Origin of the sequence: Comamonas denitrificans (assembly GCF_042654745.1) — a bacterium.
In the GTDB taxonomy this organism is placed as follows: domain Bacteria; phylum Pseudomonadota; class Gammaproteobacteria; order Burkholderiales; family Burkholderiaceae_C; genus Comamonas; species Comamonas denitrificans.
Genome location: NZ_JBHSEY010000026.1, coordinates 1 through 55,743, shown reverse-complemented (window position 1 = coordinate 55,743; position 55,743 = coordinate 1). Strand labels below are relative to the sequence as shown.

At 62.7% G+C, this 55,743-nt stretch carries 52 protein-coding genes (1 of these 52 only partly in view); 32 read left to right on the top strand and 20 right to left on the bottom strand.

Translation table 11 applies throughout. The features are described 5' to 3' along the window. Nucleotides 1-1,038: the 3' portion of a mechanosensitive ion channel family protein gene (locus ACFO24_RS06500; RefSeq protein ID WP_377737664.1), read on the top strand. 156 nt of this gene lie to the left of the window's left edge; the window shows 1,038 of its 1,194 coding nt (coding positions 157-1,194); its start codon lies off the left edge, out of view; its stop codon occupies nt 1,036-1,038. Between the two features lie 43 nt (nt 1,039-1,081). Here the strand turns inward: ACFO24_RS06500 and ACFO24_RS06495 are convergent, their stop codons facing one another. Further along, entirely contained in the window at nt 1,082-2,281 is a 1,200-nt protein-coding gene (locus ACFO24_RS06495; RefSeq protein ID WP_377737583.1) for a threonine ammonia-lyase, read from the bottom strand. Between the two features lie 244 nt (nt 2,282-2,525). Between ACFO24_RS06495 and ACFO24_RS06490 the strand changes: the two genes are divergently transcribed. The 4 genes from ACFO24_RS06490 (at nt 2,526) to gph (ending at nt 6,804) form a co-directional block, all read left to right on the top strand. Continuing rightward, complete coding sequence (locus tag ACFO24_RS06490; RefSeq protein WP_377737582.1) at nt 2,526-3,605, top strand: NAD(P)H-dependent flavin oxidoreductase; 1,080 nt, start codon at nt 2,526-2,528, stop codon at nt 3,603-3,605. 217 nt (nt 3,606-3,822) lie between these two features. Then, on the top strand, nt 3,823-4,596 hold the full coding sequence (locus ACFO24_RS06485; protein ID WP_377737580.1) for a ferredoxin--NADP reductase: 774 nt from the start codon (nt 3,823-3,825) through the stop codon (nt 4,594-4,596). Between the two features lie 77 nt (nt 4,597-4,673). Next, nucleotides 4,674-5,984 carry an AmpG family muropeptide MFS transporter gene (locus tag ACFO24_RS06480; RefSeq protein WP_377737579.1) on the top strand — a complete coding sequence of 437 codons (1,311 nt, stop codon included), beginning with the start codon at nt 4,674-4,676 and terminating at the stop codon, nt 5,982-5,984. A 118-nt stretch (nt 5,985-6,102) separates the two neighbouring features. Next, nucleotides 6,103-6,804, top strand: a complete 702-nt coding sequence (gene gph / locus ACFO24_RS06475) for a phosphoglycolate phosphatase (RefSeq protein WP_377737577.1) — start codon at nt 6,103-6,105, stop codon at nt 6,802-6,804. A 182-nt stretch (nt 6,805-6,986) separates the two neighbouring features. On the opposite strand, the gene ACFO24_RS06470 is transcribed toward gph, so the two are convergent. After that, the gene (locus tag ACFO24_RS06470; protein WP_377737576.1) at nt 6,987-8,798 is read right to left on the bottom strand and encodes a methyl-accepting chemotaxis protein; all 1,812 of its coding nucleotides are present in this window, start codon (nt 8,796-8,798) and stop codon (nt 6,987-6,989) included. Nucleotides 8,799-9,052: 254 nt separating this feature from the next. Here ACFO24_RS06470 and speE point away from each other — a divergent pair, with 254 nt between their 5' ends. Then, nucleotides 9,053-10,291 carry a polyamine aminopropyltransferase gene (gene speE / locus ACFO24_RS06465; protein WP_377737575.1) on the top strand — a complete coding sequence of 413 codons (1,239 nt, stop codon included), beginning with the start codon at nt 9,053-9,055 and terminating at the stop codon, nt 10,289-10,291. 81 nt (nt 10,292-10,372) lie between these two features. Here speE and ACFO24_RS06460 read toward each other — a convergent pair whose 3' ends face one another. Beyond that, the gene (locus tag ACFO24_RS06460; RefSeq protein ID WP_377737574.1) at nt 10,373-10,987 is read right to left on the bottom strand and encodes a chalcone isomerase family protein; all 615 of its coding nucleotides are present in this window, start codon (nt 10,985-10,987) and stop codon (nt 10,373-10,375) included. Nucleotides 10,988-11,362: 375 nt separating this feature from the next. Here ACFO24_RS06460 and trpE point away from each other — a divergent pair, with 375 nt between their 5' ends. The 7 genes from trpE (at nt 11,363) to ACFO24_RS06425 (ending at nt 19,661) form a co-directional block, all read left to right on the top strand. After that, nucleotides 11,363-12,862, top strand: a complete 1,500-nt coding sequence (gene trpE / locus ACFO24_RS06455; protein ID WP_377737573.1) for an anthranilate synthase component I — start codon at nt 11,363-11,365, stop codon at nt 12,860-12,862. Further along, nucleotides 12,859-13,203: a chorismate mutase gene (locus ACFO24_RS06450; protein WP_377737572.1), complete on the top strand. Its 345-nt coding sequence runs from the start codon at nt 12,859-12,861 to the stop codon at nt 13,201-13,203. The genes trpE and ACFO24_RS06450 overlap by 4 nt, the downstream gene beginning before the upstream one ends. Further along, nucleotides 13,200-13,781 (top strand): anthranilate synthase component II, encoded by a 582-nt coding sequence (locus ACFO24_RS06445; RefSeq protein ID WP_377737571.1) that lies wholly within the window; start codon nt 13,200-13,202, stop codon nt 13,779-13,781. Before ACFO24_RS06450 ends, ACFO24_RS06445 begins: the two co-directional genes overlap by 4 nt. A 142-nt stretch (nt 13,782-13,923) precedes the next feature. Continuing rightward, on the top strand, nt 13,924-14,976 hold the full coding sequence (trpD, locus tag ACFO24_RS06440; protein WP_377737570.1) for an anthranilate phosphoribosyltransferase: 1,053 nt from the start codon (nt 13,924-13,926) through the stop codon (nt 14,974-14,976). Nucleotides 14,977-15,245: 269 nt separating this feature from the next. After that, the gene (gene trpC, locus ACFO24_RS06435) at nt 15,246-16,049 is read left to right on the top strand and encodes an indole-3-glycerol phosphate synthase TrpC (RefSeq protein ID WP_377737569.1); all 804 of its coding nucleotides are present in this window, start codon (nt 15,246-15,248) and stop codon (nt 16,047-16,049) included. A gap of 131 nt (nt 16,050-16,180) precedes the next feature. Further along, nucleotides 16,181-18,847: a diguanylate cyclase domain-containing protein gene (locus ACFO24_RS06430; RefSeq protein WP_377737568.1), complete on the top strand. Its 2,667-nt coding sequence runs from the start codon at nt 16,181-16,183 to the stop codon at nt 18,845-18,847. 88 nt (nt 18,848-18,935) lie between these two features. Next, on the top strand, nt 18,936-19,661 hold the full coding sequence (locus tag ACFO24_RS06425; RefSeq protein WP_377737567.1) for a uracil-DNA glycosylase: 726 nt from the start codon (nt 18,936-18,938) through the stop codon (nt 19,659-19,661). Between the two features lie 32 nt (nt 19,662-19,693). Here ACFO24_RS06425 and queA read toward each other — a convergent pair whose 3' ends face one another. Further along, the gene (gene queA / locus ACFO24_RS06420) at nt 19,694-20,776 is read right to left on the bottom strand and encodes a tRNA preQ1(34) S-adenosylmethionine ribosyltransferase-isomerase QueA (protein ID WP_377737566.1); all 1,083 of its coding nucleotides are present in this window, start codon (nt 20,774-20,776) and stop codon (nt 19,694-19,696) included. Nucleotides 20,777-20,997: 221 nt separating this feature from the next. On the opposite strand from queA, the gene ACFO24_RS06415 reads away from it, so the two are divergent. Next, nucleotides 20,998-22,128, top strand: coding sequence for a bacteriohemerythrin (locus tag ACFO24_RS06415; protein ID WP_377737565.1), 1,131 nt, complete (start codon nt 20,998-21,000; stop codon nt 22,126-22,128). Nucleotides 22,129-22,195: 67 nt separating this feature from the next. Here ACFO24_RS06415 and ACFO24_RS06410 read toward each other — a convergent pair whose 3' ends face one another. After that, entirely contained in the window at nt 22,196-23,440 is a 1,245-nt protein-coding gene (locus ACFO24_RS06410; RefSeq protein WP_377737564.1) for an HD-GYP domain-containing protein, read from the bottom strand. Between the two features lie 86 nt (nt 23,441-23,526). Here ACFO24_RS06410 and recG point away from each other — a divergent pair, with 86 nt between their 5' ends. Continuing rightward, a complete protein-coding gene (gene recG / locus ACFO24_RS06405; RefSeq protein WP_377737563.1) occupies nt 23,527-25,659 on the top strand; it encodes an ATP-dependent DNA helicase RecG in 2,133 nt (710 codons plus the stop codon). A 91-nt stretch (nt 25,660-25,750) separates the two neighbouring features. Further along, nucleotides 25,751-26,713, top strand: coding sequence for a LysR substrate-binding domain-containing protein (locus ACFO24_RS06400; protein WP_377737562.1), 963 nt, complete (start codon nt 25,751-25,753; stop codon nt 26,711-26,713). Between the two features lie 9 nt (nt 26,714-26,722). Here the strand turns inward: ACFO24_RS06400 and ACFO24_RS06395 are convergent, their stop codons facing one another. Then, nucleotides 26,723-27,388, bottom strand: coding sequence for a YiaD family glycine zipper/OmpA-like lipoprotein (locus tag ACFO24_RS06395; RefSeq protein ID WP_377737561.1), 666 nt, complete (start codon nt 27,386-27,388; stop codon nt 26,723-26,725). A 98-nt stretch (nt 27,389-27,486) separates the two neighbouring features. Here ACFO24_RS06395 and mltA point away from each other — a divergent pair, with 98 nt between their 5' ends. Continuing rightward, the gene (mltA, locus tag ACFO24_RS06390) at nt 27,487-28,656 is read left to right on the top strand and encodes a murein transglycosylase A (RefSeq protein ID WP_207574303.1); all 1,170 of its coding nucleotides are present in this window, start codon (nt 27,487-27,489) and stop codon (nt 28,654-28,656) included. Nucleotides 28,657-28,665: 9 nt separating this feature from the next. Here mltA and ACFO24_RS06385 read toward each other — a convergent pair whose 3' ends face one another. Further along, on the bottom strand, nt 28,666-29,226 hold the full coding sequence (locus ACFO24_RS06385; protein ID WP_377737560.1) for a regulatory protein RecX: 561 nt from the start codon (nt 29,224-29,226) through the stop codon (nt 28,666-28,668). Further along, on the bottom strand, nt 29,226-30,353 hold the full coding sequence (recA, locus tag ACFO24_RS06380) for a recombinase RecA (RefSeq protein ID WP_207574305.1): 1,128 nt from the start codon (nt 30,351-30,353) through the stop codon (nt 29,226-29,228). The genes ACFO24_RS06385 and recA overlap by 1 nt, the downstream gene beginning before the upstream one ends. A 107-nt stretch (nt 30,354-30,460) precedes the next feature. Between recA and ACFO24_RS06375 the strand changes: the two genes are divergently transcribed. After that, nucleotides 30,461-30,955: a MarR family winged helix-turn-helix transcriptional regulator gene (locus ACFO24_RS06375; RefSeq protein ID WP_377737559.1), complete on the top strand. Its 495-nt coding sequence runs from the start codon at nt 30,461-30,463 to the stop codon at nt 30,953-30,955. Nucleotides 30,956-31,080: 125 nt separating this feature from the next. Here ACFO24_RS06375 and metW read toward each other — a convergent pair whose 3' ends face one another. The 3 genes from metW to ACFO24_RS06360 form a co-directional block, all read right to left on the bottom strand. After that, a complete protein-coding gene (metW, locus tag ACFO24_RS06370) occupies nt 31,081-31,665 on the bottom strand; it encodes a methionine biosynthesis protein MetW (protein ID WP_377737558.1) in 585 nt (194 codons plus the stop codon). Beyond that, nucleotides 31,662-32,801: a homoserine O-succinyltransferase MetX gene (gene metX / locus ACFO24_RS06365; RefSeq protein ID WP_377737557.1), complete on the bottom strand. Its 1,140-nt coding sequence runs from the start codon at nt 32,799-32,801 to the stop codon at nt 31,662-31,664. Before metX ends, metW begins: the two co-directional genes overlap by 4 nt. A 142-nt stretch (nt 32,802-32,943) precedes the next feature. After that, nucleotides 32,944-33,516: a TMEM165/GDT1 family protein gene (locus ACFO24_RS06360; RefSeq protein ID WP_377737556.1), complete on the bottom strand. Its 573-nt coding sequence runs from the start codon at nt 33,514-33,516 to the stop codon at nt 32,944-32,946. Between the two features lie 298 nt (nt 33,517-33,814). On the opposite strand from ACFO24_RS06360, the gene ACFO24_RS06355 reads away from it, so the two are divergent. Then, nucleotides 33,815-34,138, top strand: coding sequence for an RNA recognition motif domain-containing protein (locus ACFO24_RS06355; protein WP_207574310.1), 324 nt, complete (start codon nt 33,815-33,817; stop codon nt 34,136-34,138). 120 nt (nt 34,139-34,258) lie between these two features. Here ACFO24_RS06355 and lptC read toward each other — a convergent pair whose 3' ends face one another. From lptC to ACFO24_RS06340, 3 genes are read right to left on the bottom strand one after another with little or no spacing between them, the layout of a single operon-like run. Next, complete coding sequence (lptC, locus tag ACFO24_RS06350; RefSeq protein WP_377737555.1) at nt 34,259-34,855, bottom strand: LPS export ABC transporter periplasmic protein LptC; 597 nt, start codon at nt 34,853-34,855, stop codon at nt 34,259-34,261. After that, nucleotides 34,852-35,412 carry a KdsC family phosphatase gene (locus ACFO24_RS06345; RefSeq protein ID WP_377737554.1) on the bottom strand — a complete coding sequence of 187 codons (561 nt, stop codon included), beginning with the start codon at nt 35,410-35,412 and terminating at the stop codon, nt 34,852-34,854. Before ACFO24_RS06345 ends, lptC begins: the two co-directional genes overlap by 4 nt. A gap of 11 nt (nt 35,413-35,423) precedes the next feature. Beyond that, a complete protein-coding gene (locus tag ACFO24_RS06340) occupies nt 35,424-36,425 on the bottom strand; it encodes a KpsF/GutQ family sugar-phosphate isomerase (protein WP_377737553.1) in 1,002 nt (333 codons plus the stop codon). 86 nt (nt 36,426-36,511) lie between these two features. Between ACFO24_RS06340 and ACFO24_RS06335 the strand changes: the two genes are divergently transcribed. After that, nucleotides 36,512-37,069: an adenine phosphoribosyltransferase gene (locus ACFO24_RS06335; RefSeq protein WP_207574314.1), complete on the top strand. Its 558-nt coding sequence runs from the start codon at nt 36,512-36,514 to the stop codon at nt 37,067-37,069. 32 nt (nt 37,070-37,101) lie between these two features. On the opposite strand, the gene glcF is transcribed toward ACFO24_RS06335, so the two are convergent. Both glcF and glcE read right to left on the bottom strand, forming a co-directional pair. Next, nucleotides 37,102-38,355 (bottom strand): glycolate oxidase subunit GlcF, encoded by a 1,254-nt coding sequence (glcF, locus tag ACFO24_RS06330; RefSeq protein ID WP_377737552.1) that lies wholly within the window; start codon nt 38,353-38,355, stop codon nt 37,102-37,104. Nucleotides 38,356-38,365: 10 nt separating this feature from the next. Continuing rightward, entirely contained in the window at nt 38,366-39,466 is a 1,101-nt protein-coding gene (glcE, locus tag ACFO24_RS06325; protein ID WP_377737551.1) for a glycolate oxidase subunit GlcE, read from the bottom strand. A 150-nt stretch (nt 39,467-39,616) separates the two neighbouring features. Between glcE and ACFO24_RS06320 the strand changes: the two genes are divergently transcribed. Next, nucleotides 39,617-41,119 (top strand): YifB family Mg chelatase-like AAA ATPase, encoded by a 1,503-nt coding sequence (locus tag ACFO24_RS06320; RefSeq protein ID WP_207574317.1) that lies wholly within the window; start codon nt 39,617-39,619, stop codon nt 41,117-41,119. Between the two features lie 262 nt (nt 41,120-41,381). Here the strand turns inward: ACFO24_RS06320 and ACFO24_RS06315 are convergent, their stop codons facing one another. Continuing rightward, the gene (locus ACFO24_RS06315) at nt 41,382-42,227 is read right to left on the bottom strand and encodes a M48 family metallopeptidase (protein WP_377737550.1); all 846 of its coding nucleotides are present in this window, start codon (nt 42,225-42,227) and stop codon (nt 41,382-41,384) included. A 66-nt stretch (nt 42,228-42,293) separates the two neighbouring features. Between ACFO24_RS06315 and ACFO24_RS06310 the strand changes: the two genes are divergently transcribed. After that, nucleotides 42,294-42,659 carry a YqcC family protein gene (locus tag ACFO24_RS06310; RefSeq protein WP_377737549.1) on the top strand — a complete coding sequence of 122 codons (366 nt, stop codon included), beginning with the start codon at nt 42,294-42,296 and terminating at the stop codon, nt 42,657-42,659. A 74-nt stretch (nt 42,660-42,733) separates the two neighbouring features. Here ACFO24_RS06310 and ccoG read toward each other — a convergent pair whose 3' ends face one another. Next, on the bottom strand, nt 42,734-44,128 hold the full coding sequence (gene ccoG, locus ACFO24_RS06305) for a cytochrome c oxidase accessory protein CcoG (protein WP_377737548.1): 1,395 nt from the start codon (nt 44,126-44,128) through the stop codon (nt 42,734-42,736). Between the two features lie 208 nt (nt 44,129-44,336). Between ccoG and ACFO24_RS06300 the strand changes: the two genes are divergently transcribed. Next, nucleotides 44,337-45,674 (top strand): sigma 54-interacting transcriptional regulator, encoded by a 1,338-nt coding sequence (locus ACFO24_RS06300; RefSeq protein WP_377737547.1) that lies wholly within the window; start codon nt 44,337-44,339, stop codon nt 45,672-45,674. Between the two features lie 18 nt (nt 45,675-45,692). On the opposite strand, the gene ACFO24_RS06295 is transcribed toward ACFO24_RS06300, so the two are convergent. Further along, entirely contained in the window at nt 45,693-46,808 is a 1,116-nt protein-coding gene (locus ACFO24_RS06295; RefSeq protein WP_377737546.1) for an alkene reductase, read from the bottom strand. Between the two features lie 152 nt (nt 46,809-46,960). Then, nucleotides 46,961-47,971 carry a porphobilinogen synthase gene (gene hemB, locus ACFO24_RS06290; protein ID WP_207574323.1) on the bottom strand — a complete coding sequence of 337 codons (1,011 nt, stop codon included), beginning with the start codon at nt 47,969-47,971 and terminating at the stop codon, nt 46,961-46,963. Between the two features lie 280 nt (nt 47,972-48,251). Between hemB and ACFO24_RS06285 the strand changes: the two genes are divergently transcribed. The 9 genes from ACFO24_RS06285 to ACFO24_RS06245 all read left to right on the top strand — a co-directional run. Further along, entirely contained in the window at nt 48,252-48,671 is a 420-nt protein-coding gene (locus ACFO24_RS06285; protein WP_207574324.1) for a CopD family protein, read from the top strand. A gap of 21 nt (nt 48,672-48,692) precedes the next feature. Continuing rightward, nucleotides 48,693-49,790, top strand: a complete 1,098-nt coding sequence (locus tag ACFO24_RS06280) for a VanZ family protein (protein WP_377737663.1) — start codon at nt 48,693-48,695, stop codon at nt 49,788-49,790. 10 nt (nt 49,791-49,800) lie between these two features. Then, nucleotides 49,801-50,163: a (2Fe-2S) ferredoxin domain-containing protein gene (locus ACFO24_RS06275; protein WP_207574325.1), complete on the top strand. Its 363-nt coding sequence runs from the start codon at nt 49,801-49,803 to the stop codon at nt 50,161-50,163. A gap of 9 nt (nt 50,164-50,172) precedes the next feature. Continuing rightward, entirely contained in the window at nt 50,173-50,805 is a 633-nt protein-coding gene (locus tag ACFO24_RS06270; protein WP_207574326.1) for an alpha/beta hydrolase, read from the top strand. 52 nt (nt 50,806-50,857) lie between these two features. Further along, nucleotides 50,858-52,027, top strand: coding sequence for a D-alanyl-D-alanine carboxypeptidase family protein (locus tag ACFO24_RS06265; protein WP_377737545.1), 1,170 nt, complete (start codon nt 50,858-50,860; stop codon nt 52,025-52,027). Nucleotides 52,028-52,168: 141 nt separating this feature from the next. Next, complete coding sequence (gene rpsL, locus ACFO24_RS06260; RefSeq protein WP_012202325.1) at nt 52,169-52,546, top strand: 30S ribosomal protein S12; 378 nt, start codon at nt 52,169-52,171, stop codon at nt 52,544-52,546. A gap of 186 nt (nt 52,547-52,732) precedes the next feature. After that, nucleotides 52,733-53,206, top strand: a complete 474-nt coding sequence (rpsG, locus tag ACFO24_RS06255) for a 30S ribosomal protein S7 (RefSeq protein ID WP_207574328.1) — start codon at nt 52,733-52,735, stop codon at nt 53,204-53,206. Nucleotides 53,207-53,355: 149 nt separating this feature from the next. After that, on the top strand, nt 53,356-55,464 hold the full coding sequence (gene fusA / locus ACFO24_RS06250) for an elongation factor G (RefSeq protein WP_377737544.1): 2,109 nt from the start codon (nt 53,356-53,358) through the stop codon (nt 55,462-55,464). Between the two features lie 171 nt (nt 55,465-55,635). Beyond that, nucleotides 55,636-55,743, top strand: a 108-nt coding sequence (locus ACFO24_RS06245; protein WP_377736915.1) for a GTP-binding protein, incomplete at its 3' end; no start/stop codon positions are given.

Genomic DNA, 55,743 nt, shown 5'->3' with positions numbered 1-55,743 from the left:
TGGCACATTGCGCTGCACGATACGGTGCTGCGCCGTGTGGCCAAGGTGGTGCCTTCCATCGTCATGCAGCAAGCGGTGTATGGCGTGCCGCACTTGCAAGCCCCGTTGGCCAACCTGTTGCACAACTTGGCCGCAGCCTTTACCACCTACCACCTGGCGCGGGCGGTGATGGCGCTGCTCGATGCCCTGAACCACGCGCACGACAACTACGACGGCCCGCGTGCCTCGCAAACGCGCACCATCAAAAGCTATGTGCAGCTGGGCAAGCTGGCCGTGGGCATTGTGGCCCTGCTGCTGATCGTGGCCACGGTGCTGGACCGCTCGCCCTTGCTGCTGCTCTCGGGCCTGGGAGCCATGTCGGCGGTGCTGATGCTGGTGTTCAAAGACACGATTTTGTCGTTTGTGGCGGGCGTGCAATTGGCCAGCAACGACATGCTGCGCGTGGACGACTGGATTGAGATGCCCAGTGAGAACGCCGATGGGGCGGTGATTGAAATCAATCTGCACACCGTCAAAGTGCAAAACTGGGACAAAACCGTCACCAGCATCCCCACCTGGAAGCTGATGAGTGCCAGTTTCAAAAACTGGCGCAGCATGTTTGCCGGGGGCGGGCGGCGCATCATGCGGGCGCTGCCCATTGATGCGGCCACCGTCGGCCCGCTGACCCCCGCCCAGCACGCGCACTGGGCGAAATCGCCGCTGATGGAAAGTTTTTTTCAGACAGCGCCGCCGGTCTATACCAATTTGGCCGCTTTTCGCGCCTATGCCCTGGCGTATTTGCAGGCCCACCCCGGCATTCATCAGCCGCCCGCCATGATCTTGATGGTGCGGGTGCAGGAGCCGACGGCCTTTGGCATCCCGCTGCAGGTGTACGCGTTCACCGTGGCCACCGCCTGGGTGGATTACGAGGCCACGCAAGGCGAAATCATCGACCACTTAATCGCCATGCTGCCGCAGTTTGGCCTGGCGCTGTACCAGCGCTCGTCCGATTACAGCAGCCGCCAAAAAGACGCTGCGCCCAGCCCAGCGCCAGTGTGAGGGGGCCCTGCCGGGGGGGAAGCCGCCCCCTCTGCGGCGGTCGCTACATCCGCGCGGCCTCCATGCCCTGGGCTTGCAGGGCCTGGAGCACTTGCTCCACATGCGCCTGGTTGCGTGTTTGCAGGACAAATTCAATCTCCACGTTTTGCGCGGCCAGCAAGGTAAACGCGCGTTGGTGGTGTACCTCTTCGATGTTGGCCCCGGCCTCGGCCACGGTGGCGGTGATTTTGGCCAGCACGCCCGGAACATCGCGGGCGCTGACCTTGATGCGTGCCAGACGACCGGAGCGGGCCATGCCGCGCTCGATGATCGAGGCCAGCAGCAGCGGGTCGATATTGCCGCCCGACAAAATCAGCCCCACTTTTTGCCCCTTGAACTGCTCGCCGTGGCGCACCAGGGCGGCCAGACCGGCTGCACCGGCCCCTTCAACCAAGGTTTTTTCAATCTCTAACAGCATCAGCACCGCTTGCTCGACATCGCCCTCATCGACCAGCAGCAGCGTATCGACATAGTTGCGCACCACCTGGCGGGTGAAGGCCCCGGCCGTGGCCACGGCAATGCCCTCGGCAATGGTCGATTGGCCAATCGGCAAATCCAGCCCCTGCACGGCATTGAGCATGGAAGGAAAACGCCGTGTTTGCACGCCCACCACGCGGATGCTGGGCTTTAAGGTTTTGGCAGCGGTGGCCACCCCGGCAATCAGCCCGCCGCCACCAACCGAGACGATCAGCGTGTCCAGATCGGGCTGTTCGGCCAGCATCTCCAGCGCCAGCGTGCCTTGGCCTGCGGCCACGGCGGGATCGTCAAAGGGGTGAATGAAAGTGAGCTGCTCCTGCTCGGCCAGGGCGTAGGCGTGCAGGCGCGCAGCTTCCAGGGTGTCGCCATGCAGCACCACTTCAGCGCCAAAGCTGCGCGTGCGCTCAACCTTTACGCCCGGGGTAAAGCGCGGCATCACGATCACGGCACGCAGCCCCATGCGTTGCGCGTGGTAGGCCACTCCCTGGGCGTGGTTGCCCGCGCTCATGGCCACCACGCCCCGGGTTTTTTCTTCGGCGGTGAGCAGCTGCAGGCGGTTGCACGCGCCGCGCTCTTTGAACGAGGCGGTAAATTGCAGGTTTTCAAACTTTAAAAACACCTGGGCACCCGTGATTTCCGAAAGGGTCTGGGAGGCCACGCACGGGGTTTGCAGAATGTTATCGCCCAGGCGATCGGCGGCGGCGCGGATATCGGGGTAGGTCAGCATAGGAAAAAGGGAGAAAAGGGCAGAAGGGGAGTTCAGAAATTAGGAGCTGTGCACACTTGTCAGCTAAGCGATTGCGGCGGATTTGGTTTATATCTGATAAATAAAACTTGTATTTTTCGGGTGTACACCGCGGCGGCACAATCCCTGGCCTGAGAACGTGAGCACGTTCTGAGCCTGTGCCCGGATGCCTTGCTGCGCAGCGTGTGGGCCTGCCTGTTAATTTTTCTCTGCAAAAGGACTTGCCATGACCCACACCACTTTGGCCCCATGGATGCAGCGCCTGGGCCTGCGCCACCCCATTATTCAAGCGCCCATGACGGGCACCGCCACCCCGCAATTGGCCGCTGCTGTGAGCAATGCGGGCGCGTTGGGTTCGATTGGCCTGGGTGCGTACAGCCTGGAAAAGTCGAAAACCGACATCGAGCACACCCAGAGCCTGACCAGCGGGCCTTTCAACGTCAATCTGTTCTACCACCAGCACCCGCAGGCCGATGCCCAGCGTGAACAGGCCTGGCTGGAGTACCTGGCCCCGGAATTTGCCCGTTTTGGTGCCACCGCGCCCGCCCGCTTGCAGGCGGTGTACCCCTCGGCCCTGGGCAATACGGCGCTGCAGCAGCTGATTTTGGCGCAGCGCCCGGCGGTGGTGAGTTTTCATTTCGGCCTGCCCGAGCCAGATTTTTTGGCGGCGCTCAAAGCCTATGGCTGCATCACCCTGGCCTGCGCCACCGATTTGGACGAGGCCCTGGCCATTGAGCAGGCGGGCATCGACGTGGTGATTGCCCAGGGCGTGGAGGCGGGCGGCCACCGGGGCGTGTTCGACCCCGCCCGCGACCAGATGCTGGGCACCTTGGCCCTGGTGCAGCTCTTGGTGCAGCGCACCCGCCTGCCTGTGGTGGCCGCCGGCGGCATCATGGATGGGGCCGGGATTGCGGCCGTGCTACAACTTGGCGCATGCGCTGCGCAGATGGGGACTGCATTTGTGCCTTGTCCTGAGTCCAATGCCAATGCTGCTTACCGTCAAGCGCTTTTAAATAAAGAGCACGCCCGCACGGCCGTGACCAGCGCCATCTCGGGCCGACCGGCGCGCGGCCTGGTCAATCGCCTGCACGCCCTGGGCGCGGCCTACCCCGGTAGCTTGCCCGCTTACCCCCAGGTGTACGACGCGGGCAAGGCCTTGCACCAAGCAGCCAGTGCCCAGGGCTGCACGGACTTTGCCCCGTTTTGGGCCGGCCAAGGCGTGGCACTGGCGCGGGCCTTGCCAGCGGCGCAGCTGGTGCAGGTGTTGGCCGCTGAGCTGGCCCAGGCACAGCTCAGCGGGGGCTGAAATAGCGGAGTAAATGGGGGTAAATTGGGGGGCAAATGGCGGTGCCGCGTCATTTGCCATATCACTAATCTATATCAAGAGATAAGCAGACAATCCCCCATTTTGGGCGAAATTCACGCACAATCGCAGCCCTGTGGCCCGGGGCGGCGGCTTGTTCATCCTCACTTGGCCGGGCCCCACCGAGTGGGTTTGTTATTGATTTTTTGCTGCATTGTTTATGAGTGCTTTTCACGAAGAACGTGTTTTGTCGGTGCACCACTGGACCGATCGGTTGTTCTCTTTCACCACCACCCGCGATCCTGGGCTGCGCTTTTCCAATGGCCACTTCACCATGATTGGCCTCAAAGTCGATAACAAGCCCCTGCTGCGGGCCTATTCCATCGTCAGCCCCAACTGGGAAGAGCATCTGGAGTTTTTCTCGATCAAAGTGCCCAACGGCCCACTGACTTCGCGCCTGCAAAACATCCAGGTGGGCGACACCATCATTGTGGGCAAAAAGCCCACCGGCACCTTGGTCACCGATTACCTGCTGCCAGGCAAAAACCTGTACTTGATTGGCACAGGCACGGGCCTTGCGCCGTGGTTGTCCATCATCCGCGACCCGGATACCTATGAGCGCTACGAAAAAGTCATCGTCGTGCACGGCGTGCGCCATGTGGCCGACCTGGCCTACCAAGAGATGCTGGAAAAAGACCTGTTCGAGCACGAAATCCTGGGCGACATCATCAAAGACAAGCTCATCTACTACCCCACCGTAACGCGCGAACCCTTTCGCAACCAGGGGCGCATTTCGGACCAAATCGAAAACGGCACGTTCCCGCAAAACATCGGTCTGCCCCCGCTCAACCGCGAAACCGACCGGGTCATGCTGTGCGGCAGCCCCGAGATGCTGGACACCCTCAAGCACATGTTTGAGGCGCGCGGCTTCAACGAAGGCAACACCACCACCCCGGGCGATTTCGTCATCGAACGCGCCTTTGTTGAGAAATAAACACCGCCCCAGGCATTAAGCTAGCCAGCCCGCAGCACCTTGGTCGCTGTGGGCTTTTTTATGGCATCGATGGCTTTATGACTTCCTTTCGCGCTTGGCTTTGCACTTTGAAGGTTTACACGCAACCGGCCAGTTTGCGCATGTTGGCCTTGGGCTTTTCCGCCGGTTTGCCTTTGCTACTGGTGCTGGGAACGCTCTCATTTTGGTTGCGTGAGGCGGGCATTGACCGCACCACCATTGGTTATTTATCGTGGGTTGGGCTGGCCTATGCGTTCAAGTGGGTCTGGGCCCCGCTGGTCGATCGCTTGCCGCTGCCTGGGCTCACGCGCCGCCTGGGGCGGCGGCGCAGTTGGTTGCTGCTGTCGCAGCTGTTGATTGCCGCCGGCTTGCTGGGCATGGCCAGCCAAAACCCGCAGCTGGCCTTGACCCCCATGGTGTGGAGCGCCCTGGTGGTGGCCTTTGGCTCGGCCACGCAAGACATTGCCCTGGATGCCTACCGCATTGAATCGGCCAGCATGCAAGAACAAGCCGCTTTGGCCGCCACCTACCAAACAGGCTACCGCCTGGCCATGATCTGGGCCGGTGCCGGGGTGCTGTGGGTGGCCACCTTGGCCCAAGGGGCGCAATTGGGCTATGCCGTGCGGGCTTGGCAGGTGGCCTACAGCGTAATGGCCGCCTGCATGGTGGTGGGCATCGTCACCGTTTTGCTCTCGCCGGAGCCCCAGCCGCGCCCCCTGCCGCCCAGCCGCTCGGTGCAGGAGTGGCTGCACAGCGCTTTGGTAGCACCGTTTGCCGACTTTATCGCGCGTTACCGCTGGCAAGCGGCCCTGGTGCTGGGCCTGATTGCGGTGTACCGCATCAGCGATGTGGTGATGGGCATCATGGCCAACCCGTTTTATGTGGACATGGGCTACACCAAGGCCCAGGTGGCCGCAGTCACCAAAATTTACGGTGTGCTCATGACCCTGCTGGGGGCCTTTGTGGGCGGGGCCATGGCCATGCGCTGGGGCGTGATGCGGGTGCTGATGCTAGGGGCGCTGCTCTCGGCCAGCAGCAATTTGCTGTTTGCTTGGCTGACCGGACAAGCACCGACCACGGTGGGTTTGACCCTGGTGGTCAGCGCCGACAACTTGGCTGGAGGCATTGCCTCGGCAGCGTTTATTGCCTACTTGTCCAGCCTGACCAATGTGCAGTACTCGGCCACGCAGTACGCGCTGTTCAGTTCCATGATGCTGCTGGCCCCGAAGTGGCTGGCCGGGTTTTCGGGGCAGTTTGTGGATGCCTATGGCTATAGCCCATTTTTTATCAGCACGGCGGCCCTGGGACTGCCGGTGCTGGTGCTGGTCGCCTTGGCTGCACGGGTGCCAACCGTGCCGGTAGCCCGGTAGCCCGCAAGCCTTGCGCCAGCGCACATCCGTCTCTGTCCCTGGGTACCATGGCCCCTTTTTCGGCCACCCCTTTGCGCCTTTGGCCGAAGGGCTTTTAGAACGATGAAGTTAAACAGTTATGCAATTGCACTTGGAAGGCAGCAGCATCGCCCTGGATGCGGTGATGCTGGATTTGGACGGCACCTTGGTGAACACCTTGGGCGATTTTTCAGCGGCGCTCAACGGCATGTTGGCCGATTTGCGGTTGCCCGCGATAGCCCCCGAAGTGATTGAGCACTTGGTGGGCAAGGGCACCGAGCATTTGTTGCGCTCTGTCTTGGCCCATGGGGGGCTGGATGCCGCCCAGGTGCAGGCCCAGTATGCGCAGGCGTGGCAGCGCTATGAGCACCATTATTTGCGCATCAATGGCCAGTTTGCCCAGGTGTATCCGGGGGTGGAGGAGGGCTTGCACACCTTGGCCGCGGCGGGCTTGCCGCTGGCGTGTTTGACCAACAAGCCGCTGGCGTTTGCCCAGCCGTTATTGCGTGCCAAAGGCTTGGAAAAATATTTTCAGTGCGTGTTTGGCGGTGATTCGTTTGCCCGCAAAAAGCCCGATCCGCTGCCGCTGCTGGAAACCTGCAAGGCCTTGGGCACCCAGCCAGGGCGCACCTTGATGGTGGGCGATTCGAGCAACGATGCGCAAGCGGCGCGGGCGGCCGGTTGCCCGGTGGTGCTGATGACCTATGGCTTTAACCACGGCGAGCCGATTGCTGCGGTGCCCGCGCTGGCGCATTGGGATGCGCTGGCGCAGGTGCAGGGGCGGTTGAGTCCGCAGCGCTAAGAACGTGTTCACGATCTCCTCATGGGTGTGCGGGCGCGGCCTCGGGCGGTCTGCGTCGTTGCAAATCCTCGCAATAGCCAAGCTATTACTGTGGTTTGCCCCTCGCAACCCATCCCGAACCGCATCCCCCACACCTTCATTCGAGATCATGAACACGTTCTAAGGTGTTTGGGGGGGAGGCTTTAGAAAGTCTCCCAATCGTCCTCGTTGCTGGTTGCTGGCTTGGAGGGCGCTTTGGCGGCCGGCTTGGGCTTGGGCGCGGTCAAGGCGGTGGCTGGGGCAGGCGTGGGCGCAGTAGGCGCTGCTTTTTTAGGTGCTGTTGGCGCAGTAGTTTTAGGGCTATTTGCAAGCTTTTTCTCTACTTTGCCGCTGTTGATTGCGGGGGCTGCTATAGGTTTTGCAGATGGCCTGGGCGCAGCTTGGGCAGCGGCAGGGCCGGGGCGTGCGGTGCCGCCCTCGTTCACTTGGAAAAAGGCCATGGCCTGCACCAGCTGCACGGCTTGGCTGCGCAGGTTGTCGGCAGCGGCGGCGCTTTCTTCGACCAAGGCGGCGTTTTGCTGGGTGGTGCGGTCCATTTGCGTGATGGCCTCGCCCACCTGGCTTACGCCCGAGCTTTGCTCGCGGCTGGCGGCGCTGATCTCGGCCATGATGTCGGTGACGCGGCCAATGGCGTTGATCATTTCCTGCATCGAGTGGCCCGCTTGGTCGGCCAGCTGGGTGCCGTGGCCCACGCGCTGCACGCTGGTGTCGATCAGGGTCTTGATTTCTTTGGCGGCCTCGGCGCTGCGTCCGGCCAGGGCGCGCACCTCGCTGGCCACCACAGCAAAACCGCGGCCTTGCTCACCGGCGCGGGCTGCTTCGACAGCGGCGTTCAGCGCCAGGATGTTGGTTTGAAAAGCGATGCTGTCGATCACGCCGATGATCGCCGCGATGCGCTGGCCGCTGTCCTCAATCTCGCGCATGGTGCTGACCATTTGCTCGACCACGCCGCCGCTTTGGTTGGCCACCTCGTTGGCATTCATGGCCAGTTGGTTGGCCTGGGCCGCGTTGTCGGCGTTTTGGCGCACGGTCGAGCCCAGCTGCTCCATCGAGGCGGCAGTTTGCTCCAAAGCGCTGGCTTGTTGTTCGGTGCGGGCCGACAGGTCGTTGTTGCCCTGGGCAATTTCGGCGCTGGCATTGGCCACGCTGTCGGCGTTTTGGCGCACGCCGGCGACGATGCTGGCCAGTTTGGCCTGCATTTCGTGCAGGCTGGTGAGCAAGGTGGCGGTTTCATCGCGGCCGCTGATGGTGAAGCTTTGCGTCAGGTTGCCGTGGGCAATTTCGTCGGCAATGCCCACGGCCTGGTGCAGGGGCCGGGTGATGGAGCGCCCCAGTGCCCAGGCTCCCCAGATGCCCAGCAGCAAGGTGATGCCGGCGACGCTGGCCAGCATGATTTGGCTTTGGTGCACTTGGGCCAAGGCGGTTTCGCGCGTTTCGGTATAGACCTTGAGCTGGTAGTCGGCAAACTGCCCCAGGGCTTGGTCGTAGGCATCGGCCAGGGGGTTGAGCTCGGATTCGATCCGGTCTGCCACGTGGTCGCCGTTGGCGCTTTGCTGCATCAGCGCCGTGCGCAGGTTGCGGTAGGCGGCGCGGTGGCTGTCTAGGCCTTTGAACAGCCGGATGCCCTCTTCGAAGCGCAGCAGGCTTTCGATTTTTTTCTGGCTCTCGCTGATCGCGGCCGAGGTGGCGGCAATTTCTGGCTCCCAAATCGCGTTGAATTGCGGACTGGCGTTGAGTAGCATGGCGCGGGTGCGAATCCAGTTTTTCTGCGTGTTTTCGCGCCAGCGCATGGTCTCTTGCAGGCGCACGTTGTCTTGCTGGGTCATGGTCACCATGACATCGCTGATGACCTGCATGCGCCAAATGCCGATGGCCGTGAGCGCGAGCATGATGAGCAAAATGGCACCGAACCCCAGACTCAAGCGGGTGCTGACTTTGACGTTACTCATTGACATGGGAAACCTTTACAGAAAGATGAAACTGATTGTAGAGCGCAGATCGCAAGCGTTCGTTGTTGTGGCGTCATAGCATCAAATGGTGGTCGGCGAGTTGTAGCGTGTTGTAAAGCAGGGTGTATGGACTTGCCATGTGGGCAGGGGTGTTTTGCGTAAAACTTACCTAAAATGCTGGGTTTCCCGAAAAATGCCCGCTTTTTTGTTCCGGTAAGACGCGTTTTACCCCGGATGGAACCCCAGGAGGACTCCCCACCATGCAAGGTTTGCACCTGACTGCCGATTTGTACCAATGTTCTTGCGATAGCGCACTCATGATTTGTGCCGACACCATTGCGCAGTTGTGCCGAAGTCAGACCGATGCCTCCGGGCTGACCCTGGTGGAGGACAAATGGGTCAAATTCCCCGAATGGCAGGGCCAGCCTGGCGGGGTCACCGGGGCGGTGCTGCTGGCCGAATCGCATTTGGCCATCCACACCTGGCCCGAGACGGGCAACGTCACCATCGACGTGTATGTGTGCAATTTTTCGGGCGACAACTCGGCCAAGGCCCAGGCGCTGATGGATGGCGTGGTGGCCGCTTACGCCCCGCAGGAGGCCGTGCGCCAGCAGCTGTGGCGCGGCGACATTGCCACCAATGGCGTGGGCCAGTACCCCTGGGTGATGGAGCAGCTCACGGAAAACGCGGCCTTTGGGTTTCGGGCGCACAACGTGCAGCGCCAGCACACTCCGTTCCAGACGCTGGAGATGCTGGACACCCCCAGCTTTGGCCGCGTGATGCGCCTGGACGATCACTTCATGACCAGCGAGGGGGAAGAATTTTTCTACCACGAGTGCATGGCCCACCCGGCGGCCATGGCCCACCCCGATCCGCAGCAGGTGCTGGTGATTGGCGGCGGCGATGGCGGCTTGGCCGAAGAGCTGCTCAAACACAACACCGTGCAGCGCCTGGTGCTGGCCGAGCTGGATGAGGCCGTCATCGAGGCGAGCAAGGCCCAGCTGCAGCGCGTACACAACGGGGTGTGGGACGACCCGCGCCTGCAGCTGCAAATTGGCGATGGCATGGCCTATGTGGACAGCACCACCGACCGCTTTGATTTGATCTTGCTCGATTTGACCGATCCGCACACCCCCGCCGGCTCGCTCTACAGCCCTGAGGCCTTGCAGCGCATGCGCCGGGTGCTCAACCCCGGTGGGGCGCTGGTGCTGCACCTGGGCAGCCCGGTGTTTCACGCCGAGCAGGTGCGCGCGCTCAGCCAAACGCTCAAGGCCACCTTTGCCCAGGTGGCTTGCTACGGCACCTATGTGCCGCTGTATGGCGCGTACTGGGGCATGGCGGTGTGCTCGGACAGTTTGCAGCCCACCGCCGTGAGCGCCGCGCAGATCGATGAGCGCCTGGCCGCCCGGGGCGTGACCGACTTGCAGTACTACAACGCCGACATCCACGGTGCTTTGTTTGCCCTGCCCAACTACTACCGCAAGCTGGTGCTTGCATAAGCAGAGCGGCTGCCGCTGATAAACAATCATTTTCAGAGTTAAAACACTGAAATTTGTTTATCTATCAGCGCAAAATGCTATTCAATTTGCATCCAGGGGCGGCGTTTGCAGCCCCAGCAGCGCCTGCTTGAGGTGGCTGTCGGCCGGCTGGTCGCCCAGCCAAATGCTGAGCAAGGCATTGAAAAATAGCGGGTTGGCAAACTGCGGCTGGCGCGCTTGGCCGTTGATCGAGATGGTCAGCCCGGCCTCGGGCACCCAATCCAAGCTAAAGCTATCGCCCTTGCGCAGGCGCTTTTCGTGGGCAAACAGCGCCCCCATTTGCACCACGCTGGGCAGCACCTGGCCCAGGTGCTGGCGTGGGGTGTTGTGCTCGATGCCCTTGGTAAACAGCTTGCCCAGCTCGTTGGCATCAATATCGCGCAGCATGTGGATTTCCAGGCGCTTGGCACCGGGCATCTGGGCAATTTGCGCGTAGCTTTGCGCCTTGTGCGGCAGGTACAAATGGGCGTTATAGACCTTGAACACCGCTTTGTGGCGCGTGCCGCTGCCGTTCAAAACCAGCGTCTGGCCCGCCAGGGTGAACGATTCGGCCGGCTCTGGCGGCGGCGCGGCGTGCGCACGCACGGCGCTGGTCAGCAAGGCCACCAGGGCCAAGGCGGGCAGGAAAACGCGGAAACAGTGCACGGCATGCAGCATACAAATCCCTTGAAAACAAATAAGAACGCTCGTTCTTTTGAAGGGCTGATTCTGAAAGCCTTACTTTTTCCTGACAAGCGCTAAAGCGCGAATCCGGCACGAATCCAGGGTAAACGCTGAGTGGGCGGCCCGCTGGCCTGGCCCCCGCGTTTCTGCGGCCCGCCTGCCATCGGCTACACTTGCCGCCCATGTTCATTCACTACGCGTTGATTGCAGGTTGTGCCGACCGGGGAGCCTGGCCCTGGCGTAAGCCTGCTGCTGTAACCGCTTAAAGCGCCCCGGCGCACTGGGGTGGTGGCTGCCTGGGCCACCGCCGTTGAATGAACCGCAGCACCGCAACGCCTGCTGCCCCTTGTTGCAAGGAAACCTCCCACCGTGATTACCGAGCTGGAATTTCAAAGCCTGGCGCGTGCCGGCTACCACCGCATCCCCCTGGTGACCGAAGCGTTTGCCGATCTGGAAACCCCCCTGTCGCTGTACCTCAAACTGGCCCACGCCCACGGCGACGGCACGAACAGCTTTTTGCTGGAATCGGTCGAAGGCGGCGAGCGCTTTGGCCGCTACAGCTTTATTGGCCTGCCCGCGCGCACCCTGCTGCGGGCCAGCGGCTTTGGGGCCGAGGCGACAACCGAAGTCGTCACCGACGGCCAAGTGGTGGAGACGCACCACGGCAACCCGCTGGACTTTATCGCCGCCTACCAGCAGCGCCTGAAGGTGGCGCTGGTGCCCGGTCTGCCGCGCTTTTGCGGCGGGCTGGCGGGCTACTTTGGCTACGACGCAGTGCGCTACATCGAGCCCAAGCTGGAAAAAACCTGCCCGCCTGATGGCCTGGATTGCCCGGATATTTTGCTGCTGCAGTGCGAAGAGCTGGCGGTGATCGACAACCTCTCGGGCAAGCTGTACTTCATCGTGTATGCCGACCCCAGCCGGGCCGAAAGCTACAGCCGCGCCAAAAAGCGCATGCGCGAGTTGAAAGAGCTGCTGCGCTACTCGGTTAGCGTGCCGCAGATCAAGGGCGGCGACAGCCACCCGGCGCAGCGCAACTTTGCCAAGCCGGACTATCTGGCCGCCGTGCAAAAAGCCAAGGATTTGATTGCGGCGGGCGACTTTATGCAGGTGCAGGTCGGCCAGCGCATTCACAAGCGCTACACCGAATCGCCCCTGTCGCTGTACCGGGCGCTGCGCTCGCTCAACCCCTCGCCGTACATGTATTTCTACAACTTCGGCAGCTTTCAGGTGGTGGGCTCCAGCCCCGAGATTTTGGTGCGCCAGGACAAGGTGGCGGACGGCGAGAAAATCACCATCCGCCCGCTGGCCGGCACCCGCCCGCGCGGTGCCACGCCCGAGGCCGATCTGGCCACCGAGCACGAACTGCTGGCCGACCCCAAGGAACGCGCCGAGCATGTGATGCTGATTGACCTGGCGCGCAACGACATTGGCCGCATCGCGCAGACCGGCAGCGTCAAAGTCACCGAAGCCTTTGTCGTGGAGCGCTACAGCCACGTGATGCACATCGTCAGCAACGTGGAGGGGCTGCTGAAACCCGGCCTGTCCAGCATGGACGTGCTCAAGGCCAGCTTTCCGGCGGGCACGCTCTCGGGCGCACCCAAGGTGCACGCCATGGAGCTGATCGACCAGCTGGAGCCGACCAAGCGCGGCATCTACGGCGGCGCGGTGGGCTATTTGAGCTTTGCCGGGCACATGGACATGGCGATTGCCATCCGCACCGGCGTCATCCAGAACGGCACGCTGTACGTGCAGGCCGCCGCCGGGGTGGTGGCCGACTCCGTGCCCGAGCTGGAATGGCAAGAGACCGAACACAAAGCCCGTGCCCTGCTGCGCGCGGCGGAATTGGTGGAAGAAGGATTGGAATGACGTTGGCCATCGACAAAGTGCCGCACTGCACCAGCATGACCGAGGTGCGGGCAGGCGTGAATGCCCTGGACGATGTGCTGGTGCCCCTGCTGGTGCAGCGCAGCGGCTACATGACCCAGGCCGCGCGGGTGAAAAACGACGATGCTCTGGTGCGCGACGAGGAGCGCATTGAAACCATCGTGCAGCGCGTGCGCACCCTGGCGCAGGCGCAGGGCGGCAACCCCGACCTGATCGAGCGCATCTACCGCGCGATGATGGAGTGCTACATCGCCTACGAACACGATGAGCTGGCCCGGCTGCGCGCCGCCGGCCTGCCGCCGAAGAAAGAGGAATCGGTATGAAAGTTCTGATGCTGGACAACTACGACAGCTTTACCTACAACATCGTGCAGTACCTGGGCGAGCTGGGTGCCGACGTGACCGTGGTGCGCAACGACGAAATGCCGCTGGCCGATCTGGTGGCCCTGGTGGCCGCGCAGGGCATCGAGCGCATCGTCATCTCGCCCGGCCCGTGCTCTCCGGCCGAGGCCGGCATTGCCGTGGCAACGATTCAGCACTTTGCCGGCCAGCTGCCGGTGCTGGGCGTGTGCCTGGGCCACCAAGCGATTGGCGCGGCCTTTGGCGGGGACATCGTCCGCGCCGGGCAGCAGATGCACGGCAAGACCAGCGTGATTACCACCGACCAAAAAGGCGTGTTTGCCGGGCTGCCCCAACAGTTCACGGTGAACCGCTACCACTCGTTGGTGATTGACAAGGCCACGCTGCCCGCGTGCCTGACCGTCACCGCCACCAGCGAGGACGGCGAAATCCAAGGCGTGCGCCACACCACGCTGGCCGTGGAAGGCGTGCAGTTCCACCCCGAAAGCATCCTGACCGAGCACGGCCACGCGATGCTGAAAAACTTTTTGCAAGCGGCGTAATGCCCGCCCCAGGCCATCCTTGCGGTGGCCTTTGTTTTAAGAGCTGCTTGCGCTGGTAAATCAATGGTTTCAGCGTTAAATTGGTTTGAAAGTATGGATAAATAAGCGGCTGCAGCTCACAAATTAATCACAGGACACCCCCATGACCTCCGTAGCCCAGCATCTGGCCATCACCCCGCAAGAAGCGCTGCAGCGCACCATCGAGCACCGCGAAATCTTCCACGACGAAATGCTGCACCTGATGCGCATGATCATGCGCGGCGAACTCTCGCCGGTGCTGTGCGCGGCCATCCTCACCGGGCTGCGCGTGAAGAAAGAGACGATTGGCGAAATCTCCGCCGCCGCGCAGGTGATGCGCGAGTTTTCCAACAAGGTGCCGGTGCGCGACAAAACGCATCTGGTCGATATCGTCGGCACCGGCGGCGATGGGGCGCACACCTTCAACATCTCCACCTGCGCCATGTTTGTCATTGCCGCCGCCGGGGCCAAGGTCAGCAAGCACGGCGGGCGCAGCGTGAGCAGCAAATCGGGCAGCGCCGACGCGATGGAGGCGCTGGGCGTGAACATCAACCTCACCCCAGCGCAGATTGCCGATTGCATTGCCGAAGTGGGCGTGGGCTTTATGTTTGCCCCCAACCACCACCCGGCGATGAAAAACGTCGCCCCAGTGCGCAAAGAGCTGGGCGTGCGCACCCTTTTCAACATCCTGGGGCCGCTGACCAATCCGGCCGATGCGCCGAACATTTTGATGGGCGTGTTCCACGAAGACCTGGTGGGCATCCAGGTGCGTGCCTTGCAGCGCCTGGGGGCGGAGCATGCCGTCGTGGTCTATGGCCGCGATGGGCTGGACGAGATCAGCCTGGGCGCGGGCACTTTGGTTGGTGAATTGAAGGACGGTGTGGTGCGTGAATACGAAATCCACCCCGAAGACTTTGGCCTGCGCATGGTGGGCACCCGCGCTTTCAAGGTGGAGAACGCGCAGGAGTCGATTGCCATGCTGCGCGGCGTGCTGGCGGGGGATGCGGGCCCGGCGCACGATATTGTGTGTTTGAACGCCGGGGCGGCGTTGTATGCGGCCAATGTGGCCAGCAGCATGGAGGATGGGCTGCGGCGGGCGCGGGAGGCGATTAATAGCGGGGCGGCGCTGCAAAAGCTGCAGGAGTTGGTGGGGTATAGCCAGCGGTTGTTGGCGTAAAACGGGGTGCTGGCCGGGACTCGCCCCGGCGGGCGACTAACTTTCTTGCGCGCGCAAGAAAGTCAGCAAAGAAGGCGTGCTGCGCAGCTTTGGCACCGCAGAACTCACTACGCGCCCTGCGGGCGCTGCGTTCGGACAACTGCGGTGAGTCAGACGGGATGCGGCTTGGTTGTTTTTGCGGCTGCGCCCTGACGGATACGTTGTTATGGAATGGCTGGCTCGCTTGCTGCGCAGCTTCGCGGGCTGGGCTGGAGTTTTTGGAGAGAACGATGAGTGATATTTTGGAAAAAATCTGCGCCGTCAAGCGCGAGGAAATTGCGGCTGCGCAGCGGCGCATGCCCCTGGCGGAGATGCGCCGCGATGCGGAAAGCCGGGTGCTGACGCGCGATTTTGTCGGGGCGATGCGCGCCAAATTGGCCCAAAACCAGGCGGCGGTGATTGCCGAGATCAAAAAGGCCAGCCCCAGCAAGGGCGTGATCCGCAGGGGCGAGTTCATTCCGGCGGACATTGCGCAAAGCTATGCCCAGGGCGATGGCAAGGTCAGCGCTGCCTGCCTGTCGGTGCTGACCGACCGGCAGTTCTTCCAGGGCCAGCCCGACTATTTGAAGCAGGCCCGCGCCAGTTGCCCGCTGCCGGTGCTGCGCAAGGATTTCATGGTCGATGCCTACCAAATCTACGAATCGCGTGCCATGGGGGCCGATTGCGTGCTCTTGATCGCCGCCTGCCTAGACGATGGCCTGATGGCCGAGCTGGAGCAGATCGCCCACAGCCTGGACATGGCCGTGCTGGTGGAAGTCCACGATGGCCACGAGCTGGAGCGGGCCTTGCAGTTGAAAACCCCGCTGGTGGGCATCAACAACCGCAACCTGCGCACCTTTGAGGTGGACATCCAGACCACGCTGCAGCTGCAAAAAGAGGTGCCGCCCGAGCGCATCTTGGTCACCGAATCGGGCATTCTTGGCCCGGCGGACGTGCGGGCCATGCGCGATGCGGGCATTCACAGCTTTTTGGTGGGCGAGGCCTTCATGCGGGCCGACGACCCCGGGCTGGCGTTGGCGCAGCTGTTTGCCTAACAGGCCACCCCGCTGGCCAGGTGCTGCCAGCGGCAAAGCACGCGTTTACCCTAGGTGCAAGCCCTGGAGAATGGGACACAAACTGGCGCTTTGCTCTTTAAAATTTGTGACCTTTTGTAAAGTGATTGCTTGTGCTGCGCTCCCTCTTGCTTCCTCCCCGTGACCGTTACCGCCGAGAGTGGTGGTGGTTGCTGTGGGTGGGTGTGGCGCTGGGGGTGTTGCTGGGGGCAGCCTTGGTGTGGGAGCGGGACACCCTGGTTGCCAGCGAGCGTGAGCGCCTGGCCCAGCAAGCCAGCGTGATTCATGACAACTTGGCGCGGCAGCTGCAATCGATTGACAAGGGGCTGGCCAGCATTCTTGATGCCATTGCCCAAACCCGTGCCTTAGGATCGGACCAAAATCGGGCGCAAGAGCGTATTCAGGCCCTGGCCGATGCCATGGTGGGGGTGGGCGGCATTTTGTGGTTGGATGGCCAAGGCCGGGTGCAGGCCAGCAACCGTTTGGAGTTGATTGGCCGCGATTTGAGCAGCCGGGCCTACTTTCAAACGGCCAAAAGCAGCATCGTGCTCAACACCTTGATTGTGGGCGAGCCGTTTGCGCCAGAGCCTGCCATGTGGGTGCTGCCCATTGTTCGGCCCGTGGTCAATGCCGAAGGGGGGTTTGACGGGGTGGTGGTGATGGCGCTCTACCCCGAAGATTTGTCCACCCTGCTGCGCTCAGTGCTCTATGCCCCGGACATGTACGCCACGGTGATTCACCCCCTGGGGCGGCGCTTTGTCTGGCAAAACCAGCAGGGCTCAGACCTGCAAGCACCGCAGTATGGGCCCACGCCCATGCTGCGGCAGTTCCAGGCCAGTGGTGCCCGGCAAGCGGTGTTGCAAGGGGTGCTGCGCCCGGATGAGCCTGAGCGGATGGTGGCCATCACCACGGTGCAACCGGCGGACCTGCCCATGAACCATGCGCTGGTGGTGGCCGTGGGGCGCACACTGCCGGCGATTTTTGCCTCGTGGCGCACGACGGTGTGGGTGACCCTGGCGTTTTATCTGCTGGTGGGCATGGTGGTGGTGTTTGGCCTGCGCGTGATGCAACAGAATTTGCGCAGCCAAGAGCAGTCCCTGCACGACAAAGACCAGGCGCTGAGCAATTTGTGGCACGCCGTGCTGATCGCCACTGGCCAGGGCGTGTGGGATGCCAATTTGCAGACCGAGCAGGTGTATTTTTCCTCGGCCTGGAAAGCCCAATTGGGCTACGAGGATGCGCAGATTGGCAACACCTTTGCCGAATGGACGATGCGCATCCACCCCGACGATGTGGGGCGCACCAAAGCGGCCTGGGCGGAGTGTGAAAACGGGCGGGACGATTACGACTGCGTGTACCGCCTGCGCTGCCAAGATGGCAGCTACCGCTGGGTGCAGGGCAAGGGGCGGGTGCTGTCGCGCGATGCGCAGGGGCGCATTGTGCGCATCGTCGGCACGAACACCGATGTCTCCGAAGAGCGGCGCCTGCGCGAGCGCTTTGAGCATTTGACGCAAAACGTGCCCGGCATGATTTACCAGTTTCAGCTGGAGAGCGATGGCACCAGCCACTTTCCCTACGTCAGCAAGGGCGGGGAAGATATTTATGGCTTTAGCGCCAATCTCAAGCTGCCGCCCACCGAGCGCAAAGCCAGCAGCGTGATTCACCCGGACGATGCGCTGCGCGTGGCCAAAACCATTGTCGAGTCGGCCCAACAGCTCACCCTGTGGCGCCAGGAATACCGGGTGTGCCTGCCTGGGCGGGGCGAGCGCTGGGTCAGCGGTGTGGCCCGGCCGCAGCCACTGGAGAGCGGGGCCGTGCTCTGGCATGGCTATATCCAGGACATTACCGAGCAAAAACACCAGGCCATGGAGCTAGAAGAGGCGCAGCGCATGCTCCAGCACCTCCTGCACGCCATGCCGGTGGCGCTGTGCATGGTGGATGAATCACGCCATATTTACTTTCGCAATCAGCGCTTTTTGGATTACTTTGGCTACACCGAAAGCCAGGTGCCCAGCATGGATGAGTGGGCCGTTTTCGCCTACCCCGATCCGGCTTACCGCAGCCAGGTCGGCCACGAATGGCGGCAAGCACTGGCCCATGCCGCCACGCACGATGGCTACATCCCCAGCCAGGAGTACCGCATCACCGCCGCCAACGGCAACGTGCTGACGATTGCCATCGGCGGCGTGCAGTTTGGCAGTAGCCTGCTTGTGACCTTTGTCGATCGCACGGCCGAGCAAGCGCACAGCGAAGCGCTGGAGAAAATGGCCTTTATCGATGCCCTGACCGGCCTGCCCAATCGCCGCCAGTTTGACCAAGCGCTGCAGGCCGAATGGCAGCGTGGCGTGCGCAGCGGCCAGCCCTTGGCGCTGCTGCTGATGGACATTGATTTTTTCAAGCAGTACAACGACTTGTATGGTCACCCCGAAGGCGATGCCTGCCTGCAAGCCGTGGCCAAGGTGCTGCCCAGCGGCTTGAACCGGTCCTACGACTTGATCGCCCGCTATGGCGGTGAAGAATTTGTCTGCCTGTTGCCCGAATGCAGCTTGGAGGGCGCACATGCCAAGGCCCAAGCCTTGTGCGCGGCAGTGCGGGCGCTGCAGCGGCCCCATGCCGGCTCACAAGTGGCCGCGCATGTGACCATCAGCATTGGGGTGGCGGCCGTTGTGCCCAGCGCCGATGCCCGCCCGGAGCAATTGCTGGCCCAGGCCGATGCCCATTTGTACGCGGCCAAGCAAGCTGGGCGCAATCAGGTACACGCTGGAAATCATGAAAAGTGAGCTGATGCCGCTTTAAAATCAATATATAAGCAATCAATCGCCAGAAAAATGTTGAAATACAAGCGGTAAAAGCTATCAAAATTGATCTATGACTTCTTCCCTGTTACCCCCTTGCGCTGCCGATCAACTCCTGCACGCCGACCCTGCGCAATGGCCCGTCGCCCCTGGGTGGCAGCCCTTGGTGGCCGAGTTTTTTGCCAGTGCTGCGGGGCAAGCGCTGCAAACATTTTTGCAGCAGCGCCAAGCGGCGGGCGCGGTCATCTTTCCCCCTGAGCCCCTGCGGGCGCTGGCGCTGACCGATGCGCCCGCCGTGCGCGTGGTCATCCTGGGGCAAGACCCCTACCACGGGCGCGGCCAGGCCGAGGGGTTAGCGTTTTCGGTAGCGCCAGGGGTGCGTTTGCCGCCCTCGCTGCGCAATATTTTCAAAGAGCTGCAGCGTGATTTGGGCCAGCCCTTGCCGGCCTTTCCCCAGCCCGGCGGCAGTTTGGTGCGCTGGGCGCAAAACGGCGTGCTGCTGCTCAACACTTGCCTGACCGTGGAAGAGGGCCAGCCCGCCAGCCACGCCGGCAAAGGCTGGGAGGTGCTCACCGATGCCATCATCCGCCAGGTGGCCGAGCAGGGGCCGCCCACCGTATTTATGCTGTGGGGCAGCCATGCGCAAGCCAAGCAGCGGCTGATTCCTGCGGACCGGGGGCACCTGGTGCTGACCAGCAACCACCCCTCGCCCCTGTCGGCCCTGCGCCCGCCGCAGCCCTTTATTGGCAATGGCCACTTCAGCGCGGCCCGGGCCTTTCGCCAGCAGCACGGCTATTGAGCCGGGGGGCGGCTTAGATCATGAACACGTTCTTACTGGCGCTGCAGCAGCATGGCATCGCCATAGCTGAAAAAGCGGTACTGCTGCCCAATGGCGTGCTGGTACAGCGCCTGAATGTGCTCGTACCCGGCAAAGGCGCTGACCAGCATCATCAGCGTGCTTTTGGGCAAGTGAAAGTTGGTCAGCAGCAAATCCACCACCTGAAATTGAAAGCCCGGGGTGATAAAGATGTTGGTATCGCCCGTGGTGTTGCCGCTGGCGGCCCACGACTCCAGCGTGCGCACGCTGGTGGTGCCCACCGCCAGCACCCGGCCCCCGCGCTGGCGGCAGCGCTCCAGGGCGGCCAGGGTGGACAGCGGGATGTCGTACCACTCGCTGTGCATCTGGTGCTGGCTTAAATCTTCGGTTTTCACGGGCTGAAAGGTGCCTGCACCCACGTGCAGGGTGACGCTGGCCGTCTCCACCCCTTTGGCCTGGAGGGCGGCCAGCACGCCCGCATCAAAGTGCAAGGCGGCCGTGGGCGCGGCCACTGCGCCGGGCTGGCGGGCAAAAACGGTTTGGTAGCGCTCGCCATCTTCGGCCGCATCGGGGTTGTGGCCGCTGGCTTGCTGGCGCTCAATGTAGGGCGGCAGCGGCAGGTGGCCGTGCTGCTCCATCAATTGCCAGGCAGTGGCCTCTTGTGGGCCGTGCAGCGCCAGGTGAAACAGGGGGCCGTCGGCCTCGGGCCAGCGGCCCAGCAGCGTGGCATCAAAGCCACCGTGTTGCAGGCCGCCGCACAAATGCAGGCGGGCTCCGGGCAGGGGTTTTTTGCTCACTTTCATGTGGGCCACCACCTCGTGGCCGCCGGGCAGCACGCGTTCAATCAACAGCTCTAATTTGCCGCCGCTGGCTTTTTCGCCAAAAACACGGGCTTTGACCACTTGGGTGTCGTTAAACACCAGCAAATCACCGCTTTGCAGCAGGTCGGGCAGTTGGTGAAAGATGCGGTCTACGGGAGGCTGGCCGCGGCCATCGAGCAGGCGCGAGGTGCTGCGCTGGGCGCAGGGGTGCTGGGCGATGAGCTGCGCGGGCAACTCGAAATCAAAATCACGCAGGGTAAAGCGTTGGGCAGGCATAAAGCAAAAAAGGCTTGAGGGCGGAACAACGCCCGTACCAAGAAACAATAAGGCGGCGATTGTCGCAAAACCTGCAGATGCTTTTTGTGACTAGGGTTTGCCCATGGAAGGAGAAAAATTGCCACCCGGGTGCTTGATGGATATCAGGAAACTTGTCACTATGGGTTCTACACTGGCGGGCTCAAAAAGCGCGTGTAAAAAAGGGAGGCAAGGTGGTGACCATGGGCAACGCATTCATTTGGGATGACAGCTTTATCACGGGGTTTGACCACGTTGATCAGCAACACCATGTGCTGGTGGATTTGTTCAATGAACTGAACCAGGCGGTGCTGGCCCCCAGCGGCGACAGCGATGGTCTGCTGGCCGATGTGTATGGCCGCCTCTTGGCCTACACCGAATACCACTTCCGCGAAGAAGAAGAGCTGATGGCCCAGTACGCCGTGGACACCCGCCATGTGGAAAACCACCGCAATATGCACCAGCAGTTTATTGACCAAGTGCAAGTTTTGTGGGCGCAGCGCAGCGCCATGGGGGACCCCAGCGCGACCTTGCTGGGGTTTTTAACCTCGTGGTTGGGCCTGCATATTTTGGGCATTGACCAATCCATGGCGCGGCAAATTGCGGCGATTCATGAAGGCATTAGCCCGGCCGATGCCTATGAGTTTGAAACCAAGTTTCATGACAATGGCACCCAGGCGCTGCTGCGCTTGATTGGCAAGCTGTACACGGTCGTATCCACACAAAACATGCAGCTGGCCCAGGCCAACCAAACCCTCGAAGACCGGGTGGTGCAGCGCACCCAGGAGTTGGAGGCGGCCATGGCCCGCCTGCGCGCCATGGCCCGCACCGATGGCTTGCTGGGCATTGCCAACCGCGCCCATTTTCATGAGCGCCTGGAGCAGGTGTGCGCCCTGGCCCTGCGCGGCGAGCGCCCCGTGGGGGTGCTGATGGTGGATGTGGATTGTTTTAAAGCCTTTAACGACCATTACGGCCATTTGCATGGCGATGCCTGCTTGCAAAAAATTGCCAAAGCCCTGACCGGTTGCCTGTACCGCACCTCGGATTTGGTGGCCCGCTATGGTGGCGAAGAGCTGGTGGTGCTGCTGCCCGATACCAATCTGGAGGGGGCCCAGCAGGTGGCCCAGCGCATGGTGGAGGCCGTGGCCCAGCTGGGCATTGCCCACCAGGCCTCGCCAGCAGCACCGGTGGTCACCATCAGCGTGGGCGTGTGCGCACAAATTCCCTATGCCGGCCCGGACAACGCCAGCGGTTCTGCCGCCCTGCTGGCCTGTGCCGATGCGGCGCTGTACCGTGCAAAAAATCAGGGGCGCAATCGCTGGGTGGCGGGATAGCGCGGTAGCCGGGGAAAGCCCGAATGCAAAGCGCCCCGTGCAGCAGGCAGGGGGCGCTTTTGCGTTTTTATTCCAGGACGGGGCAGGCCGTGGTTTCTTGCGCTGCGGCGGCTTGCCAGATGTTGTCCAGGTCGGGGAAGGACCAGTGGTCGGGGTCTTCGCGCTGCAAAATCCGCAGATGGGCGACGCAGCATAAATCGGTCGCCTTGGGCGGGCAGAGAAACTGGTTGCGCGTGGTGTCGTAAAAGCGCACCACTTTGGGGGTCAAAAGGTTGGTTGCGCACGGCGCATACACCACCGCCAGCTCGCCATTGTTCAGGCGCACCAAGCTGCCAATGGGGTACACCCCCAAGGCTTTGACAAAGGCGCTGAACAGGTGATTGTCCAAATGTCCATGGCACCACTGGGCCATGCGCTGCAGCGCCACAGCGGGGGACCAGCCATGTTTGTAGGGGCGGTTAGAGGTAATCGCATCGTACACATCGCAGATGGCGTTCATGCGGGCCAGCTCCGAGACCGCATCGCCCTGCAAGCGGTGCGGGTAGCCCCGGCCATCAATGCGCTCATGGTGGTGCAGGCAGGCATCGAGCACGGCCTGGTCGGCAATGGTGTGCTTGAGCAGCTCGTAACCGGCCACGGGGTGGCGCTTCATGTGGGCGAACTCGTCGTCGGTCAGCGCCCCGGGTTTGTTCAGAATGTGCAGGTTCGCTTGCGCTTTGCCAATGTCGTGCAGCAGACCGGCCATGGCGGCTTGGTGGATTTTGGCTTCATCAAACCCCAGTTGCTTGGCCAGGGCCACCATCAGGGCGCTGACGGCCACCGAGTGCATATAGGTGTAGTTGTCGGCGGTTTTCAGGCGGGCAACGCTGATCAAGGCATCGGGGTTGCGCAGCACCGAGTTGGTGATTTCTTGCACCAGAATGGAGTTTTTCTCCATGTTCACGGTGCGGCCCATGCGCGCTTCGCTGAACATGGCCATCACGGCATCGCGGGCCTGGGCGCACAGGGCGCGGGCCTGGGCAATTTCCTGGCCCAGCGGTGTGGGCTCGGTGCCCAGCAGGTCAGGGGCGGTGATGTCGGGCGGGGTGGTTTCAATGGGGTGCACGGGGGACTGGCGATCGTCCAGCACGTCCAGCCCTTTGCTCAGGTCAATCCATACTTCGGGTACGGCGCTCGCTTTGAGTTGCTGCAAGTCTTCAGCATCGTCCAAGACGAAGGTGCTGCGCCAAAAGGGATGGTGAATCCACGCGCCCCCCAGAGCGTGGATATACATCCCTAAACGCAGTTGTTGAACGGTGATTTTCTTAAACACGTGCTAAATACCCAAAATCGAGAAAATGTTACTTCGCATATTAGCCCGTAAAAGCGCTTAAAAATCATCGCAACTGTTAAGAATGTATGCCTGTTTCTTCGAGTGATCGCCCCGTAGCAGCGGCCAGCAAAAACGCCGCCAAACCCAGCCCGGCGCAGCAGGCCATGCGCAAGCTGGGGCTGGTGCGCGATATTGATTTGGCCCTGCACCTGCCGCTGCGCTACGAGGATGAAACGCGCATCACTTTGCTGAAAAACGCCCGCGAGGGCGACACCGTGCAGATCGAGGCCACTGTGACCGACTGCGAGGTGCAATTGCGCCCCCGGCGGATGCTCAAAATCACCGTTGATGACGGCAGCGCCACCTGCCAGCTGACGTTTTTCAGCTTCTACGCCTCGCAGCAAAAAGCCATGGCCGTGGGCACGCGCTGGCGCATTCGCGGCGAGGTCAAGGGGGGGTTTTGGGGGCGGCAAATGCTGCACCCCACCTATAAAAAGCCCGAAGGGGCGCTGCCCCAGGCACTCACCCCGATTTACCCTGTGGCCCATGGGCTGCCGCAGGCCTACATCCGCCGCGCCGTGGCCAGTGCGCTGCAGCGGGTGGCGCTGCCAGAAACATTACCAGAGCACGCACCGCCGCCTATTCCTAACTATTGGGATGGAAATGCCTTAAAACCTTTATTAAGTCTGCGCGAAGCACTCTTGTTTTTGCACAACCCCACCCCGCAGGTGGCGCTCGATACCTTGCAAGACCACAGCCACCCCGCCTGGCAGCGGCTCAAGGCCGAGGAGCTGCTGGCCCAGCAGCTCTCGCAATACCAAGCGCGGCAAGAGCGCTCCCGCCTGGCCGCGCCGCCCTTGCAGCCCACGGCGCAGCAGGCAGCCATCGTCAGCCAATTGCTCGCGGCCCTGCCTTTTGCCCTGACCGCCGCGCAGCAGCGCGTGGTGCAAGAAATCACCGCCGACATGGCCCGCACCCAACCCATGCACCGGCTGCTGCAGGGCGATGTCGGCTCGGGCAAAACCGTGGTCGCCGCTCTGGCGGCGATGCAGTGCATTGCCGCGGGCTGGCAGTGCGCCCTGATGGCCCCCACCGAAATCCTGGCCGAGCAGCACTTTGCCAAGCTGGTGGGTTGGCTGGAGCCTATTTTGGCCCCGCTGGGCAAGCAGGTGGCCTGGCTGTCGGGGGCGCAAAAAAAGAAAGAGCGCACCGCCATGCTGGAGATCATCGCCAGTGGCCAAGCGGCCTTGGTGGTGGGCACGCATGCAGTAATTCAAGAGCAGGTGCAGTTTTTGAACCTGGCGCTGGCGGTGATTGATGAGCAGCACCGCTTTGGTGTCGCCCAGCGCCTGGCGCTGCGGCAAAAATTGGCCCATGCCAAGCTGGAGCCGCATTTGCTGATGATGAGCGCCACGCCCATTCCGCGCACCCTGGCCATGAGCTATTACGCCGATTTGGATGTCTCGGTGATTGATGAGCTGCCCCCTGGGCGCACCCCCATCGTCACCCGCGTGCTGCCCGACAGCCGCAAAGATGAATTGATCGAGCGCCTGGCCGCCCAGCTGGCCCAAGGGCGGCAGGTGTATTGGGTCTGCCCGCTGATCGAAGAAAGCGAAACCCTTGATTTGAGCAACGCCACCGCCACCCACGCTGAGCTGAGCGCCGCCCTGCCCGGCGTGCTGGTCGGCTTGCTGCATTCACGCATGAGCCCGGCCGAGAAAAAAGCCGTGATGCAGATGTTTGCCAGCGGCCTGATGGGCCTGCTGGTGGCCACCACGGTGATCGAGGTGGGGGTGGACGTGCCCAATGCCTCCTTGATGGTGATTGAGCACGCCGAGCGCTTTGGCCTGTCGCAACTGCACCAGCTGCGCGGGCGCGTGGGGCGCGGGGCGGTGGCCTCGGCCTGCGTGCTGCTGTACTCGGTGGGCGACAGCGGCAAGCTCTCGGACAACGGCAAAGAGCGCCTGCGTGCCATGGCCGAAACCAACGATGGCTTTGAAATCGCCCGGCGTGATTTGGAAATTCGCGGCCCGGGCGAATTCCTCGGGGCCCGCCAATCGGGGGCGGCCATGCTGCGCTTTGCCGATCTGGAGCAAGACATGGCCCTGCTGGAGTGGGCGCGGGAACTGGCCCCGCAGATGCTGCAGCAGTATCCGCGCCAAGCGCAGCAGCACATCGAGCGCTGGCTGGGCAGCAAGGCTGAATACCTCAAGGCATGAACCGTGGCAAGGGCCCCAAAGCCCCCACCTTGCCGCGCCATTGCATTGGAATGCGTGATACAAACCGTTTCTTTGATAGCAAAAAATAGTTATGACGCTCACCGAACTCAAATACATCGTCGCCGTGGCCCGGGAGCGGCACTTTGGCCGTGCCGCCGAAGCCTGTTTTGTCTCGCAACCGACGCTGTCGGTGGCCGTCAAAAAACTCGAAGAAGAGCTGGATGTCAAAATCTTTGAGCGCAGCTCCAACGAGGTGACCATCACCGCCCTGGGCGAAGACATCGTGCGCCAGGCGCAAACCGTGCTGGACCAAGCGGCTGAAATCAAAGAAATCGCCAAGCGCGGCAAAGACCCCCTGGCCGGGGTGCTCACCCTGGGCGTGATTTACACCATCGGCCCGTATTTGCTGCCCGATTTGGTGCGCCAGTCCATTGCCCGCACGCCGCAAATGCCGCTCATGCTGCAGGAGAACTTCACCGTCAAACTGCTGGAAATGCTGCGCACCGGCGAGATCGACTGCGCCATCTTGGCCGAGCCCTTTCCTGATACGGGCCTGGCCATCGCCCCGCTGTACGACGAGCCGTTTTTGGCCGCCGTGCCCAGCACCCATCCCCTGGCCCAGCAAGAATCCATCAGCACCCAACAGCTGAAAAATGAAACCATGTTGCTACTGGGCGCGGGCCACTGCTTTCGCGACCACGTGCTGGAGGTGTGCCCCGAATTTGCCCGCTACGCCAGCAACGCCGAAGGCATTCGCCGCAGCTTTGAAGGCTCTTCACTCGAAACCATCAAGCACATGGTCGCCGCCGGCATGGGCGTGACCTTGGTGCCGCGCCTGTCGGTGGCCAACGATGCGCTGCAAAGCCCGCGCCGTCGCCGCTCGGACGAGCCCTACATCCGCTACCTGCCGATTGTGGAGCCCGACGGCAGCGCCCCGCCCAAGCGCCGCGTCAGCCTGGTGTGGCGGCGCAGCTTTACCCGTTACGAGGCCATCGCCGCCCTGCGCAACGCCATCCATGCCTGCAAGCTGCTGGGGGTGGAGCGCTTGAATTAAGAGCGTTGCCTAGCGCTGCTGGGGTGCCACTTCACCCATGTAGATTTCGACGCGGCGGTTTTGGGCGCGGCCTTCGATGGTGGCGTTGCTGGCCACTGGCTCGCGCGAGCCACGCCCTTCGGTGTAGATGCGCGTGCTATCCGCACCGCGATTGATCAAGTAATTGCGTGTGGCATTGGCGCGGTTGATCGACAGCGGGTTGTTCACCGCATCGCTGCCGGTGCTGTCGGTGTGGCCAATGATGTCCACCGTGTAATTCGGCGTACTGCGCAGGCCATCGGCAAAGCGATTCAAGATGGGGGCGAAATTGCTCTTGATGTCGTAGCGGCCGGTGTCAAACGAAACATCGCTGGGGATGTCCAGCTTCAAGCGGTTGTCTGCCGTTTGGCTCACGCCAATGCCTGTGCCTTGGGTGGCCTCCTGCATCTCGCGCTTGCGCTTTTCCATATTGGCCGACCAGATATAGGTGCCAATGCCGCCAATGGCTGCGCCGGCCACCGCACCCACCCCCGCTTTACCGCCCGTGGCCGAGGCAATCACCGCGCCGGCCACCGCACCCACGCCCGTGCCAATGGCCGTGCGGCGCTGGGTATCGGACATGCCGGTATCGGCGCAGCCGCTTACCGTTAAAACTGCCACCAATGCGGTGGCCGTCATGGTCATCATTTTGCGCATACAAAAGTCCTTTCCTCGGGCCAGCAGGGCCGGTACACACGATCAAAGCAATACAGATTGCCAATGGACAAGGCGCAGATTGGCGCAAAATCGGCCCCATGACCGCATCCTTTTTTCCCCGCGCCTTGCTGCTGCTCATTGTAGGTAGTTTGATTGCCTGCTCCACGCCGCGCAAAGGCGATATCCCTATGGCTGACAAAGTGCCCCCGCTGCCCACGGGCATGGTGCCCGATACAGCGCCGCTGCCCCCGCCCATTGCCCGCCCAGGCAGCCGCTGGGTGCCGGTGCGCTGGGCCGAACTGCCCGGCCTGGCCGAGGACGATGTGCACCAAGCCCTGCAAGCCTGGCAGCACAGCTGCACCGCGCCGCCGGCCGCGCTGGCCCGTTTGTGCCCAGACATTCGCCGCCTGGGCCTGGCCAATACCGCCCAAATTTGGCACTGGCTGCAAACGCATATGCAGCCCTACCGGGTGGAAGACCACAGCGGTAACAGCAACGGCATGCTGACGGCGTATTACGAGCCATTTTTTAATGCGCAGCGCCAGCCCGACCCCGTGTTTCGCTACCCCTTGTACGCCGCCCCCGTGGGGGTGGAGGGCTTTGGCAAGCGCAAGCCCTGGCTGTCGCGCCAGCAAATTGAATCGTCCCCCAGCGTGCAGGCGGCCTTGGCCGGGCATGAGATTGCCTGGCTGGACGACCCGGTCAAAGTGCTCGTCTTGCACATCCAAGGTTCTGGCCGTTTGAACATGACCGAGCCCGATGGCCGCCAGCGCCAAGTGCGGGCCGCTTTTGCCGCCACCAACGACCACCCCTACCGCAGCGTCGGCAAATGGCTGTTGGAGCGGGGCCTGGTGCGCGATGCCACGTGGCCAGGCATCACCGCCTGGACGCAGGCCAACCCCAGCCGCGTGCAAGAGATGCTGTGGAGCAACCCCCGCTATGTGTTCTTTCGGGAAGAGGCGCTGGATGAAGTCAGCAGCAACTTTGGCCCCAAAGGGGCGCAGGGCGTGCCGCTGACCGCCGAGCGCTCGATTGCCGTGGACCGGCGCAGCATTCCGTATGGCACGCCCGTGTGGCTCTCCAGCAGCGGTCCCACACAGGCCTTGAACCGTTTGGTGCTGGCCCAAGACACGGGCAGCGCCATTGTGGGGGCCGTGCGGGCCGATTACTTCATGGGTTCGGGTGAGATTGCGGGCGACATTGCGGGCCGTACCAAGCAGGATTTGCGCCTGTGGGTGCTGTGGCCCAAGGGGGCCCCGGCCCCCTAGCGCCGGCGCTTAATCTTCGGCCTCATCCTCGTGCGGTGCCTGCCCGCGCACCACTTTGCCAATCACCTCCATCGCAAAGCCCCGGCTGGCCAAAAAGCGCATCTGCCGGGCGCGCTCCTGGGGCGTGCTGGCCACCTCCCCAAATTTGCGTTGCCACACCGCCCAGCAGCGTGGGTGCTCGGTGTCGCGCAAGGTATCGGCGGCTTGGCGCACGATGGCTTCATCCAAGCCTTTTTGCCGCAACTCTTGCAGCACCCGCTGGCTGCCCAGCTTGGGGGCGCGGCGGTAAAGCACGGATTGGGCCACGCGCTCAGGCTGGATAAAGCCTTTGGCTTCGAGCTTGTCCAGCACGGCGGCCAACTCTTCTGCGGTTGGCATGGGCGCGGCCCCATCGGCATGGGCTGGGCGCTGGCTGGGCGCAGTTTCTGCTGCGCCTTCCTCTGCTGCCGATTGCTCTGCCGCCGGTTGCACAAAGCGCTGCAGCTTGCGCTGCAGCTCCAGGCGCGAATGCTCGCGCTGGGCGAGCAGACGCAGCGCCCGGGCCGTCAGGCTCAAGGGCGCGGCGGCCATTACAGGATGACACCGTCCTCATCGACCTCGCCTTTTTTGGCCTTGGTCGGTTTGGCGGGTTTTTCGGCGGCATCGGCGGCGGCTGGAGCCGCACCAGCGGCCGGGGCCACGCCCAGGTGTGCGCGCACTTTGTTTTCGATTTCGGCGGCCAGGGCCGGGTTTTCTTTCAAAAATTCGCGGGTGTTGTCGCGGCCTTGGCCAATTTTTTCGCCGTTGTAGGCGTACCAAGCGCCGGATTTATCCAAAATTTTCGCCTCCACCCCCATGTCGATGATCTCGCCCATGCGGCTGATGCCCTCGCCAAACAAAATGTCGAACGCGGCGGTTTTGAACGGCGGCGAGACTTTGTTCTTCACCACTTTGACCTTGGTTTCGTTGCCGATGACGTTGTCGCCCTTTTTGATGCTGCCGGTGCGGCGAATGTCCAGGCGCACCGAGGCGTAAAACTTTAGCGCGTTGCCGCCGGTGGTGGTTTCCGGGCTGCCAAACATCACGCCAATCTTCATGCGGATTTGGTTGATGAAGATGACGGTGCAATTGGTCTTTTTGATGGTGGCGGTCAGTTTGCGCAGCGCCTGGCTCATCAAGCGCGCTTGCAGGCCAGGCAGGCTGTCGCCCATCTCGCCTTCGATTTCGGCTTTGGGCACCAGGGCCGCGACCGAGTCGATCACAATCAAATCGACCGCGCCCGAGCGCACCAAGCTATCGACAATCTCCAGCGCCTGCTCGCCGGTGTCGGGCTGGCTAATCAGCACCTCATTCAAGTTCACGCCCAGTTTTTGCGCGTAGCTGGTGTCCAGCGCGTGCTCGGCATCGATGAAGGCGCAGGTGCCGCCGATTTTTTGCATCTCGGCAATCACTTGCAAGGTCAGCGTGGTTTTGCCGGACGATTCGGGGCCGTAAATTTCAATCACCCGGCCGCGCGGCAGGCCGCCCACGCCCAGGGCCACGTCCAGCCCCAGCGAGCCGGTGGAGACGACCTGGATGTCTTCCACCACCTCGCCCTCGCCCAGCTTCATGATGGTGCCTTTGCCAAATTGCTTTTCAATTTGGGCCAGGGCGGCGGCCAGGGCTTTGGCTTTTTCTTCCGAGGGGGCGGCGGCAGGGGTGCGGGCGGTGGCGTTCATGGGGAAACTCCTGTTTAAAAATACAGTGACTGGACGAATGAACAGTAATGTAAAACAAGAGATAGCTATAATTTAGTCAGTTTGTTTGATTTTTAGGAAAACTGACCATGCTGCAAAATAACCCGCACGCAGATGCTTGGCGACAAACCCATCTGGGCCAATTGCTGGGCCATGCCCTGCGCCAATTTGACCAGCGCGTGCGGGCGCTGATGGTGCAGGATACGGCCGTGCCGCTGGCGCTATCGAACTTGGCCGAGCGCGACAAGGTCAGCGCCGCCCACCTGCACATCACCCGGCATTTAAGCCCGCAGGGCGACCGCTTGACCGATTTGGCCGACCGCGCGGGCATGAGTAAGCAGGCCATGGCCGATTTGATTGACCAGTGCGAGGCCTGGGGCCTGGTCGAGCGCCGCCCCGACCCGCTGGACCGCCGCGCCAAGCGGGTGTGCTACACCGCCAGCGGCCTGCAGTGGTACCAGGGCTTTGCCCGCGCCACCGCCCAGGCCGAGGCCGAATTTACCGCCGCCGTGGGCGAGGAAGTGGCCACCGTGGTGCGCATTGCCCTGGAGATGTACGGGGCCGATGCGGGGCGGCTGGCCTAAGAACACGTTCTAAGCGCAGGGGCATGATTGGTTTTATGCATAGCTGTTTGCGCTGATTTTTATTGTCTTTCAAAGCGTTTTGCCTTTGAAATTGTTTGTTTATCAGCGCAAGCAGCTCTTTTTATTCAAGCGTGTTCAAAGTGGAACACCGCCCGGCTGGCGCACAGGTTAGGCAGGCGGCGCACGATCTGGCCGTTGTTCAGGCCGAAGGCGTCCAGGATGCGCAGGCGGTTTTTCGTGGCCAGCACCTCAAAGTCTTTGAACGTGCCGACGCGGATGTTGGGCGTGTCGTACCACTGGTAGGGCAGGTGGCGCGTGACCGGCATGCGCCCGCGCAGCACCGAGAGGCGGTTGGGCCAGTGGGCAAAGTTGGGGAAGGCGACGATGCCGCTGCGCCCGATGCGGGCGGTTTCCTGCAGCATGGTCTCGGCGTTGCGCAGGTGCTGCAGGGTGTCGATCTGCAGCACCACGTCAAAGCTGTTGTCCTCGAACATGGCCAGGCCGTCTTCCAAGTTGAGCTGCAGCACATTCACGCCCCGGCGCACGCAGGCCAGCACGTTGGCATCGTCCAGCTCCACACCGTAGCCGGTGCAGCCACGCTGGCGTTGCAGAAAATCGAGCATGGCCCCTTCGCCGCAGCCCAGGTCCAGCACCCGCGCCCCGGCGGGAATCAGGGCCGCAATGGCCTGCATGGTGGCGGTATCGCTCATACGCCCTCCTTGGTCAATTCGGTGGCAATGTTCTCAAAATAGGAGCGCATCACGCCCATGTAGCGTGGGTCGTCCAGCAAAAAGGCATCGTGACCGTGCGGCGCGTCGATCTCGGCATAGCTGACCTGGCGGCCGTTGTCGAGCAGGGCTTTGACGATCTCGCGCGAGCGCTCGGGCGCAAAACGCCAGTCCGTAGAAAAACTGATCAGCAAAAACTTGGCCTTGGCGCGGGCGTAGGCCTGGGCCAATTGGCCGCCAAATGCGCGGGCAGGATCAAAATAATCGAGCGCCCGGGTAATGAGCAGATAGGTATTGGCATCGAAATACGTGCTGAACTTGTCGCCCTGGTAGCGCAGATAGCTCTCAATTTGGAACTCAATGTCTTGCGTGCTGTACTTCAACTCCAGCCCCTCGCGCAGCTGGCGGCCAAATTTTTGGTTCATCACATCGTTGCTCAGGTAGGTGATGTGGCCAATCATGCGGGCAATGCGCAGCCCCCGCGCCGGCACCACGCCATGCTGGTAGAAGTGGCCGCCGTGAAAATCCGGGTCGGTGACGATGGCCCGGCGCGCCACCTCGTTGAAGGCGATGTTCTCGGCCGTCAGATTGGGCGCACTGGCCACCACCACGGCGTGGCGCATGCGCTCGGGGTACTGCAGCGTCCACGACTGCGCCTGCATGCCGCCCAGGCTGCCGCCCAGCACCGCGGCCAGTTGCCCGATGCCCAGGCGGTCCAGCAGCCGGGCCTGGGCATTGACCCAGTCTTCTACCGTTACCACCGGAAAATCGGCACCGTACACCGTGCCGGTGTCGGGGTTGATGTCTTTGGGCCCGGTGGAGCCAAAGCACGAGCCCAGGTTGTTCACACCGATAACGAAAAATTTGTTCGTATCCACGCTCTTGCCTGGGCCGATCATGTTGTCCCACCAGCCCTCGCTTTTCTCCTCATTGGGGTACACCCCGGCAACGTGGTGCGAGGCGTTCAGGGCGTGGCAGACCAGCACGGCATTGGATTTGTCCGCGTTGAGCTGGCCATAGGTTTCGTACACCAACTGGTAATCCCGAATGCTGGCCCCGCTTTGCAGCGGCAGCACCTCGGGGAAGTGCATGGTTTGGGGGGTGGCGATCAAAGACATAAAAAAACCCGGCATCGCTAAAAACGAGGCCGGGGCGAAGGGAAAGAAAACATCGCGTCGGACGGGTCTTTAGCGGAATTTATAAAGCGCCCGCAAGCTGGTGCAAATCGGCGCGACTAGCTAGTAAAAACTAGGCGGGCCATCATACTCCAAGCACCGGCGCCAGCAAGGCCAGCCCCCCTAACACAGCAAAAATCGCGGCCGAGATGCCATGCACCAGCCGCAGCGGCACCCGGCGCACCAGCTTGTGGCCCAGCCACACCACCGGCGCATTGGCCAGCAGCATGCCCAGCGTGGTGCCGATGACGACCCACACAAAGGCTTGGTACTGCGCGGCCAGCATGACGGTGGCCACCTGGGTTTTATCGCCCATCTCGGCCAAGAAAAACGCCACCGTGGTGGTCAGCAGCACGCCCCAGCCGGGGTGCTCTTTGATGCCCGCATCGTCCAGTTTGTCGGGCACCAGCATCCACAGCGCCATGGCGATGAACGACAGCCCCAGCACCCAGCGCAGCATGTCTGGCCCCAGCCATTGCGTTATCCATACGCCCACGGCCCCGGCCAGGGCGTGGTTGGCCACGGTGGCGATCAAAATCCCCGCCACGATGGGCCACGGTTTTTGAAAGCGCGCGGCCAGCACCAGCGCCAGCAGCTGGGTTTTATCGCCCATCTCGGCCAGCGCCACAATCATTGTTGAAATAAGCAAAGCATCCATAAGGGCGCGCATTGTGCTTGCAGAAGCTGCAGCCTTGCTGGAAAGCACCCCAGACGCGCAAAAACACCTCCTAAAAAGCCTGCCTATCACCCAACGCCGCCGCCGCCGGGCTAAACACAGGTGTTGTATAGAGCACGAATTACCCGAAAAAACCTGCAGCAGCCTTGTGGATATCCTCGATAATGGCCGCGCTCTCGGCGTGCACGGGCACAAGAGCGAGTGCGTTTGCGTCTCTTGTCTTAGTGTGATTCTGGTCAGGACTCCATCGCGTTTCTTTTTTTCTTTCAGGAGTCCTGTCATGGGCAACAAACTTTACGTAGGCAACCTGCCCTACTCTTTCCGCGATCAAGATCTGGAACAGACCTTCAGCGCATTCGGTGCGGTGCAAAGCGCCAAAGTCATGATGGAGCGCGACACCGGCCGCTCCAAAGGTTTTGGCTTTGTGGAAATGGGCAGCGAAGCTGAAGCCCAAGCCGCTATCGAAGGCACCCACGGCCAAAACATGGGTGGCCGCGATCTGGTGGTGAACATCGCTCGCCCGATGGAGCCCCGTCCTCCCCGCAGCGGCGGCTTTGGCGGTGGCAACAACGGCGGCGGTTACAACCGTCGCAGCAGCTACTAAGCACGCGCTGTAGATTGCGCACCTGTTCGCAATCTCAAAAAAAAGAGCCGCAAGGCTCTTTTTTTACGTCTGCCTTGTTACGTCTGGCCATCGCGCAGCACGTTCGGCCAGCGGCCAAGGCTAGCGCGTGCGCTTTGGCGCTTCGATGTGCCCGCGCACCCGGCCTTGCAAGAGCGCCACTTGGCGGGCGTTGTCGTATTCCAGGCTGTTGCCGGTAAAGCGGCTGCCCCCCCGGGTGAGGGTCACCGGCAGGTGAGAGCGCAGGCGCTCCAGCTGAGGCCAGGCATGCAAAAATTCTCCTTCCAGCACCATGGGTGGCTTGCCGTTGGGGTAGTGGCGCTCCACCTTGGCAGTGCCCCACAGCTGCACTTCAGAGGCATCGCTGTTGCTAATGCCGCGCTGGGCCGAGGTGGTGGTGAGCACGCCCTGCGCCCCTTGGCTGCGGGTGCGCACTTGGTCAATTTCTAAAATATCGGCTTGCAAATAATGCCGCGCTTGCTGGCCCCAAATCTGGCTGGTCAAGTGCCCGTCAGCGGCAAATTGTTGGGTGGAAAAATCTTCCACCGTGTAGTCTTGTTGGTTTTCGGGCAGCGCCACCGCTTGGGCCGCCAGGGGGCGGGGGGCGGAGCGCACCAGCCACCAGCTGCCCAGGGCCAGCAGCCCCATCAGCACGATGGGCAGGTACAAACTCAGCCGGTCGGACAGGGTGGTTTTCATGGCAAATACTGCTCCAGCAAACGGCGGTACTGGCCGCTGGCCATCAGCAGCAGATCGCACAGCTGGCGCACGGCCCCTTGGCCGCCAGCAAAGTCACTGACCCAATCGGCCAGCGCCAGGTTTTCCGGATGGGCGTTGGCCGGGGCGCAGGCCAGGGCGCAGTGGCGCAGCATGGGCAGGTCGGGCCAATCGTCGCCCATGACGGCCGCTTGCGACCAATCCAGGCCCAGGGTGTTCAAAATTTGCTGGGCGGCGGGCAATTTATCCTCGGTGCCAAAAATGGCGTGGCGCACGCCCAATTGCTGCAGGCGCAGGCGCAGTGGAGCGCTGTCCCGCCCCGTGACGACCGCCGGGGTAATGCCCGCTTGCTGCAGCAGTTTGATGCCATGGCCATCCAGGGTGTGAAAGCGCTTGAGGGATTCGCCCGCTTCACTGAAATACAAACCGCCATCGGTGAGCACCCCATCGACATCGAAAAACACCACGCGCACCGGCTGGGCTTGTAAGAGCAGTTCCGGGGGAAAGTGCAGGGCGGGGGCTGTGTAGTTTTTAGGCATAGAGCGGGGGGTTAAATAACTTTGGCCAGCATCAGGTCACGGATATGCACCAGGCCGACCAAGGTGTTGGCGCCATCGACCACGACCACGCTGGTAATGCCGTGCTGCTCCATCATTTGGGCAGCTTGGGTGGCCAGCACATGCGGGGCAATGGTGCGCGGGCGCGGGTGCATTAAATCCTGGGCGCTGGCCTGGCGCAAATCGGCCCCTTGCTCCAGACGGCGGCGCAAGTCCCCGTCGGTAAAAATACCCAGCACTTGGTTGTTGGCATCGACGATGATGGCCGCCCCCAGGTTTTTGGCGCTCATTTCACGCATCACGGTAAAGAAATCGTCGTGCGCCTGCACCCGAGGCAGTTCGCTGCCGCTGCGCATGACATCGCGCACATGGGTCAGCAACCGTCGGCCCAGCGAGCCGCCGGGGTGGGAGCGGGCAAAGTCCTCGGCCTGAAAGCCCCGGGCATCGAGCAAAGCGGTGGCCAGGGCATCGCCCAGGGCCAGTTGCACGGTGGTGCTGGCCGTGGGGGCCAGGTTGAGCGGGCAGGCTTCGCGCTCGACGCTGGTGTCCAGCACCCAATCGGCGTGCTGGGCCAAGGTGGACTGGAGGTTGCCCGTCATGGCGGCTACGCGCACGCCCTGGCGTTTGAGCACGGGCAGCAGGTCGGTGATTTCATGGCTCTCACCGCTATTGGACAGGGCCAGCACCAAATCGCTGCCGCGCACCATGCCCAGGTCGCCATGGCTGGCCTCGGCGGGATGCACGAAGAAGGCGGGCGTACCGGTCGAGGCCAGCGTGGCGGCAATCTTGTGCCCCACATGGCCGCTTTTGCCCATGCCCATGACGATGACCCGCCCGCGCAGCGCCAGAATGGCCTGCACCACCGCGACGAAGTGTTCGTCCAAGCGCTCGGCCAGTGCGTGCAGCGAGGCAATTTCAATTTGTAAGGTGGCGCGGGCCGTGGCCAGCGCTTGGGAGCCGTTCACGTGCGGGATAGGGGAGGTGCCATCAGTCATAGGCGGCGATTTTAGGCGCTGGGCGGCTACACTCGCAGCCGCTTCTTTGTTCTGCGCTTTTGCGCACCCAACCCAACGCCAGCCCTATGCATTCCTCCAGCGTCCACGACTATTTGCGCGAACACATTCGCACCGTTCCCAATTGGCCCGCGCCGGGGGTGCAGTTTCGGGACATCACCCCGCTGCTGCAAGACCCGAAAGTGTTTCGGGTGCTGATTGATGCCTTTGTCCACCGCTACATGGACAAAGCCATGCGCCCCGATGTGGTGGCCGGGCTGGATGCGCGCGGCTTCATCATCGGCTCGGTCATCGCCTACGAACTGGGCGTGGGCTTTGTGCCGATCCGCAAAAAAGGCAAGTTGCCCTTCACCACGGTGGAGGAAACCTATGAACTCGAATACGGCAGCGCCACCGTCGAGCTGCACACCGATGCCGTGCGGCCGGGCGACAAGGTGCTGCTCATCGACGATCTGATTGCCACCGGCGGCACCATGATGGCGGGCAAAAAGCTGCTGGAGAAACTGGGCGCTACCGTCATGGAAGGGGCCGCCATTGTGGATTTGCCCGAATTGGGCGGCTCCACACTGCTGCAAACCGTGGGGCAGCTGCCGCTGTTCACCTTGGTGGACTTTGCCGGGCACTGAGGGCGTGGCCTGAGTACGGCCTGAGTACGGTCTTAGCGTGCCAGCGCCTCGTCCAGCACCTCCACCCAGTGCCGCACCGGAATGCTGGTGCCGGCCTGCAGGTGGCTGATGCAGCCAATGTTGGCCGAGAGGATGGCCGCTGGCGGGCTGTCGTCGGTAAAGGCTTCGCCCAAAGCGCCTAGCTTGCGCTTGCGCAGTTGTTGTGAGATGTCGGCCTGCAGCACGGAATAGGTGCCGGCCGAGCCGCAGCACAGGTGCGCTTCGGTGCGCGCGGTTTTCAGGGTAAAGCCCAGTTTGCTCAGGTTGGCTTCCACCACGCCTTTGAGTTTTTGCCCGTGCTGCAAGGTGCAGGGCGGGTGGTAGGCCATGGCCGCTGGCGGTAGCTGGGCCTTGCCGGCGAGCTTGTCCACCAGCTCCGGCAGCAGGTCGGGCAAAAGCTGTGCCAGGTCACGCGCCAGGGCGCTGATGCGGGCGGCTTTGTCGGCGTACTGCGCATCCAGGCGCAGGGCGTGGCCGTAGTCTTTGATCATCACGCCGCAGCCGCTGGCGTTGCTCACAATGGCTTCGACCTCACCGGCTTGCACGGCCGGCCACCAGGCATCAATGTTGGCTCGCATCTGGTCTTTGCCGCCTTCTTGGTCGTTCAGGTGAAATTTCACCGCGCCGCAGCACACGGCCTGGTCGATGACCACGGTCTGGATGCCCACGGCATCCAGCACCCGGGCGGTGGCGTAGTTGATGTTGGGCAGCATCGCCGGTTGCACGCAACCGGCCAGCAGCAGCACCTTGCGCGGGTGCTCCTGTGCCGGCCAAGCGCCGTGTTCGCTTTTGGCGGGCACCTTGGCGCGGATGCCCTCGGGCAGCAGGCTGCGCACGGCTTGGCCCAGCTTCATCGCCGGGGCGAACAGGGGCGAGCTCAAGCCCTCTTTCAGCGCCCAGCGCTGCAGGCGTTCGCCCAGGGGGCGCTGCACCTTGGCATCGACCACTTTGCGGCCAATGTCGATCAGGCGGCCATATTGCACGCCGCTGGGGCAGGTGGTTTCGCAGTTCAGGCAGGTCAGGCAGCGGTCCAGGTGCAGCTGGGTGGCACGGGTGGGCGCGGTGCCTTCCATGACTTGTTTGATGAGGTAGATGCGCCCGCGCGGGCCGTCCAGCTCATCGCCCAGGGTTTGGTAGGTGGGGCAGGTGGCGGTGCAAAAGCCGCAGTGCACGCATTTGCGCAGGATGGCTTCGGCCTCAAGGCCGTCGGGGGTGCCTTGAAATTCAGGGGCCAGATGGGTTTGCATGGTCGCTCCTTCAAAGGCCGGTGCGGCCAGGGTTCAACAGGCCGTGCGGATCAAATGCTTTTTTTAACTGAGCATGCACCGCTTGCAAAGTGGCACTTTGCGGGTTAAAGATCGGCCAATTGCTTAATTGATCAGCGCGTTCAGCTCTAAAAATAGTGGCGCTGCCCCCAGCGGCCTGGGCCGCTGCGGTGATGGCGCTGGCCATGCTGCGCGGGGCCTGCACCCAGCGCTGGGCTCCGTGCCATTCGATCAGCGGTGCGGCCAGGCCCTCGGGCAGGGCCAGGGGGGCGGCGGTTTGCGGCAGCGACAGTCGCCACAGCGCATCGGCATCGCTGCGCTGGGCAAACCAGGGGTGCTGCTGCTCGCACAGGCTGTGCCACAGGGCTGCGGCCTGGTCGTCGGGCAGGCGCTCGCCGCCCAGTTTTTGGCAGGCGGCCTGCACGGCGGCCTGGGCACCGCACAGGCGCAGCCACAGCTGGCCTTGTGCCCAGCAACTGGCGTTCAGCGGCAGGGGCTGGCCGCCCCAGCGGTTCAGTGCCTCCAGGGCCTGCGCCTCGTTCATGGCAAAGACCAAGGTGGCTTGCGCCGGGGCCACGGGCAGCACTTTCAAGCTCACCTCGGTGATCACGCCCAGCGTGCCCCAGCTGCCGGCCATCAGGCGCGAGACATCGTAGCCCGCGACGTTTTTCATGACTTGGCCGCCGTAGCGCAGCAGCTCGCCCCGGCCGTTGATGATTTCCACGCCCAGCACGAAATCGCGCACCGCGCCGCTGCTGGCCCGCGCGGGGCCGGACCACCCGGCGGCCACCATGCCGCCCACGGTGGGCTGCTTGTCGCCCAGGGCAAAGTCCGGGGGTTCAAAGGCCAGGGCCTGGCCGGCTTGGGCCAAGGTGGCCTGCAGCTCTTGTAGCGGCGTGCCGGCGCGGGCGGTGACGACCAGCTCGGTCGGCTCGTAGCTGATGATGCCGCGCAGCGGGCGCAGATCCAGGGGCGTGCCCTCCAGGGCCAGACCATGAAAATCTTTGCTGCCCCCGCCACACAGGCGCAAAGGGGTGGCATCGGCAGCAGCGGCGCGTACGCGCTCCAGAATGTTGTGCAAGGCGGTTTCCATAGCGGGCGATGGTAGCGGGCGGGCTGGGCGGCGGCTTGAATTTTTTGAACGCTGGCCATGAAGATGGCCGCCGGGGCTACGGGTCAATCCCCTTGGTGGGCCGCCAGGGGGGCATTAGATTGGCCACTTTTGCACTGAGAAAGGCGGGCCATGACCCTTGCGTGTGTTCAAAGCCGTGCCCTGCTGGGACTGGCCGCCCCGGCGGTGACGGTGGAAGTCCATCTGGCCAATGGCCTGCCCAGCCTGAGTTTGGTGGGGCTGGCCGATGTGGAAGTGAAAGAGGCCCGCGAGCGCGTGCGCTGTGCTTTGCAAAACAGCGGGCTGGAGTTTCCCAACAACAAGCGCATCACCGTCAATTTGGCCCCGGCCGACTTGCCCAAGGATTCGGGCCGCTTTGACCTGCCGATTGCACTGGGGATTTTGGCCGCCAGCGGGCAAATTCCGCTGGAGGCTTTGCACGGCTGGGAGTTTGCCGGGGAGTTGTCCCTCTCCGGTGCCCTGCGCCCGGTGCGCGGCGGCCTGGTCAGCAGCTTGCACGGCGGCGATCAGCGCCTGGTTTTGCCCCTGGACAGTGCCCGCGAAGCCGCTTTGGCCCCCGCCGCCCAGGTGTTTGGTGCGGCGCATTTGCTCGATGTGGTGGCGCATTTGCTGGGCCAGCCCGGCGGCGAAGGCTGGCAGCGCATCACCGCACAAGCCCCCGTCCACCGCGCCAGCGGCCCCGATCTGGCCGATGTGAAGGGCCAGGTGCAAGCCAAACGCGCCCTGGAGATTGCCGCCGCTGGCGGGCACGGCCTGCTGCTGGTGGGGCCACCGGGGGCGGGCAAATCCATGCTGGCCCAGCGCTTTAGCAGCCTGCTGCCCGCCATGACCGAGCAAGAGGCGCTGGAGAGCGCCGCCGTGGCCAGCCTGGCCGGGCGCTTTGACCCGCAGGAATGGGGCCTGCGCCCCACCAGCGCCCCGCACCACACCGCCAGCGCGGTGGCGCTGGTGGGCGGGGGCTCCCCGCCCCGGCCGGGGGCGATTTCACTGGCCCACCATGGCGTGCTGTTTTTGGATGAGTTTCCGGAATTTGCCCGCAGCGCCCTGGAAGCGCTGCGCGAGCCGCTGGAAAACGGCCACATCACCATTGCCCGCGCGGCCTTGAGCAGCCAGTTCCCGGCCCGCTTTCAGCTGCTGGCGGCGATGAATCCCTGCCCCTGTGGCTTTCATGGCAGCACCCAGCGGCCTTGTCGCTGCAGCCCGCAGCAAATTGGCCGTTACCAAGGCAAGTTGAGCGGCCCGCTGTTGGACCGCATTGATTTGCACGTCCACGTGCCCGCGCTGCCAGCGCAAGAGCTGCTGCAAGCGCCCACCGGGGAAAGCAGCGCGGCCATTCGCCAGCGCGTGGTGCAAGCGCGCCAGCGGGCCGTGGCCCGCCAAGGCGGGGCGAACCAGCAATTGCACGGCCAGCAATTAGAAGCCGTGCTGCAGCTGGAGCCCGCCGCGCACGCCCTGCTGCACAAAGCGGCCGAGCGCCTGGCCTGGTCGGCCCGCGCCACCCACCGCACCTTGCGCGTGGCCCGCACGATTGCGGATTTGGCCGGGGGCGAGGGCATCGCCAGTGCGCATGTGGCCGAGGCCATTCAGTACCGCAACGTGTTGTTGAAAAACTGATGCTGCCCGCCTGCCGACCAGGCACCGGGGCTTAGAACGTGTTCACGATCTCCTCATGGGTGTGCGGGCGCGGCTTCGGGCGGTCTGCGTCGTTGCAAATCCTCGCAATAGCCAAGCTATTGCTGTGGTTTGCGCCTCGCAACCCATCCCGAACCGCATCCCCCACACCTTCATTCGAGATCGTGAACACGTTCTAAGAACGTGTTCACGATCTCCTCATGGGTGTGCGGGCGCGGCTTCATTCGAGACCATGAACACGTTCTTACCGCCGCTTAGCCTGCTCGTACAAGCCCTGCACCTTGGGTACATTGGCCTGCAGTTGCCGAATGCGCTGGGGCCCGCTGGGGTGGGTGGATAAAAAGGCCAGGCCTTGCGTGCTGTTGCCGGTGGCTTGGCCCATTTTTTCCCACAGGCGCACGGCTGCTTGCGGGTTGTAGCCGGCGCGGGCGGCAATTTCCAGGCCGACCAGGTCGGCATCGCTTTCGTCGCTGCGGCTGAAGTTCAGGCTGAGTAGCTGCCCGCCCAGTTGGGCGGCGTAGTTGCCGATATCGCCCAGGCCCAGCAGCTGCGCTCCCAGCGAGATGCCGATGCTGGTGGCCGAGTTCTTCGCCAGCTGCTCGCGGGCGTGCTCGCGCAGGGCGTGGGCCATTTCGTGGCCCATGACCATGGCCACCTCATCGTCGGTCAGGCGCAGGGTGTCCAAAATGCCGGTGTAAAAGGCGATTTTTCCGCCCGGCATGCAAAAGGCGTTGATGTCCGGGCTGCGAATCAGCGCCACCTGCCACTGCCATTGGCTGGCACGGCGGTTCCACTGGGCGGTAAAGGGGATCAGGCGCTGGGCAATGGCGTGCAGGCGTTGCACCTGGGCATCGCTGGCGGGCACCAAGCGGCCTTGGGCCTTGGCCTCTTGCAGCAGTTGTGCGTACTGCTGCTGGGCCGATTGTTCTAACTGCTCGGCCGGCACCAAACTGCGCATGCGCGAGGCACTGCCCACTTCCACCTGGGCCTGGATGGGCAGGCTTAAAGCGGCGGCAGTGGCAGCGACAAGCCAGCGGCGGCGGGTTGTGGGAGTCAGAGTGCGGGGGGAGTGCAGGGCAGGTAGTGGCATAGCGGGCCAAGTGTAGAACAGCCCGCCAGCCCACGGTGCCAGCCCGGAAACGGGACAATCGCGGGCATGACTTTTGCCCACGACACCATGCCGACCCCGGCCGATTTACGCCCCCTGCTGCACGCCCTGGAGGCGGCCATGCGCGCAGCCGATTTGTGGCAGCCCCAGCCGCCCACGGCCGAGGCCTTGGCCTCGCCCCTGCCGTTTATGGTGGATACCTTGCACATCGAGCAGTGGCTGCAGTGGGTGTTTTTGCCGCGCTTGCATGCCTTGCTGGATGCGCAAGCGCCCTTGCCCGGTGCCTGCAGCGTGCACCCGCTGGCTGAACATGAATGGTCGCAGCGCTGCCCCGGTGCGGCCAGCCAAGCCGTCTTGGCGGCCTTGCTGGCCATTGATGCGCACTTGAGCCAGCCCGCGTCAGCACGTTGTTAATCAATAAAAAAGAGAGCTGTAAGCGCATGCTGGATCAGCGCTAACAGCTCTTTTTGCTTAAAAACTACGCCGTGCTAGCGGGGCACCAGGAAGGTGGCTTTTTCCTGCACCTGGGCCGGGTGCTCCAGGGCTTGCACGGTGAAGTGGATCGGGTGCGAGCCTGGTGCTGCGCTGCCGTAGGGGATTTGCAGCTGCACCGACACCCAGCGCGCGCCGGTGGCGGGCACTTGCACGGTTGAATCCGGGGCCAGCGTCAGCCCCTCCAAGCCCTGGGCGCTGATGCGGTAGTGCTGCGGCGTTTCGGTGGCGTTCATGATTTGCAGCTGGTACACGTTTTCCAGCTTGCCCCCGGGCACGATGCGGGCAATGGCGGTGCGGTCGCGCACCACGTCCACTTTGAGCGGGGTGCGCGTGACCAAGCTCACCATCATCGCCACGGCCAGCGTTAGCAGTACCGCGCCATAGCCCAGCACGCGTGGACGGAATACGCGGCGCAGCATTTGGTGGTTGGTCCAGCGCTGGCGCATGCCGCTTTGGGTGGCAAAGCGGATCAGCCCGCGCGGGTAGCCCACCTTGTCCATCACCGTGTTGCACGCGTCCACGCACAGGCCGCAGCCAATGCACTCGTACTGCAGGCCGTTGCGGATGTCGATGCCCGTGGGGCAGACCTGCACGCACAGCGAGCAGTCGATGCAGTCGCCCAGCCCGGCGGCCTTGGGATCGACCTTTTTGCTGCGCACGCCGCGCGGCTCGCCCCGGGCGCTGTCGTAGGTGACGATCAGGGTGTCCTCGTCAAACATGGCGCTTTGAAAGCGGGCGTAGGGGCACATGTATTTGCACACCTGCTCGCGCATAAAGCCGGCAAAACCGTAGGTGGCAAACGCGTAGAAAAACACCCAAAACAGCTGCCAGCCGCCCTGCCACTGCAAAATTTCGGCCCCCAGGGTGCGAATGGGCACAAAAAAGCCGACAAAGGTAAAGCCCGTCCACAGCGCCACGCTCACCCAGGCCAGTTGTTTGAGGCCTTTTTTGGCCAGCTTCTCTGGTGACGTCCACGCTGCCTTGTCCAGGCGCATGCGGGCGCTGCGGTCGCCTTCGATGCGGTTTTCCAGCCACATGAAAATCTCGGTATAGACCGTTTGCGGGCAGGTAAAGCCGCACCACAGCCGCCCGGCCACCGCCGTAAATAAAAACAGCGACAGCGCCGAGAGGATGAGCAGCCCCGTCAGGTAGATAAAGTCCTGCGGGTACAGCACCAGCCCAAACAGGTAAAAGCGCCGGGCCCCCAGATCAAACAGCACCATTTGGCGCTCGCCCCACTGCAGCCAGGGCAGGCCGTAGAACACCAACTGGGTGACCCACACCATGACCCAGCGCCAGCGGTTGAACATGCCATCAATGGCCCGGGGATACACCTTTTTGTGTGGAGCGTAAAAACTGACGGTGGATTGGTTTTTTTCTTCAGACATAAGCATCCGATAGAGAACAGGGGGAATTTATTCTTTATCAAATTCACGATTCAATAATCGACTGTTTTGCTTTGCTTTAAACGCCAATAAAAACAGCGTGTTACTAAAAATTTTGGCTGCCCGGTCTGCCACCAATTATTCATTTGGCAGAGATTGGCTGCCATTTTTGGCAGACTTTGGCAGCTTTGTCGCTGCGCCTGCTGTTGCCATGACTCCTCCCACCCCCCTTGATGCCCTCGATTTGCTGGCCACCTGGCTGGAAACCTTGCCCCAGCCGCATGTCTTGTTTGATGCCCAGTACCGCATCGTGGCCGCCAATAGCGCCTACCAGCAGGTCTTTGGGCAAGATGCCTCGGTGCTGGGGCGCACGTGCTATGCCGTCTCGCACCGCTCATCCGTCCCTTGTGACCAGGCGGGCGAGGCCTGCCCCTTGGCCCGTGCCCAATACAGTGGGCAAAGTGAGCGGGTGCTGCACCTGCACCACACCCAGCGCGGGCAGGAGCACGTGGCCATCACCTTGCAGCCCCTGCGCACCGGGGCCGGGCCAGCGCAGTATTTTTTAGAAAAGATGGAGCTGCTGCCCCTGGGGGCGGCCGGGCCGCAGCCTGCGGCCTTGCTGGGGCGCTCCCCGGCGTTTCAGGCGGTGGTGGAGTGGTTGGCCCGCGCCGGCCGCAGCACGGCCAGCGTGCTGCTGCAAGGCGAACCTGGCACGGGCAAAACCCTGGCTGCGCACGTGGTGCACGCGGCCAGCGCCCGGGCGGAACGCCCGCTGGTCGTCGTCGATTGCGCCGCCCTGCCCGAGGCGCTGCTGGAGCTTGAGCTGTTTGGCCAAGGCCGCACCGGCGTGCCCGCCCGCCCGGGGTGGGTGGAGGCGGCCCAGGGCGGCAGCCTGCTGTTCAAAGCGATTGAGCACTTGCCCGCCAGCCTGCACCCGCGCCTGCTGCAGTTGCTGGACGGCGGCACCTACCGCCGCGTGGGCAGCAGCGAATTGCGCCAGGCCGATGTGCGCATTGTGGCCACCACCAGCATCGATTTGCGCAGCCAAGTGCAGGCGCAGCAATGGCCCGCTGCGCTGTACTACCGCCTCAGCGCCTTGCCGCTGCTTTTGCCGCCGCTGCGCGAACGCGGGGCCGATGTGCTGCTGCTGGCCGATGGTTTGCTGCAGCGCCTGGCCCCTGGGCACACGTACACCCTGTGCGCGGCGGCCCAGCAGGCGCTGCTGCGCCACTCTTGGCCTGGCAATTTGCACGAATTGCGCAATGTGCTGCAGCGGGTGCTGCTGCTGACCGAGGGGCGCAGCATCAGCGGCCCCGCCATGGCCCAGGCGCTGGCCCTGGATGCCGTGCCCCCGCCGCCGCCCCTGGCGGGGCCAAGCCGCGCCAGCGTGCGCAGCCGCCAAGCCCAGGCCTTGCACCAGGCCGTGCAGCACACCAGCGGCACCCGCCAAGAGCAGGCCCGCGCCCTGGGGATGAGTGAGCGCACCTTGTACCGCCGCCTGCGGGACTGGGAGAAGAATGCGGCGGCCAAGGGGCCGGCGCAGGGCTAATCTGCCCTGCGGCCGGGCTTAATCCGCCAGCGTGGGGTAGTCGGTATAGCCTTCGGCTCCGCCGCCGTAGTAGAGCTCGCGCCGGCCCGGGTTCAGCGGCGCATCGCGGCGCAGGCGTTCGACCAGATCGGGGTTGGCGATGAAGTCTTTGCCCCAGGCCACCATGTCGGCATAACCGCTGGCCACGGCCTCCAGGGCCATCTCGCGCGTGTAGCCGTTGTTCACCATCCACAGCCCCTGGCCGCCGGCGCTGCGGTAGGCAGCCTTCAGGGCGGCGTAGTCAAAGGGCTGCTCTGGCAGGCTGCGCGGCCCGCCCGTGGCCCCCTCGATCACGTGGATGTAGGCCAGCCCCAGCGGCGCAAGGCAGCGCAGCAGGTGCTCAAACAGCGGCTGCGGGGCGCTGTCGTGGATGCCGTTGGCCGGGCTGACCGGCGAGATGCGCAGCCCCACCCGGCCCGCACCGATGGCGGCGGTGACGGCCTGCACCACTTCGCACACCAGGCGCACGCGGTTCTCGATGCTGCCGCCCCAGGCATCGTCGCGCTGGTTGCTGCCGTCTTTCAGGAACTGGTCGAGCAGGTAACCGTTGGCCCCGTGGATTTCCACCCCGTCAAAGCCGCATTGCCGCGCATGGCGGGCGGCCTGGGCAAAGTCGGCCACGATGCCCGGCAACTCCTGCGCCAGCAAGGCACGCGGGGCCGAGGTGGCGGCAAAACTGCCTGCGCCCGTGGCGGCATCGACCAGATAGGTTTTGGCCTCGGCCGTCAGCGCCGAAGGGGCCACCGGTGCGCCCCCGGCCGGTTGCAGGCTGGTGTGCGAGACGCGGCCCACGTGCCACAGCTGCGCAAAGATGGTGCCGCCCTGGGCATGTACGGCCTCGGTCACGCCCTGCCAGCCCGCCAGCTGCTCGGGCTGGTACAGGCCGGGCACGTCGGCATAGCCCTGGCCCTGCTGGCTGATGGGAGCCCCTTCCGAGATGATCAGCCCGGCGCTGGCCCGTTGGCCGTAGTAGGTGGCCGTCAGGGCATTGGGCACGTTGCCACGGGCGCGGTTGCGCGTCAGCGGGGCCATGGCGATGCGGTTGCGCAGGGGCAGATCGCCCAATTGCACGGGATCAAACAAAGAGTGCGGCATAGGTCGTTCTTTCAATGGCGAAGAGTGGCAAGGTAAAGTAATTAAATAGCTTTTACCGCTTGATAAACAATGATTGTTTGATTAATTTATGGCTAGATGAATTAATTACAAGCGGACAGTGCTATTTAAATAACAGTAACGCAGGCAGCGGCTTACTGCCCCCGCAGCCGCTTGGCCGCGTCGATGGCAAAGTAGGTCAGGATGCCGTCGGCCCCGGCACGCTTGAAGGCCAGCAGGCTTTCCAGCATCACCGCATCGTGGTCGAGCCAGCCGTTGGCGGCAGCGGCTTTGAGCATGGCGTACTCGCCCGACACTTGGTAGGCAAAGGTGGGCACCTTGAACTCGTCTTTCACGCGGCGCACCACGTCCAGGTAGGGCATACCGGGCTTGACCATCACCATGTCCGCGCCTTCGGCAATGTCCAGGGCCACTTCGCGCAGGGCTTCGTCGGTGTTGGCGGGGTCCATCTGGTACACGTTTTTGTCGGCCTTGCCCAGGGCGCCGCGCGTGCCCACGGCATCGCGGAACGGGCCGTAAAAGCTGCTGGCGTACTTGGCGCTGTAGGCCATGATGCGCGTGTGGATGTGGCCGTGCGCCTCCAGTGCGTCGCGGATGGCGGCAATGCGCCCGTCCATCATGTCGCTGGGCGCGACCATATCGACACCGGCAGCCGCCTGCGCCAGCGCCTGGGCCACGAGCATCTCGACAGTGTCGTCGTTGATGATGTAGCCGCTCTCGTCCAAGATGCCGTCCTGGCCGTGGCTGGTGTAGGGGTCCAGGGCCACGTCGGTCATGATGCCCAGTTCAGGGCATTCTTTTTTCAGCGCCCGCACCACGCGCGGGATCAGGCCGTTGGGGTTGGCCGCTTCTTGGCCATCGGGGGTTTTCAGGCTGGGGTCGATGGCCGGAAACAGCGCCATGTAGGGGATGCCCAGGGCCACGCATTCGCGGGCCACGTCCAGCAGCAAATCGAGCGACAGGCGCTCCACACCGGGCATGGAGGGCACGGCTTCGCGGCGGTTTTCGCCTTCGTGGACGAACACCGGGTAGATGAAATCGTGCGCCGACAGGCGGTGCTCGCGCACCAGGTTGCGGGTAAAGGCATCGCGGCGCAGGCGGCGCGGGCGGTTGGCGGGGAAGGGGGTGGGGTTGGATAAGTGCATGGGCGTTGATTGTGCCGCGCCTGGCGGTCTTGGGGATAGTCCCCTCCCGGCGGCCCTGCCCCGGCTGTTAGATTGGCCCGCGAGAGCAGCTTGGCTGCCCTCCCTGCTTGACCTCCCTGAGCGGGCCTTGGGCAACCAAGGGTTTCTGCGCCCGGCCTTTGGCCGGGCTTTTTTTCGCGCATGCGGCTGTGGCTGCGCGGCGCAGGCGGGCGATGGGCCGGTGTGCAGTGTGGGGTGCGGTGCGCCCAGGTTTTGCCGGGGCACGTACACTGCGGACCCTATGTTATGGGTCAAAGCTTTTCATATCGTTTTTGTGGCCAGCTGGTTTGCTGGCTTGTTTTATTTGCCGCGCATTTACGTCAATTTGGCGATGGTGCCGCCTGGCTCGGTGGCCGAGCGTGAGCGGCTCTTGCTGATGTCACGCAAGCTGTTGCGCTTTACCACCTTGTTGGCCGTTCCGGCGGTTGGCTTGGGGCTGTGGCTGTGGCTGCAGTGGTGGTGGGGGGCCACCGGTTGGCTGCACGCCAAGCTGGTGTTGGTGCTGGTCACCATCGGCTACCACTGGGTGTGCGCCCGCATGCTGCGCCGCATTGAGGCAGGGCAGTCGATGCGCAGCCACGTGTGGTACCGCTGGTTCAACGAGCTGCCGGTGCTGCTGCTGACCGTGGTCGTCATTTTGGTGGTGGTCAAGCCGTTTTAAACCCGGGGCACACCGGCCATGCTGCATAAATCTTCTGCCTGGCCGTTGGCGCTGCTGTATGCGGCCTTGATTGTGTTTGCCAGCCTGTACCCGTTTGCCGGCTGGCGTGATCAAGAGCTGGTGTGGTGGGCCGTGTTCACCCAGCCGCTGCCGCCCCAGTATTGGACGGGGTTTGACGTGGGCAGCAACATCGCCGGCTACCTGCCCCTGGGCTTTTTGCTGGGCTTGGGCATGGTGCGCTCAGGCTGGCCGCGCGGCGCGGTGCTGCTGGCGCTGGGGGTGGGCAGTGCCTTGTCGCTGGGCATGGAGGTGCTGCAGCTGTACCTGCCCCGGCGCGTGCCCTCGAATCTGGATTGGCTGCTCAACAGCGCCGGTGCTGCGCTGGGCGGGGCGCTGGCCTGGCTGCTGCACTGGGCCGGGGGGGTGCAGCGCTGGGCGGATTTTCGCCAGCGCTGGCTGGGGCAGGGCGATGCGGGGGGGATTGCCTTGCTGCTGTTGTGGCCCTGGGCGCTGCTGTTTCCGGCGGCCATTCCTTTGGGGCTGGGGCAGGTCTTGCCGCACCTGGAAGCGGGCTTGGCCCGGTGGCTGCAAGGCTCGGCATTCAGTGCGTGGCTGCCGTTGCGCTCTGCGCCGGAGCAGGCTTTAACCCCTTTGGGTTATCTATTTTGCGTAGCTGTTGGCGCTTTAATACCGTGCTTATTGATAAATTTATTGGTTAAATCATCGGTAAAACGTGCGGTTGCAGCTCCTTTTTTTATAACTATTGGCGTGGGTGTCACGGCGCTGTCCTGCGCTTTGGGCTACGGGCCCAACAACGCCTGGGCGTGGCTTAGCCGCCCTGCGGCCTTGGGCTTGGTGGTGGGATTGGGGCTGGCGGTGCTGTTGGCCGTGCTGCCCTGGCGCTGGAGTGCGGTGGTCGCCTTGCTGGGGCTGGCGCTGCAATTGAGCCTGCTCAACCAAGCGCCGCAAAGTGCCTACTTTGCCCAAACCTTGCAGCTGTGGGAGCAAGGGCGGTTTGTGCAGTTCTATGGCCTGGGGCAGTGGCTGGGCTGGCTCTGGCCGTATGCCCTGCTGGTGTATGTGGCGGCGCGGCTGACCCGGCGCAGTGAGCCTCTTTAGAATCGGCCGCATGACCAACGCTGCCCCTTCTGAAACCACCCCCGTTGCTGCTTACTATGAGCGGCATATTTTTTTCTGCCTGAACGAGCGCCCCAATGGCGAAGATTGCTGCAGCCTGCACGGTGCCAAAGCCGGGTTTGACCACTGCAAACGCGCCGTACAAGCCGCCGGTTTGGCCGGTAAAGGCCAGGTGCGTGTGAACAAAGCCGGTTGCTTAGACCGCTGCGCGGCCGCCCCGGTCTGCGTGGTCTATCCCGAAGGCGTGTGGTACAGCTTTATCGATGAATCTGACATCGACGAGATTGTTGAATCCCACCTCAAAAATGGCCGCATCGTGGAACGCTTGCGCATCCCTGAGCACCTGGGCCGCTAAGCCATGCAAATGATCGCGCAAACCGAAAAAATCACCCTCGATGGCATGGTTGGCCCGGTGGAGGCGGTGCGCAACCGCCCAGCGGGCAGCGCCAAAGGGGTCGCCGTGGTGGCCCACCCCCATCCCCTGTACGGCGGCACCATGCACAACAAAGTGGTGCAAACCCTCACCCGCGCCCTGGTGCAGGCCGATTGGGAGGTGGTGCGTTTTAACTTTCGCGGGGTCGGAGCCAGTGTGGGCGAGCACGATGGTGGCCGGGGCGAGCTGCAAGACCTGCTTGCCATCGTGCAACAGGTCGCGCCGCACGGGCCGTTGGCCCTGGCGGGTTTTTCGTTTGGCGCTTTTGTCACCACCCATGCGGTGCAAGCGCTGTGGTCGCCCGAGCGCCTGCAAAAAATTGTATTGGTGGGAACTGCGGCCAGCCGTTTCGATCCAGCCCCTGTGCCGCCCCAGGCGCACGAGCGCACACTGGTGCTGCATGGTGAGCAAGACGACACCGTGCCCCTGGCCAGCGTGCTCGATTGGGCCCGGCCCCAAGTGCTGCCGGTGACGGTGGTGCCCGGCGGCGAGCACTTTTTTCATGGGCAACTGCCCTTGCTCAAATCGCTGGTGCTGCGCCATTTGCTCAGCCCGGTTTTGTGACCGCTTTTTCCTAACCACGGCCTGCACCCGCAGGCCTTGTTGTTTTCCTCCGATGACTGCTTTGAAAAAATATTTCCGTACACTTTTGTGCGCTGCCGCTTTGACCCCCGTATGGGCTGGGGCCCAGGTAGCAAGTTTGCCGCCGCCAGAAATTGCGGCCCGCAATTACATGCTGGTGGACGTAACGGCCAACCAGGTGCTGGCCTCCAAGGATGTGGATGCACAAATCGAGCCGGCCTCGCTGACCAAACTGATGACCGGCTACCTGGTGTTTGATGCCCTGCGCACGCAAAAACTCACCCTGGAGCAGCGCCTGCCCGTCAGTGAGCGGGCCTGGAAAATGCCCGGCTCGCGCATGTTCATCGACCCCAAGATGCAGGTGCCCGTGGATGACCTGATCAAAGGCATGATCGTCCAGTCCGGCAACGATGCCACCATGGCCCTGGCCGAAGGGGTGGGCGGTACGGTAGAAAATTTTGTGCGCCTGATGAACGAGCAGGCCAAAGCCCTGGGCATGACTGGCACCACCTACCGCAACCCCGAGGGCCTGACCGAACCCGGTCACCTGACCACGGCGCGCGATCTGTCGATTCTGTCCATGCGCTTGATGCGTGACTTTCCGCAGTACATGCACTACTACAAGATCAAGGACTACCGCTACGAAGGCACCCCGGCCGCCAACAGTAAAAACCGCAACACCTTGCTGTTTCGCGACCCCAGTGTGGATGGCCTGAAAACCGGTCACACCAACGCGGCGGGCTATTGCCTGGTCGCCACGGCGCAGCGGGACATGCCCCAGGTGGGCGGGCGGCGTTTGCTCTCGATTGTGCTGGGCACCACCAGCGAAAACGCGCGTGCCAATGAGAGCCAAAAGCTGCTCAATTGGGGCTACACCGCCTACGATGCAGTGAAGCTGTTTGAGGCCGGTCAGGCGATGGAAGAGGCCCTGCTGTGGAAAGGCAGCCAAAGCAGCGTCAAACTGGGGCGCGAAGCCGCCACGGTGGTCACCGTGCCCTCGGGCAGCAGCGGCCAACTGAGCACGCGCATTGAGCGCCAAGACCCGCTGATTGCCCCCATTGCCAAAGGCCAGCAAATCGGCACTTTGCATGTGCAACTGGGAACGGAGACGCTGGCCCAGCTGCCCGTTTTTGCCTTGGAAGAAGTGCCAGAAGGTGGCTTCTTTCGCCGCGTTTGGGATGCCATTCGCTTGTGGATTCGGTGATCGGCTCTGGGTTTAAATTCACAGGCACTTGCACCAAATTTTTTGGACTGCTATATTTACGGGCTTTTCGGAATTTTCCGAAGGGTTTCACGTTTGCGCTTTTTAAAGCGCTTCATGTTTTCACGTTGAGGGACGCTATACATGCCAACCATTAACCAACTCGTGCGCCAGGGCCGCACGGTCGAAGTTGTTAAATCCAAAAGCCCTGCTATGGAAAACTGCCCCCAGCGCCGTGGCGTGTGCACCCGTGTGTACACCACGACGCCCAAGAAGCCTAACTCCGCTTTGCGTAAGGTTGCCAAAGTGCGCCTGACCAACGGTTTTGAGGTCATCTCGTACATCGGCGGTGAAGGCCACAACCTGCAAGAGCACAGCGTGGTGCTGGTGCGCGGCGGTCGTGTGAAAGACTTGCCTGGTGTGCGTTACCACATCGTGCGCGGTTCGCTGGACCTGCAAGGCGTGAAAGACCGCAAGCAGTCGCGCTCCAAATACGGTGCCAAGAAGCCCAAGGCCAAGTAATCCCTGGCCCACAGGTTTTAAGAAATTTTCGGTGCTGTTTTGCCGCAAAAAGCGTGACCTGCGTGGCGCGGTAACAGCGTAGTGGCCCTAACGTACATGGTGTGCGCGGGTCGAGTAAGTAAGAATTCTGCTGGATTCTTGCGGTGCCTGAAATGGTGCCAACTGAAGCAAAGATAGAGGTGAAAAATGCCACGTCGTCGCGAAGTCCCTAAACGTGAAATCCTGCCGGATCCTAAATTCGGTAACGTCGAGCTGTCCAAATTCATGAACGTGATCATGGAAGGCGGCAAAAAAGCAGTTGCCGAGCGCATCATTTACGGCGCTCTGGAACTGATCGAGAAAAAACAGCCCGAGAAAAACGCTCTGGAAGTGTTTATCACCGCTGTGAACAACGTCAAACCCATGGTCGAGGTGAAGTCCCGCCGTGTCGGTGGTGCCAACTACCAAGTGCCCGTGGAAGTGCGCCCCGTGCGTCGCCTGGCGCTGTCCATGCGCTGGCTCAAAGAAGCTGCCCGCAAGCGCAGCGAAAAGTCCATGGCCCAGCGCCTGGCCAACGAGCTGATGGAAGCCACCGAAGGCCGTGGCGGTGCCATGAAAAAGCGTGACGAAGTGCACCGCATGGCCGAAGCCAACAAGGCCTTCAGCCACTTCCGCTTCTAAAGCCTTGGCCTCTGGGGCCCGAAGAGGTCGCCCGCAAATCCTTGCTGGCGACCTTGTTCAGGTTCTAGGGATACCCTTTGCAGCTGCTGCTAAACAAGTGCCATCTGCACTGTAGGCAACAGCTTTCCTTTGATCATCAAGGATCCATCATGGCTCGCAAAACCCCTATTAGCCGCTACCGCAATATCGGTATCTCGGCCCACATTGACGCAGGTAAAACCACCACGTCTGAACGCATCCTGTTTTACACCGGCGTGACCCACAAGCTGGGCGAAGTGCACGACGGCGCTGCCACCACCGACTGGATGGAGCAAGAGCAAGAGCGCGGTATCACCATTACCTCCTCGGCCGTGACCTGCTTCTGGAAGGGCATGGACATGTCCCGCCCTGAGCACCGCATCAACATTATTGACACCCCCGGCCACGTGGACTTCACCATCGAGGTGGAGCGCTCCATGCGTGTGCTGGACGGTGCCGTGATGGTGTACTGCGCTGTGGGTGGCGTGCAGCCCCAGTCCGAAACTGTGTGGCGCCAAGCCAATAAACACAAAGTGCCGCGTCTGGCCTTTGTGAACAAAATGGACCGTACCGGTGCCAACTTCTTCAAAGTTGTCGATCAGATGAAGCTGCGCCTGAAGGCCAACCCCGTGCCAATCGTCGTGCCCATTGGTGCGGAAGATAACTTTGAAGGCGTGGTGGACCTGCTCAAGATGAAAGCCATCATCTGGGACGATGCCAGCCAAGGCATGAAGTTCGAATACGGTGAGATTCCTGCCAACTTGGTGGAAACCTGCAACAAGTGGCGCGAAAACATGGTGGAAGCGGCTGCTGAAGCCAACGAAGATCTGATGAACAAGTACCTGGAAGAAGGTGACTTGTCCGAAGAAGAGATTTTGGCGGGTCTGCGTCAGCGCACCATTGCCACCGAAATCCAGCCCATGCTGTGCGGTACGGCCTTTAAAAACAAAGGCGTGCAGCGCATGCTGGACGCGGTTCTGGACCTGCTGCCTGCGCCGACCGACATCCCTGACGTGGCCGGTACCGACCCCGACGATGAAGAAAAGCGCATCACCCGCAAGGCCGACGACGCTGAGAAATTCTCTGCGTTGGCCTTCAAGCTGATGACCGACCCCTTTGTGGGTCAGCTGACCTTTGTGCGCGTCTATTCGGGTGTGCTGACCAAAGGTGAGACCGTGCTGAACGCCACCAAAGGCAAAAAAGAGCGCATTGGCCGTATCGTGCAGATGCACGCCAACGAGCGCCAAGAAGTCGATGAAATTCGCGCCGGTGACATCGCCGCTTGCGTGGGCCTGAAAGACGTGACCACGGGCGAGACCCTGTGCGACGTGTCCGCGCCCATCGTGCTGGAAAAAATGGTGTTCCCTGAGCCTGTGATTGCTCAGGCTGTCGAGCCCAAAACCAAGGCCGACCAAGAGAAGATGGGTATTGCCCTGTCGCGCTTGGCGGCAGAAGACCCGTCTTTCCGCGTGCGCACCGACGAAGAATCGGGCCAGACCATCATCGCCGGTATGGGCGAGCTGCACCTGGAAATCATCATCGACCGCATGAAGCGCGAGTTCAACGTGGAAGCCAACGTGGGCAAGCCCCAAGTGGCCTACCGCGAAACCATTCGCAACACCGTCAAGGATGTGGATGGCAAGTTCGTGCGCCAGTCCGGTGGTAAGGGCCAGTACGGCCACGTGGTGTTCCGCCTGGAGCCGAACGAAGCTGGCAAAGGCTTTGAGTTCCTGGACGAAATCAAAGGCGGTGTGGTGCCGCGCGAATACATCCCTGCTGTGCAAAAGGGTGTGGAAGAGGCGCTCACCAGCGGCGTGCTGGCTGGCTACCCGGTGGTGGACGTGAAGGTTGCGCTGACCTTCGGTTCTTACCACGATGTGGACTCGTCCGAGCAGGCGTTCAAGATGGCCGCCATCTTTGGTTTCAAAGAGGCTGCACGCAAAGCCAACCCCGTCATCTTGGAGCCCATGATGGCCGTGGAAGTGGAAACCCCCGAAGACTACGCCGGCACGGTGATGGGCGATTTGTCCAGCCGTCGCGGCATGGTGCAGGGCATGGACGACATGGTCGGTGGCGGCAAAGCCATCAAGGCGGAGGTGCCCCTGTCCGAGATGTTTGGTTATGCCACCCAGCTGCGCTCCATGACCCAAGGTCGTGCGACCTACACCATGGAATTCAAGCACTACTCGGAAGCACCGCGCAACGTGGCAGATGCCATTGTGTCGGCCCGCGCTAAATAATAGCGAAATAGGCTGCTAGCGCTTATCCAGTAAGCGTTAGCAGCTATCAATTAGCAAAATATTTTTGCAATCTGCGATTCGGTGCCACCCTGTTGTCCTGTGCAGGGTGAGACAGCAATCGAGTGCAGACGTTAAACCCCACACAGGCGAAGCTCTTTTGGAGAATTTGCAATGGCAAAGGAAAAATTTGAACGGTCGAAGCCCCACGTCAACGTGGGCACCATCGGCCACGTGGACCACGGTAAAACCACGCTGACCGCTGCTTTGGCAACGGTGCTG

Bases quoted from the DNA above. Each gene is read 5' to 3' on its own strand.
- ACFO24_RS06375 (WP_377737559.1), top strand. From the start codon at position 30,461: ATGCTGCAAAATAACCCGCACGCAGATGCTTGGCGACAAACCCATCTG.
- ACFO24_RS06270 (WP_207574326.1), top strand. From the start codon at position 50,173: ATGATCGCGCAAACCGAAAAAATCACCCTCGATGGCATGGTTGGCCCG.
- ACFO24_RS06315 (WP_377737550.1), bottom strand. From the start codon at position 42,227: ATGCCACTACCTGCCCTGCACTCCCCCCGCACTCTGACTCCCACAACC.
- ACFO24_RS06340 (WP_377737553.1), bottom strand. From the start codon at position 36,425: ATGACTGATGGCACCTCCCCTATCCCGCACGTGAACGGCTCCCAAGCG.
- ACFO24_RS06310 (WP_377737549.1), top strand. From the start codon at position 42,294: ATGACTTTTGCCCACGACACCATGCCGACCCCGGCCGATTTACGCCCC.
- ccoG (WP_377737548.1), bottom strand. From the start codon at position 44,128: ATGTCTGAAGAAAAAAACCAATCCACCGTCAGTTTTTACGCTCCACAC.
- hemB (WP_207574323.1), bottom strand. From the start codon at position 47,971: ATGCACTTATCCAACCCCACCCCCTTCCCCGCCAACCGCCCGCGCCGC.
- ACFO24_RS06445 (WP_377737571.1), top strand. From the start codon at position 13,200: ATGAAAGTTCTGATGCTGGACAACTACGACAGCTTTACCTACAACATC.
- recA (WP_207574305.1), bottom strand. From the start codon at position 30,353: ATGAACGCCACCGCCCGCACCCCTGCCGCCGCCCCCTCGGAAGAAAAA.
- ACFO24_RS06275 (WP_207574325.1), top strand. From the start codon at position 49,801: ATGACCAACGCTGCCCCTTCTGAAACCACCCCCGTTGCTGCTTACTAT.
- ACFO24_RS06320 (WP_207574317.1), top strand. From the start codon at position 39,617: ATGACCCTTGCGTGTGTTCAAAGCCGTGCCCTGCTGGGACTGGCCGCC.
- speE (WP_377737575.1), top strand. From the start codon at position 9,053: ATGCAAGGTTTGCACCTGACTGCCGATTTGTACCAATGTTCTTGCGAT.
- ACFO24_RS06360 (WP_377737556.1), bottom strand. From the start codon at position 33,516: ATGGATGCTTTGCTTATTTCAACAATGATTGTGGCGCTGGCCGAGATG.
- fusA (WP_377737544.1), top strand. From the start codon at position 53,356: ATGGCTCGCAAAACCCCTATTAGCCGCTACCGCAATATCGGTATCTCG.
- ACFO24_RS06425 (WP_377737567.1), top strand. From the start codon at position 18,936: ATGACTTCTTCCCTGTTACCCCCTTGCGCTGCCGATCAACTCCTGCAC.
- ACFO24_RS06460 (WP_377737574.1), bottom strand. From the start codon at position 10,987: ATGCTGCATGCCGTGCACTGTTTCCGCGTTTTCCTGCCCGCCTTGGCC.
- ACFO24_RS06355 (WP_207574310.1), top strand. From the start codon at position 33,815: ATGGGCAACAAACTTTACGTAGGCAACCTGCCCTACTCTTTCCGCGAT.
- metW (WP_377737558.1), bottom strand. From the start codon at position 31,665: ATGAGCGATACCGCCACCATGCAGGCCATTGCGGCCCTGATTCCCGCC.
- metX (WP_377737557.1), bottom strand. From the start codon at position 32,801: ATGTCTTTGATCGCCACCCCCCAAACCATGCACTTCCCCGAGGTGCTG.
- ACFO24_RS06400 (WP_377737562.1), top strand. From the start codon at position 25,751: ATGACGCTCACCGAACTCAAATACATCGTCGCCGTGGCCCGGGAGCGG.
- gph (WP_377737577.1), top strand. From the start codon at position 6,103: ATGCAATTGCACTTGGAAGGCAGCAGCATCGCCCTGGATGCGGTGATG.
- trpC (WP_377737569.1), top strand. From the start codon at position 15,246: ATGAGTGATATTTTGGAAAAAATCTGCGCCGTCAAGCGCGAGGAAATT.
- trpD (WP_377737570.1), top strand. From the start codon at position 13,924: ATGACCTCCGTAGCCCAGCATCTGGCCATCACCCCGCAAGAAGCGCTG.
- ACFO24_RS06495 (WP_377737583.1), bottom strand. From the start codon at position 2,281: ATGCTGACCTACCCCGATATCCGCGCCGCCGCCGATCGCCTGGGCGAT.
- ACFO24_RS06395 (WP_377737561.1), bottom strand. From the start codon at position 27,388: ATGCGCAAAATGATGACCATGACGGCCACCGCATTGGTGGCAGTTTTA.
- recG (WP_377737563.1), top strand. From the start codon at position 23,527: ATGCCTGTTTCTTCGAGTGATCGCCCCGTAGCAGCGGCCAGCAAAAAC.
- ACFO24_RS06295 (WP_377737546.1), bottom strand. From the start codon at position 46,808: ATGCCGCACTCTTTGTTTGATCCCGTGCAATTGGGCGATCTGCCCCTG.
- lptC (WP_377737555.1), bottom strand. From the start codon at position 34,855: ATGAAAACCACCCTGTCCGACCGGCTGAGTTTGTACCTGCCCATCGTG.
- glcE (WP_377737551.1), bottom strand. From the start codon at position 39,466: ATGGAAACCGCCTTGCACAACATTCTGGAGCGCGTACGCGCCGCTGCT.
- ACFO24_RS06335 (WP_207574314.1), top strand. From the start codon at position 36,512: ATGCATTCCTCCAGCGTCCACGACTATTTGCGCGAACACATTCGCACC.
- glcF (WP_377737552.1), bottom strand. From the start codon at position 38,355: ATGCAAACCCATCTGGCCCCTGAATTTCAAGGCACCCCCGACGGCCTT.
- ACFO24_RS06345 (WP_377737554.1), bottom strand. From the start codon at position 35,412: ATGCCTAAAAACTACACAGCCCCCGCCCTGCACTTTCCCCCGGAACTG.
- ACFO24_RS06285 (WP_207574324.1), top strand. From the start codon at position 48,252: ATGTTATGGGTCAAAGCTTTTCATATCGTTTTTGTGGCCAGCTGGTTT.
- ACFO24_RS06480 (WP_377737579.1), top strand. From the start codon at position 4,674: ATGACTTCCTTTCGCGCTTGGCTTTGCACTTTGAAGGTTTACACGCAA.
- mltA (WP_207574303.1), top strand. From the start codon at position 27,487: ATGACCGCATCCTTTTTTCCCCGCGCCTTGCTGCTGCTCATTGTAGGT.
- rpsL (WP_012202325.1), top strand. From the start codon at position 52,169: ATGCCAACCATTAACCAACTCGTGCGCCAGGGCCGCACGGTCGAAGTT.
- ACFO24_RS06265 (WP_377737545.1), top strand. From the start codon at position 50,858: ATGACTGCTTTGAAAAAATATTTCCGTACACTTTTGTGCGCTGCCGCT.
- ACFO24_RS06450 (WP_377737572.1), top strand. From the start codon at position 12,859: ATGACGTTGGCCATCGACAAAGTGCCGCACTGCACCAGCATGACCGAG.
- rpsG (WP_207574328.1), top strand. From the start codon at position 52,733: ATGCCACGTCGTCGCGAAGTCCCTAAACGTGAAATCCTGCCGGATCCT.
- ACFO24_RS06385 (WP_377737560.1), bottom strand. From the start codon at position 29,226: ATGGCCGCCGCGCCCTTGAGCCTGACGGCCCGGGCGCTGCGTCTGCTC.
- ACFO24_RS06490 (WP_377737582.1), top strand. From the start codon at position 2,526: ATGACCCACACCACTTTGGCCCCATGGATGCAGCGCCTGGGCCTGCGC.
- ACFO24_RS06485 (WP_377737580.1), top strand. From the start codon at position 3,823: ATGAGTGCTTTTCACGAAGAACGTGTTTTGTCGGTGCACCACTGGACC.
- ACFO24_RS06415 (WP_377737565.1), top strand. From the start codon at position 20,998: ATGGGCAACGCATTCATTTGGGATGACAGCTTTATCACGGGGTTTGAC.
- ACFO24_RS06300 (WP_377737547.1), top strand. From the start codon at position 44,337: ATGACTCCTCCCACCCCCCTTGATGCCCTCGATTTGCTGGCCACCTGG.
- ACFO24_RS06470 (WP_377737576.1), bottom strand. From the start codon at position 8,798: ATGTCAATGAGTAACGTCAAAGTCAGCACCCGCTTGAGTCTGGGGTTC.
- queA (WP_377737566.1), bottom strand. From the start codon at position 20,776: ATGCCTGCCCAACGCTTTACCCTGCGTGATTTTGATTTCGAGTTGCCC.